Below are 57,671 nucleotides of genomic sequence, written 5' to 3' on the forward strand. Positions count from 1 at the left end.
ATAACGGACCACTTTTCGGGAGGCAGACCAGTTTGACTGCGTACCAGCCACAGCGCCAGTAAGAAAACGAGTGCAGAGCCGCCGAAGATTGCGAGGTTGATCCGGCTGTCCTTGTACATGTTTAACATGAAGCTCAACATGACGACGGCCATGGCGGCACCCATGATGAAGGTCATGTAGAAACGCGTTTCACTCCACCGAACGTGCTCGAAGGCGTAGGTGTTGAGATACATCAGTCCGAACATCACAATCATCGACGTGCCGATCATGGCACCGAACTTCCAGTAATTGCTCTTGTTCTCCATAAATTGCGTCCTCCTAATACTATGGTGGGGTATGGGAACCGACCAACGGCGTGGAGACCTAAAAGTTCCGTCCACCATTTGAAGTTGGCACAACGACTCACGGACTGACTTCTGTAATAAAACCAGTATGCGCTGTTGTATCAGATCGATGTTTCGATCTGGTAGCCAGGAGCAAAAATTAATCGAACCGTTGTTATCGACCGACGATTATTGCGGGTCGTCCGTTCAATAACGAAAAGTGCGGCGCCGGACGGGCAATCGAGTAGTCGCGCTGTTTGGGTATCTGCGTTGAGTGATGAAAAGGCGATAGTCCCAGCGGTGAATGGCACATGTGTAACAAGCCATTCATTAGGGCTCAGATTGCTGAATGCTTCCACATCTGAGCTGTCAGCAAGATTTTGATCGATCCATCTATCCTCAATTACATACGGACTTGTATTCGCGAAATGCAGACCGACGATGTGTAGGCCTTGTCTGGCGGCTGTCCAGCCCAGTCGTACCGCGACATCTGTTGGCGGCACTTCTGCCTCAAGACTTACAAGAGAATAGGAGTAGTCATATCCCTTCGCGATAATGTCTTCCCTGATGACTGGGACGGACAAAGTGGCTTTTCGCGCAGGATATAGCGGTACACGCGTCCCTGCTTTTCGGCGCCGATCAAGCAGGCCTTCATCTGCGAGGGCCCGCAGGGCTCGATTGACTGTCGAACGTGAACAGCCAAATTCCTCGGCCAGGTCAGCCTCGAATGGAATCAGCTGGCCGGGTTTCCAGCGACGAGAGTGAATTCGAGCAAGCGCCTCCTCCTTGACTGACTGCCAGCTCTTCTGCTTCTCATCCGTCACAACACATCCTTTAGGTTCTGCATCACTTTCCGGTATTGCTGCTCAATTGACGCATGGTGAATATGGCGGCCCTCAACGACCAGATGTCGTCCTGAGGACCAAACGTCCGCCACCAAACTGTCGCTTCCCGAAAAAATGTAACTGTCGAGGAGTGAATCTCCCTTGCGATTTGCCAGACAGATATTGTTCGAATCCAGCGCGACCAGATCAGCCACGTAGCCTGGTGCAATCCTTCCACTATTTCGTCCCGCCGCACGCGCCCCACCAGCATTGATGGCTTCGAATAATCTCCGACCCGTAGATTTGTGCTGAGAGGCAAGAGCCGCGCGGGAATGATCACGCAATCGCTGCGAATACTCGAGCATGCGCAATTCCTCGGAAAGAGAAATGCGAACATTTGAATCTGAGCCGATGCCGATCGAACCGCCCGCCGCCATCCAGTCGCTGGCATTGAATATACCGTCCCCAAGGCTGGCCTCTGTGATGGGGCAAAGTCCCGCCACAGCTCCGCTTGCTGCAAGGGAGCGAGTTTCATCAGCATCCATTTGGGTGCAGTGAATGACACACCAATCTGCCGGTCTCATGCAAGATTCAAGAAAAAGGCGAACCGGCTTCATGCCATGGGAAGCAACCACTTCATTCACCTCAGCCATCTGCTCTGCCAGATGCATGTGTACAGGCCCGCCCGCTGCCATTTGCTCGATCTTGACAATGTCATCTGGAGACACGGCACGCAGACTATGCGGAGCCACGCCAATACGGCTGTCCGGCGGAAGCTGGCTGACGCTGTGGGTTGCGGACTCGAACAATCTCTGAAAATCATCAAGGCTGTTGCCAAATCGGATTTGACCTCGGCCCAGAGGACGCTTGTCGCAACCTGCGTATTGATAAAGGACGGGTAGCAGCGTCAGTCCGATGCCGGTCGTTTGCGCGGCTGCGACAATTCTGTCGCTCATTTCAGAGACGGCCGCATACGGACGACCATCCGATTGGTGATGAAGATAGTGGAATTCGACATTTGTTGAGTACCCTGCTTCCAACATTTCCATCTGAACGAAGGCAGCAATCGCTTCAACGTCGTCTGGGGTCAGTTGGTCCAGAAACCGATACATCAGTTGACGCCAAGTCCAGAACGAATCGGACGGATCCGGTCCGCGTCGCTCGGTTAGCCCCGCCATTGAGCGCTGGAAACTATGGGAATGCACGTTTGTCGGCGAAGGCAGAACCACGCCCCTTCTGATGCCTTCGGGTGGCGTATCAGGCGTTACAGATTCAATGAGCCCATTTGCGTCGATGGCGATGCGGACTGCTTCGAACCAGCCATCTTTCAGTAACGCGGATCCGGCCCAGACAATAGCCATTCGGTCTTTCCTTGACTCTCGAATATGTGTAGACATATTAAGCCTGTCTTCGTCACAACGCAACTCGCTATCATGCTTCTTATCAACGCCAATCTCGCCACACTCGACGGCAGTGATGCTTATGGCCTCATACAGGATGGGGCGATTTGGATTCGTGGCGGACGGATACTGTGGGCAGGGTACCACGACCGAATGCCTGACGAGGCGAGAGACCAAGAGGCGCTTGACCTTGACGGGCGGCTGGTAACTCCGGGCCTCGTCGACTGTCATACGCACATCGTTCATGGCGGAGATCGAGCGAGCGAATTCGAGTCTCGCCAGCAGGGGGCGACCTATGAAGAAATTGCGAAAGCGGGAGGTGGGATCATCTCGACCGTGCGCGACACGCGTAGGGCGAGTTCAGATGAATTGCTCGCGAGTGCTCTAAGCCGTGTAGATGAGTCGTTGGCTGGTGGGGTAACAACTTTAGAGATCAAGTCGGGTTATGGACTCGATATCGACACTGAACTCAAGATGTTGCGGGTAGCTCGAGAGATAGCTCGTCAACGGCCGGTCAGAATAAAAGCTACGTTTCTCGGCGCCCACGCCGTCCCTGCAGAGTATGCAGGGAAGGCTGATATGTATCTGCAGGATGTATGTCTGCCAGCCTTGGAGCAGGCCCACGCCGAAGGACTTGTGGATGCGGTAGATGGGTTCTGCGAGAATATTGCATTCTCAGCAGACCAAATTCGGACCGTATTCGAGAAGGCATCGCAGCTAAATCTGCCGGTCAAGCTGCACGCAGAGCAACTGTCGCGAATAGGCGGGACACAGGCGGCAACCGCGTACCGCGCGCTTTCTTGCGATCATCTCGAGTACTCCTCAAAGTCCGATATCGACGCCATGGCTCAAGCCGGCACAGTGGCTGTGTTGCTTCCGGGCGCCTTCTATTTTCTTCGGGAGACGAAGCTGCCTCCGATTGCGCTATTCAGGAACAGGGGCGTGGATATGGCTCTCGCGACTGACTGCAATCCCGGGTCTTCGCCGCTGACTTCGATGCTTCTCTGTATGAATATGGCGTGCACACTGTTCGGGCTGACGCCTGCGGAGGCGCTGGCGGGTGCGACTATGAACGGTGCGAAGGCGCTAGGTCTCGACGATGTGGGGTGCATCCGTGCCGGCAATTATGCCGACCTTGCTGTATGGGATGTCGGACACCCGGCAAAATTGTCTTACCTGATCGGCTCAACGCCTCTGCATATGCGGATCTTCGAAGGAGAAATCGCATGATTGTCCTGGAGCCGGGGCGTACCTCGCTGAAAATTCTAGAGAACATCTGGAGAAACGATCACCCCGTCAGACTGTCGGAATCGGCGAGGGATGGCGTAGACCGTGCTGCCGAGATCGTCGCTCGACATTCCGAGGGACGCGAGGCGATCTATGGCGTTAACACCGGATTCGGTAAGCTTGCTTCGATCAAGATAGCGCCGGAGGACACGCAAGCACTGCAGACCAACCTTGTGCTGTCGCATTGCTGCGGTGTGGGAGAGACGCTGGATATTCCGACAACGCGATTGATGATGACGCTCAAGCTGCTCTCGCTTGGACGAGGCGCATCGGGCGTTCGATGGAGCGTGATCAGTCTTATAGAAGATATGCTAGAGCGGGATGTCGTGCCGGTCGTGCCCGCCCAAGGGTCGGTAGGGGCGAGTGGTGATCTCGCGCCCCTGGCCCATATGGCAGCGGCAATGATCGGCGCGGGTGAAGTTTATTACCGTGGTCGACGCGTTAATGCGCGGGAAGGATTGGAATCGGCTGGATTGATGCCGGTTCAATTAGGCCCCAAGGAGGGGCTCGGTCTGATCAACGGGACCCAGTTTTCGACAGCGTGTGCCCTTGCAGGCCTATTCGACGCAAACAGGAATCTCGTTCAGGCGCTCGTATCTGCTTCATTGTCTACGGATGCGGTAATGGGGTCAACTGCGCCGCTATTAGCGGAAATTCATGAGTTGCGTGGTCATCCCGGACAGATACGCGTAGCTGCTGCAATGCGTACTATCATGTGTGGCTCCGAGATACGAGAAAGCCACAGGCAGGATGACGTGCGGGTGCAGGATCCTTACTGCATCCGATGTCAGCCACAGGTTGCGGGCGCCGCGTTGGATCTTCTCGTTCAGGCGGGCAATGTACTCGAAATAGAAGCAAATGCTGTCTCCGATAATCCCCTGGTGCTCGTAGAGCGCGAGGAAATTGTGTCGGGGGGAAATTTTCATGCCGAACCTGTGGCTTTCGCAGCTGATCTGATCGCGCTGGCGATTGCAGAAATTGGGGCAATCGCTCAACGACGTATCGCGGTAATGGTTGACCCGACATTGTCGTTTGACCTTCCCCCTTTCTTAGCAAGCTCTCCGGGTTTGAATTCCGGCATGATGATCGCTGAGGTCACGACTGCGGCATTGATGAGCGAGAACAAGCATCTTGCCAATCCGTGCTCCACTGACTCCACACCGACATCGGCAAATCAGGAAGACCATGTTTCAATGGCGGCGCATGGCGCCCGTCGGTTGGCACGTATGAACCAAAATCTCAGCATGATCCTTGCAGTCGAATTTCTCTGCGGGGCTCAGGGCGTTGAATATCGAGCACCATTGCGGACAAGTCCTGCTCTGGCGCGCGCCATCCAGACGCTACGCAAGGATATTGCGCCGCTCGGGAACGATAGATTTATGGCTCCCGACCTCGAGCATGCCGGGCGTTTGGTTCGAAGCGGCGTACTCTCTGAAGCGGCGGGCCTGCCGGCTGACCTCAGTGAGATCGCGTTGTGAATCCGGTTGCTGTCTCAAGAGGGCAGTCACCCCTTATCCTGGGGCTGCCTCATAGCGGAACCTATGTGCCGCCTGAAATTTTCAACGCACTGAATGCTCGGGGGCAAAGGCTCGCTGACACAGATTGGCATGTTGATCGCCTGTATGATGGCATATTCCCTGAAGCGACAACTGTGAAGGCAAACTTCAACCGCTACGTTATTGACGCGAACCGATCTCCTGATTCCGAGAGTCTTTACCCGGGGCTGAACACGACAGGGCTGGTGCCGACGACGGACTTTGACGGGTTGCCCATTTGGGAGAGCGAACCTCTTAGCGATGAGATAGACGCGCGACGAACTGCTTGGCACGCTCCTTATCACGCAGCGTTGGCGCACGAAATTCACCGCGTTCGGGAGTTGCATGGAATCGCTGTGCTCTACGATTGCCACTCCATACGTTCTTCGGCCCCATACCTTTTTCAAGGTCGTCTGCCGGACTTCAATATCGGTACAAATTCCGGGCTGTCCTGCGATGTCAGAATCGCCGATGCCGTTGAAGAAGTGTGTCACAAAGCCCAAGGCTTAACCACAGTACGTGATGGCCGCTTCCGGGGAGGCTGGACCACCCGACACTATGGCTGCCCGGACAATGGTATTCACGCGATCCAGATGGAGCTGGCTCAATCGGCATACCTGTCTACCGAGAGCGAACCGTTTAACTACGACATTGAAAAGTCGAATACCCTCCGCGGCCATCTGCGATCGATCCTCGACGCCATTATCGCCGAGATAACTACTCTGGAAAGCAAGACATTATGAATCCCCGACATAACCAAAGAGACATCTATCCCCCTACTGGCAATCAGATTACTGCGAAAAGCTGGTTGACGGAGGCGCCGATGCGTATGCTGATGAATAATCTTCATCCGGATGTCGCCGAGAACCCTCACGAGCTTGTCGTTTACGGCGGTATTGGGCGGGCGGCGCGCTCGTGGGCTGACTTTGACAAGATTGTGGACAGCTTGAAGCAACTGGAGGAAGACGAAACTCTTCTGGTTCAATCCGGCAAACCGGTAGGTGTGTTTCGAACACATGCCGACGCTCCGCGTGTCCTGATCGCCAATTCAAATCTTGTCCCTCATTGGGCGAACTGGGATCACTTCAATGAACTCGATCGCAAGGGTCTGGCCATGTACGGTCAGATGACTGCGGGGTCATGGATCTATATCGGCTCACAGGGAATTGTTCAGGGCACGTATGAAACTTTCATGGAAGTCGGCCGTCAGCATTACCAGGGCGACTTGAAAGGGCGCTGGATTCTGACGGGCGGACTTGGCGGTATGGGCGCAGCTCAGCCGCTCGCTGCAGTCATGGCCGGCGCGTGCTGCCTGGCAGTTGAATGCGATGAAACGCGCGTCGATTTCCGGATGCGCACTGGCTATGTCGACGCAAAAGCTGAATCTCTTGACGAAGCTTTGGGAATGATCGCAGACTGGACGGCCAAAGGAGAGGCAAAGTCTGTCGCGCTTATCGGCAATGCGGCAGAAGTTCTTCCCGAGATCTATCGGAAGGGTGTGCGACCAGATATTCTAACTGATCAGACCAGTGCGCATGATCCATTGCATGGATACCTTCCGAAGGGATGGAGTGTTGCCGAGTGGAGAGAGCGACAGACTACCGATCCCAAAGCTGTCGAGGCAGCTGCTCGCGCCAGTATGGAAGTCCATGTGCGGTCCATGGTAGACTTCTGGAAGGATGGAGTCCCGACACTGGATTATGGCAACAACATTCGCCAGGTCGCACTGGAGCAGGGGTTCGATGACGCTTTTGCGTTTCCTGGATTCGTTCCAGCCTATATTCGTCCGCTCTTCTGTCGGGGAATAGGGCCCTTTCGTTGGTGCGCACTTTCTGGAGATCCGGAAGACATCTACAAGACGGATGCGAAAGTCAAAGAACTCGTCGATGACCCGCATCTGCATAACTGGCTCGACATGGCCAAAGAACGGATTGCATTTCAAGGGTTGCCTGCGAGAATTTGCTGGGTGGGTCTTGGTGTCCGTCATAAACTCGGTCTCGCTTTCAACGAGATGGTTCGCACAGGGGAACTTTCTGCCCCTGTCGTGATCGGTCGTGATCACCTTGATTCCGGTTCCGTCGCATCGCCCAACCGCGAAACAGAATCGATGCGGGATGGTTCTGATGCGGTATCGGACTGGCCATTGCTGAATGCATTGCTCAATACCGCGTCCGGGGCGACCTGGGTGTCCCTGCACCATGGGGGAGGAGTCGGTATGGGTTTTTCGCAACACTCTGGCATGGTCATTTGCTGTGATGGAAGCGTTGAAGCAGATCGTCGCCTGGAGCGGGTGCTGTGGAATGACCCAGCGACAGGCGTAATGCGGCATGCTGATGCAGGGTACGATATTGCCTTGGAATGCGCGCGCGACAGCGGGCTCAATCTGCCGGCCATCCTTTAAAGGGGTATAAGTAGTGATTTCGGACACCGACTGGCCGACGCCGCAATCAGTGTTGCAAACTCTTGAGCCTTTCTCAAGATGTGAGGTGACTGTCGAGGAACTCGTAGCGCGAGCCGGGGTGAACCATGCTCGCGAAGGAAACAACTTGCCTGCGACTCCACGTCCGACGGAGGAGCAACAAACAAGGTTCTGACTTGTTAATTTTTAACAGTCGTCTTGCCTCGGCGTCAGGCATAATTGAACGCACGCGGTGCTCGAACTTCTGCAGGGGAGCATGCTCCATCAGATACTCGTTAGGCGTGCTGCATGAGAAATCTATTGCACCATACCCCGGGAGAACAGCTTTCGGAACGAAGCGCTCTTCCAATTGTAGTGGGACACCATTTTCCTGATGAACGACAATTGAATGATAAACGGGGGCACCAGCCTCGATCTCCAGCTGCCTCGCTACGGCGCGGGAGGCACTTTCAAGCGAATTTTGAACCATTATTGCTGAGTAGGTGCTGCGCCGACTCCGGATTTCGTCTGCAATATTGTTGATCGCGATCAGCTGTCCCCGGGATTGAGTTTCGGCAACAAATGTGCCGACCCCCGCTATACGCATGACCACGCCTGAATCTTTAAGTTCCTTTATGGCGCGATGGACAGTCATCCGCGCAACATTAAATTCTGCCGCCAGATCCGTTTCCGACGGAATACGGTCATTCGGCTTGAGATCTCCCGATTCAATCAGACCCGTGATATGTTGTTTTATTTTTACATAGAGCGGAGCAGGCAAGGAAGGAGCATCCTCAATTTGTTCAAATTCGAGTACAAGTGAATTGGTTTATCGGGTAATCAAGGAAAAAACCTGTGTCGGATTAGGCCACCCTAAACCAAACCGGACTGAAAGGAATACTCACAATCGGAATACATGTTCGGCTAGGGGGCCAATTCAGAAAGCAACGCTATTCCCTGAGATCTGGGCGTAGGAAAGATTTATGAACCAAAATCATCGAACGCGATCCTGTCTTTCGAAACCTCAAAAGATTCGAGAAGCGCAAGCGTGGCTTTCAGCATTGCCGGTGGCCCGCATATATAAAAACTGCAGCTTCCGAGATCAGGGTGTCGTGCGAGAAACTGGTCTCGGAGGGTTTCATGGATCATCCCGCGGTGTCCGGTCCAGTCCAGGTGTTCGGAGAGGTCGGAAATGGCCACGTGCCATGAGAAATTTTGATGTAAGTCCCCGAGTGACTTGAAATCCTCTTTGTAGACGACATGATCAGGCGTTCTCACGCCATACCAAAATGAAATGGGGCGGGATGTCTTTTTTCTCCGCAGTTGGTCGATAATCATGGAGCGAATAGGTGCGATCCCCGCACCACCTGCGATGAAAACGAGTTCTTCGGCTTCTTCATCGACACGAAAGTCCCCGAACGGGCCTCGAAGACGAACTTTGTCGCCCCGATTCAGGCTGGTGAGATAAGCAGACCCGAGACCGACTGGAACGCCCGCCTTATCTGGTTTTGCAAGCGCTAGACGAATGTTGAGAATGATTTCATTGCCAAATTCGCCCGGCGCATTCGCCAGTGAGTAGGTGCGGTAGACGTTTTGATCAGTTCCGAATGTCCGGTCAGTGCCGGATGCTTCCCACTGCGATTTCACTGTCGGCGGCAACGGCAACTTGTCGAGGTGTGACTCGAATGGCGGAACTTCGACCTGCAAATAGCTTCCAGCTCGAAAATCCAGTGGTGACGGCAAGACAAGGCGAAGTTCGTACATATCCGGTGTCAGAAAAGTCGCTGAAACGACGCGGCCGTCCAGCTCGGCAGCATCTAGAAGGCCATGTGGGAGGGTAACTGTGACGGGTGCCTCGATCGTATGTTGACAAGCAAGTCGATAGCCAGCTTCTAGTTCCGTCTCTGGAATTTGGCGGCGGTCAGCTGGAACAATTGGCCAGTCTGAACTGACCTTGACCCGGCATAGCCCGCAAGTGCCTCCCCCTCCGCAGGTTGAAGGCAGGGGATATCCCAGATTCTCCATCGTGGAAAAAAGCGAGCGAAGCGGTCGTGTCTCAACCTTCTTCAGCGCAGTTCCTTCGCTATCGACGAGTGATAATGGTATGCTGTGGTTCCGATGAAGCCATCGGCGCGTCAGATTGAAATCTCTGGCCCGGAAACTATCCCACCAAAGTGCGATGCCGCTAACGCCCAGCCAGAGTACAATAAGGGCCGCAATGACGATCAGCGGGTGATTGAAATCCGTGCGGTTCTGATAGTCCATGATGTGGAGCATCCAGAATACATCAAAGGCCCGCCAGTAATTGTTGCGCCGTTCAAGAATCTCACCCGTCGCAGCTGACACATAGATCGCGGTAGCTTCAGCATCGGAGAAGTCGATCCGCCAGGTGGGGTCGGAATGGTTGCGTGTCTCCAGCGTGCTCTCGCTAAGGTATTCTGCTTTTTTGACAGTGCCTGGCCCGGAGTAATCACTTTTGGCGATAGCTATAGCCAGGTCTTCTCCAATGCCGATCGGCGCTCCTGTAACCGCATCGCTTAAAATCACGCCATCCTCAGTTTCGATGCGGTAGACAAGCATACCGTACAACGGCTGTAGTGTGATTTGGCGGACATCCGTCCCTTGCGGAAGAGTTGGCATTACCACGGGGTCGGGTGCCAATCTGGCGAGCGGGAGGGGATCTTCCGGCGCAGACTGACGGTGCGCACCCGCCACTTTATCATGCGGAAGAAGAGCCATTCCAAGGCCGCTCAACATCCAGAGCGCCAGCTGAATGCCAAGGAGGAGCGCAATCCATTTATGAGCTTTTCGAATGAGGATCATGATGCAATCTGCCCCCGGCGCCTGAAGCTGAAGAAGAGGAGGCACATACCCACCAGGGAAAGCAAAAGACCGAGGCCTGCTGCAATACGAAGCAATGGATTGTTCACATCAGCACGCTCTTCATAGTCCATGATGTGGAGCATCCATGCAAAGTCGAACAACCGCCAGTATGTATGACGACGCGTCACGAGCGAGCCATCACTGGGTGACACATAGAATGCTGTGGAACCAGGGTCGTCGAAGTCGATTCTCCACAATGGAAGGGGGCGCGACTGGATTTCGCTGGGCGCGTCCGCCTTATCCTCAAGTAGAGTTGCAGACCGGACTTCATTGTCCCGGGTATAGTGGAAGCGTGCGACGGCGATTGCGTCAGACTCCTGAATCGGCGACAGGACCACCCCAGAACCAGCATCAACAAGTTTCAGACCTTCATCAGACGTGACTCTGTAGACGGGCCGGCCGACCCAGTTCGCTAGTGTGATGCTTGTGGCGTCGGGATATTCTGAAACGATTTCCGCGAATGTGACTGCAGGCTCGTCGTCTGCCTCAATGATCTCTGTCATGTTCGTTACAAGGTGATCACCATGTATGAAATCGAGATCGACAACCACCATGTAAACCCCGGACGCTAACCAGAGCAGCACTTGTCCTCCGATGGCCAAAGAGAGCCATTTGTGCCATTGGCGCAGCTTGAATGCGATCTTCTTGCTCATCGATCATCCTGATCCTTTTGTACCTTGGCTGCTCGCACTACACGGCGATACGCTCATGAACTATGTCCTTATCCGGACTATAGATCTGACGAATGTTTGCATTGAGCATTTGGTTAGCTCAACGGACACAAAGAGGGTAACCGAAAGCCTGCAGACGTCTTGTGGCGTCTGCAGGCTTCTGGCAATTACCGCCGATATGTCAGCCGGACGTATCCGCGACGCCCCAGCAGATCGTACGTCATTGTGTCAGTATTGCCGTCTGTCCAGCTCGCCACAAAAGGAGGGTCATTCTGGAAGATATTGTCGATACCAAGTGTAAACCGCAATTCCTCCGACACATCGTAGCTGAACTGCGCATTGTGGTAGAATTGCGCCGGGATATTAGAGCCCGGTCCGGAAGTCGCGAAGAAATCATCGCCTTCGCCGATCATCTGTACGGAATATGTCCCTGACCATCTATCAGCAGTGGTGGTCCAGGAACCGAGAGCTCGCCACTCAGGGTAGCCGCCGTTGCCACCGCCAATGTAGCCGTTGATAACCGTGGGCTGATCGCCTGCAAACGCGACGGTTTCGTACTCCGACAGATACGTCGCGTTGAAATCGATTGAGTGAGCCAGTCCGAACTTGTCGAAATCGTAAACAACGCCGATGTCGAGCCCCTTCATTGTTTCGCTACCTGTATTGGCGTTCTGCGTCGAAAGGTAGTTCACATCGCCGTTGAGCGGGTTTCTCGTATGATGTTCCGGGCCGCAGAACTGATGTGAAAGATTTGGGGACTCATAGCAAAGGGCAAGCTTGGTCGAGCCCGGTGTGGTCCGGATCGCGTTGTCAATCTCGATATCGAAGTAGTCGAGTGTGACCGACAGGCCTTCAAGCGGTTGCAACACTGTGCCGATGGTGAAGGATTCTGAAGACTCAGGCTCCAGATCAGGGTTTCCGCCCGCATCAGTTAGGATGGTGTTCCCGAGCTGCACGTAATTGACAGGAACCCCCGCAGCCTGACAGTTTTGGGAAACATTGCTTGACGGTGAAAGACTTGCCCAGCCGGAGCATGGATCGACCGTTGTGAGGTTGCCTTCCGACACACCGCCAAAAAGCTCAGGCACATTGGGGATTCTGAATGCGGTGGCAAATGTTCCGCGAAGTTTGATCGCGTCGTTGACCCGCCAGTTGATGCCAGCTTTGTAGTTCGTATCGCTTCCAAACAGGTCATAATCCGAATAACGGACTGCGCCATCCAGATCGAGGGACTGCACAAATGGCCTGTCCTTCAAAACAGGCACGCTCACTTCAGCGAAGACTTCCTTGGCAGTTGTCGATCCGGAAATCGGGTCTTGCTGGTTACCTAATGCCAAGCCTGCGACAGCGAGGGAGTCAGGGTTTCGCCAGCCCTTGTCTTCGCGCCACTCCGCACCGAACGCTGCGCCAACTGTTCCGGCTGGGAGCGCAAACAGATCACCGCTCACGCTGGCGCTTAGGGCTTTCTGCTCGTTGCCACCAAGCCCGGTTTCAGTGAAGACGATGTAGTCCAGCACCTCCGGCGTGACATCACCATAGCCAAACAAGTCGGCGCAAGGAATACCGTTTGAGCCGCACACCGTTGTGTCGAGTGTTTGAGAAAGGCGACCGGTATTGATATTGTTGAGGATTGAGTCCGAGCCTGTGTTTCTGCCCCAATTCAAGGACGCTTCGTAACTCCACGTGTCGCCGAGAGAGCCGCGTAGGCCTGTTACAATCCGGAACGTGTCCGTCTCCTGCTCAAATGTACGGGCACCGTTTTCGAGTAGTCTGCGGCGTTCTAGAACAAAGTCCACACCCGTTGGGTTTCTCGGGTGATTGGCGTCGAACGCGATATCTACGAGTGTCGCAGGAGAGGCGGGCTGGGTAGACCAACGTTTTGTGTAGAGGAGCTCGGCAAACAGATCTGTCGTGTCAGTCAGGTGATAGGTGCCAAACGTTGCAAAGCTGAGGCGTTCCAAGGGGTTCGAGGCGTTAAAGTACCGGTTGTAGTTGAAGCCATCTCGCACGCCGTCATAGATTTGGAATGAATCTCCATCGCCTCCCGGCACCTGGTTGAAGTTGACCCGAGTGGGGCCAGTGAGGACGGTCCCGTCCGGCATGACATAGCCCGCTGGAAGCGTACCGCGGCCGCCAATCGTTGAGGAGCTTAGACCATCACAAACAAAGCCGTTCGGTGTAGGGGTTCCCGGACATGGAGCGCGACTTTCGTCCCATAGCGGTGCGGCCCCATTGTCTTGGTAGCTTACATTGAACATGACGTCGGCTTTGTCGCTGGAGGCTCCCCAGTTCAGGTCCAGGAGCAACTCTTCGCCATCGCCTTCGTCGGTCATTCCGTACTTTGCGGACAGCTCGAAACCGTCATAGCTTTCTTTGGTGATCAGGTTGATCACGCCTGCGACTGCATCAGCTCCATATGTTGCCGAAGCCCCGTCCTTGAGAACTTCGATGCGCGACACCAGCGACATCGGGATCATGGACAGGTCTACGGCACTGTTAGCGCCTGTGCCGCCATATACGATCCGGCGGCCATTCAGAAGCACGAGCGTGCGGTTCACGCCGAGGCCCCTCAGGTTGATCTGCGGCGTACCCCAACCATTGGAGACCCAATATGCACTGGTCGAATTTCCACCAAACCCAGCAGAGGAGGGGAGGCGTTGAAGCAGCGTTTCGAGATTTGTGATGCCTGATTGTTCAATTTCAAGGCTATCCAGAACTGTGACGGGTCCCACACTGGTCAAATCTGTGCGCTTGATCCGGCTACCTGTGACCGTAACGGTTTCCTGAACCTGAGTGTCGTCAGTAGCCGGTGCGTCCTGGGCGACCGCAGTAGCTGCTGCCAGGCATGCCGCTAGCGGAAAGATCGCTGCACTCTTCAATATGTTGTTCTTCAGATGGTTCATGGGGCCGTCTCCTTGTTTCTGGTGGCTATAGGGTTACGTCACACGATTAATACATACCTGTATAGACAGCTTGGAGGTTGGCGATCAATTAAATATTAAAAATACCTTCATGAATTGGTCGGGTGATCGTTTTGTGTGCGGAATGCCTGCTCGGCAGGCAGTTGGGATCCAGCGCATATACTATGAGGGGATTTGGTTTGGTCGTGAGTAATGCTTACATGCTGTCTGTGATGAATTCACTGACGCGCAATGGGTTCTGGCGTTCATTCGCATTAGTCCCTCTTGAAACTCTTGTGCATCAGAAAAAAGACGAGCGAGGCTGAGCAGGAGATGAGCAGAAAGCCATTCAGGGATTCCAGCCCAGCTAGAAATCTCGAATGTCCCGTGGGGTAGATGTCACCAAGGCCGAGCGAAGTGTAATTGACCAGAGAAAAATAGAAGATGTCCATGAAACTATCGCTGTCGCCTCCCTTGAATCCGCCCAGCCCAGTTGAGTCCATCACCGCAAAGCCCAATGCGTAAAGCATGGCTTCGATAAGGTGCGCAGCGCCTGCGCCGCAAATACCGGCCAGCATAGCCCAATATCCCGGCTTCAATCGCGCCGTGATTACGCCATACAGCCGGGTCAGCGCAAAATAATGGACCGTGCTTGCGAGGCAGAAAATGAGAACGCCGATGAGAATGGACCCGGTCATGACGGATCCATGTGATCGTGGAAAGTGCTTTGATCGGAGCTTTGGTTCCGCAAGTGACGAAGGAAGAATCGTTCGAAGGCGAACACGGTTGTCATGCCTCCAATTGCGATAAGAATGATCGTTGGATCGGCCTGCCATTTCAGGATCAGAAATGCGCCAAGCGCCACTGCATCCAGCACCAAAGCTGTCACGAGGATGCACGAAAGCGGTCCGAAGAAGACCGTAAAGACGAGATTGAGGAAGTCAGCCTTCATCAGGGTGACCGCCTCCTTGTGATTGCGAAATACTTCGCGACGCGGGCGCATCTCAGTCCTGAGGATCTCCTGCAGGAAGCACTTACAAGGGTGCTTTGTGGAGATCGCGAGAGGCCTCCGGATGTCGACATTGTTGCCTTTCTCGGCGGTGTCATGAAGAGCATTGCAAGTTCAGAAGTGCGAAAGCGCGCCCGTCGTGAGGATGCCGGATATGCTGAAACGCCCGCCGATCTCGGCTTGTTCGCAGATACTGTGAGCGATGGTCGGGCAGGTATTGAAGACACTATCTGCCGTAAGGAGCATGACGCCGAATTTCATGCCTGGCTGTGTGAGCAATTCGAAGATGACGAAACCATGCTGGTTTTGCTGGGCATGTTTGAAGGGCTGTCGGGTGAAGAGCTTTGCTCTCAGACAGGCGTCACAAAGGGCCAGCTCGCCACCATCAGGCGAAGGATTCGCCGCAAGATAAATGAATTCGAAGGTCGGAGAGGATCATGACCGATTCTAAAAAGCGCGCCGAGCTCGACCGTCTTGATGACGCCATGCTCGACGACATTCTCGGTATGACCAATGCGGAGATTCAGCAAGAACTGGAATCTCTGGGTCACAAGACTGGCGATGGCAAATCCATGTTTGGCCGTGCATTAATTGCGGCGAAAGGGCATGCGGGTTTTGTTGAGCTCAAGAAGGCGCGCGTTGAACTCTTGGAGGATCGACGAAAGCGAGAGGCGCGCAGCCGGTCTCAAACGCCAGACGAGGCGCGCGCTTTCTTGCACCGGGTTCAAGCAGAACTGAGCGAACTAACGATCGCGGCAAGAAACGCGGATGGTTCAGAGCTGTCGGACAGGGATGCATTGGCGCAGCTCGAAGATGTTTTGGAGCTGCTTGGGGAGCTTAATATAGATCTGAATGATGAAAGCAAAAAGTGACTACCTTTCAGCGTCCTGAACTCCTTATGCAGCGCTACGGTATTGTCACGCCGGAGCAGATCGATCTGGAGGCGTTAGCGTGGTTGCTCAATGCGAGGGTCCGTTATCGCCCGCTGGATGGCTGTGAAGCGCAAATCATGGGTATCAGGGATAGGGCAATCATTACAATTGATGACCGGGGAGGCGCCGAACGTGCCCGCTTCTCGCTCGGGCATGAAATTGGACACTGGCAGTGCCACAAGAACCAGAATCTGCACTGCTCCAAAGAAGTCATCGGCTCGACCCGGGACGCTGGTTCGGCGAAGGAGTGGCAGGCTGATACTTATTCAGCTGGACTGCTTATGCCGAGATACATGTTTGAGCCTAGAGCCAAGTCTTATGATCGTCCTTCGTTTCGCTCGATCAGCGAATTAGCATCAGAGTTCCGGATAAGCCGCACAGCTACCGCGCTTCGCTTCGTCGGTACAGATCCAGTCTACTCAATCTTGATTTGCTACGGACCAAATGGCCGAAACTGGTTCCGAAAATCGAGGAACTGGCCCTCAACGTTGATCCCTGCCAGGGAGGTGGGCGCGAACTCGGACGTACTGGGTCTCCTTTTCGAGCGATGCACTGAAGCGCGCGACGCACGGCGAGAACCGGCCAGCACTTACTTCAATGGCAACGACCTTCAGGATGAGGAGGTCTTTGCCCATGCTGTGCGCACTGGAGCAAGCGATGATCCAGTTGGGCGGAGTGTCATGGTGCTGGTGGTGCCAGTCAGGAGCCGCCTGATCGAGCTCGCTGAGCGCAGAAGTGCGTGGTAAACTAGGATGCTTTGCCGAGTGGCAGAGTACCTTGGCCATCCGGGTAGGCTCTGCGCGATTTTGAATTTGGTTTCGACGCAGGACGATCGCTCAATAGAGGTTTGAGGTCCTGAGGCGCCTTGAGATGAACAAAGCCCTTGGAAGGAGCGTAGTACAGCGCGACTTTTTTTCCAGCTTCCAGCAGGGTTTCGGCATTCGAAATCGATCCTTTCGATTCGCCGTCCCATAAGATGAAGCCATACTCTGCTGCCTCCGCCATGGCCTTGTCCTTGACCGTATAGAACGCTCTGCCTTTCAATTTTGGGTCAACGTCAACCGCTTCTACCGGCCAAGAGCCAATATTGTTCCGGCATTTGCCGGCCGAGCAAAAGACAGTGACAAACAAGTAGTGCTGGTCGGCCAAGTATGATTGCATGGCTTTGTCAGCGCCATTGGCATCACCGACCACGATCTTCAATTCCTTGCGCATCATATTCTGCAGACGCTCTCGAATCTGGTCGTTGAGACGACTTATGTTTCGAGATCCCGAAAGGAACACCGTGCTCATCGATTGCTTCGCGTTTTTGTCATCGTCAAAACACATACGCGTGCTGCGCCTCCTTCGGTAAGCAGTATATCAGTCGCCACGTTCAACGTCGAACCTGACCGGAAGAGATCATCAACGAGTAAAATTTGCTTTCCTTTCACTCTCTCTCCTTTGTGAAGAGATAGAGCTTTCCGAAGTAGGTCCAACCGAGCGACCGGATCAGTTATTCCTTTGAGCTCCTCATCACCGGAATTTAAGAGCAGATCGTCAAGAACGCTCACTTTTCTCCTTTTTCCAATTTCGGCAGTTATCAGCTGGACCGGCTGATAGGCGCGCTTCTTGTTTGTTGCAGGTATCGGAACCAGGGCGTCGAATCCCTCTATTCCCTTTATCTGATCAAGCAATTCCACAATTCTCGCAACAGCCCCCCGATTCTGGGCGTATTTCAGTTCATATACAAGCTGCCCCATTTCACTCCGCTTTGTGTCGTAGCGGTCTCGCCCTCCCGCATCCACGCCGAGATACTCGCTGGAAACAGTATGGATATCGAATGCCTTGCCGACCGCCCAATTACCTTCAATGCTTTCTACCATCGGGAAGGAATCCCCCACTTCTATGTTGGTCGGCGACCTTAGGCTGACTCGGCAGAGCTTGTCTTTAAGTGTCGCCGAAGCGAAACTCGAACGAACATGCGTTATTACTGCCGTAGAACGCAGTTGGCCAATTCGCCCGACGTCTTCGAAAGTTTTAATGCCTTGTAATAAAAGGAATTACTAGCTTACTCTTTTGTTGGGTGCGCCCTCCCGCACCCAACAAGCCCCTGATATCCTCGCGGATTTCGGGGGCTTTTCCTTTGGTGCCTGTTCAGGCGCGTTTGGCCGGGATGACCGCTACGGTAAATCGCGAAATACAGACCAGTCGACCGTCCTCATCCACGATGCGGATAGACCAGATCTGAGTTGTTCGGCCCAGCGCCTCTGGGGTTGCCTTCGCATACACGTATCCGCTCATGACCGGGCGGATATGGTTGGCATTGATTTCAAGACCGACACCGACCTGTTCACTGGAATCAAGCGTGAGGTTGGACGCAATAGAGCCAACGGTTTCTGCCAGGGCCACTGACGCGCCACCATGCAGGCGGCCGTGAGGCTGAACCGTGCGGCCATCGACAGGCATCCTGGCAGTCAGCGAATTTTCTGTTGCGTCAATGACTTCAATCCCGAGGTGTTCAACCAGGGTAGGTGACTCGTAATGTGTGAGGGCTTGCGGTTGCGGGACCCCATTCTTCCAGATCGACATGTGTGATGCTCCGAAACTTGATGCTTTCGAAGCAGACTTAGCAAACAGATTCAGGCGCGTCGCCGATGCCCCAAAGGCAAGCAGGTTGGAGGGGTGCCGTGAATTCAGGCTTTGGAAGTGAGCTTGCGTTGAATGCGTTTCGTCGCGTTGGAAATGATCTTCGGATAGGATGCGGGCAGTAGACGTGCGAGCCGGTCCAAATGCTTGGCCTGCGGCGTGACAATGATACGGCACTTGCCCTTGGCAACGCCGTTGAGGATATCCATCGCCGCGGCATCCGCTGGATAAGTCAGGAATTTCTTTTCGTAGACCGACAGCACTTTCAAAGCCTGCTCGCGTTCTTCTGGCGTCATCTTTGCGAGATCTGCTTCCTTCGCTTTGGCGATGTTGGTTTTGACGCCGCCAGGGTGGACCACGACCACCTGCAGATTCGCGCCGGAAAACAGGGCGTCCGTCCGGATGGCTTCTGTAAGGCCACGGACTGCAAACTTGGTCGTGCAATAGATGGCGACGTTCGGCTGTGCGACGAGGCCATTCAGACTGGAGATATTGACGAGAATCCCTGAACCGCTGCTTTCCAGGTGGGGCATGAAGGCGCGCGAGGCGTGCAGAACCCCCATCAGGTTGATGTCGATGACTTTCTGGATGGTTTCCAAAGGCGTGTCGGCTATGGAACGTCCGCCACCGGATATTCCGGCATTGTTGTAAAGTTGGTGGATTGCGCCAAACTTGCTGAGAATGGCATCGGGGTAGGCATAGATCGCAGCGCTGTCGGACACGTCCAGAATTTGACTGTGCAGTTGCACGCCCTCTGCGTGCAGCATCTGTTGGGTTTCATCGAGGCCGACAGGGTCAATGTCCGAAATTGCCAGACGAGCGCCGGCGCGTGCCAGTGCGAGGGCCAACTCCCGACCGATACCACTGCCGGCACCGGTGACGACGCAAGTCTTGCCTGCATATTTCTTGATCATCTGACGTATCCTGAATGTCTTGAGCTGGATTGGCGGTTGGAATGGCTAGAAAAGCTCCAGGGCCGGGTCGATAACCTTGCCCCGTTTGAACAGGGCAATATCTGTCGTGTAGTCAGACGACATCTCCCACGGATAATCATCTCCCTGTTTCGGCATTGAAGCGACCGCGCGTTTGACGTAGCCGGCGCCAAAATCCATCAAGGGCCGTGTAACGATCTCCCCTTCAGGGCGTCGAGGAATGCAGACTGTTTTGCCCTGGCGATCCATTTCCTTCAGCAGTTTGCAGAGATAGCCGCACACCAGCCCAACTTTTAAAGTCCAGGAGGAATTGGTGTAGCCGATCGCGAAACTGTAGTTTGGGATACCGTCGAGCATCAGGCCTTTGAAAACCAGGTGATCAGATACGTCGACCGGTTTTCCGTCTACGGTGAAGTCGATGCCGCCCATCATCTTTAGCTTCAGGCCGGTCGCAATGATGATCGCATCTGCATCTACATGTTCGCTCGACTTCATCTGAATTCCGGCAGGTGTAAACCGTTCAATATGACCGGTCACGATAGATGCCCGCCCGGCAGAAATATCCTTGAAGAAGTCGGCATCTGGAACAGCGCAGAGCCTTTGGTCCCACGGATTGTAAGGTGGCTTGAAATGCACATCTACGGGATAGTCGGCTGGCAGATGTTGGCGGTTCAGCTTACGGATCAGCCGTCGCGCGCGGTTAGGGAATTTCTGGCAGTACAGATAGAACCAGCGCTGTACGCGCGTGTTTTTCCAACGGGTCAGCCCATAGGCGACCTTGGGCGGCAACCATTTTTTTAACCAAAGCGCGACCTTGTCCTGTTTGGGGCGCGGCATGATATAGGTCGGGGTGCGTTGGACCTGAACGACGTGTGCAGCCCTGTCTGTCATGGAGGGCACCAGCGTGACCGCGGTGGCTCCACTTCCGATTATGGCAACGCGCTTTCCGGAATAGTCGAAGTCTTCAGGCCAGAATTGAGGGTGGATCTTCGGGCCGTGAAAGGCATCCTCATCCTCGAACGCTGGTCGGAAGCCTTCGTCATAGTCATAGTAACCGGTCGCGCCGAAAAGCCAGCGGCATTTGCGGGTCTCGCGCGCGCCGGTCTGGCTATTTTCGATTGTGACTGTCCACAACGCTTCATCACTTTCCCACGACGCGCTGACGACTTTCCGATTATAGGAGATCCGCTCCAGCACGTTGTGCTCTTCGGCGGCTTCCTTGAGATAGGACATGATCTCCTCGGCCGATGCGAGGGCGTTCGGACTGGTCCAGGGTTTGAAGTCGTAGGAGAAGGTGTAGAGATCGGAGTCCGAGCGGATGCCTGGATATTTGAACAAGTCCCAGGTCCCGCCAAACGTCTCACGCGCTTCCACAATTTCCCAGCTCTTGCCGGGTAGTTCACGCTGCAGGTAGCACGCGCAGCCAATTCCAGAGATACCAGCGCCGATGATCAGCACATCAATCGGTTCAACAGAGAAAGCGGGATCGGTTTCAATTGGCATAGAGGCCTCCATCAGACCACACGATCTATTAGTTCTGTGTGGAATGGGATGTGCACATCATACCTTTTCGGGGTATAGTGAGTGCATGATGAACAGTTTCGATGGGCGCGTGGACGAGCTATTGCGACAAGGCGCAGAGCGTGTGCTGAAGGCGCCGCAATCCTGGCGCGATGAGGTGGGCAAGGCCGTGGTCACCGCTATCGAGTCGGACAATTTGCCCTTCGTTGAAAGCGTCATCCGGCGAGAAAACCTGATTGGCGTAATGCACTGGGCCAATTCCATTCTGTCAGATCCGAACGGGCCGATCACACCGGTTATCTCTTCGGAATTGTACGCCATCATTCGCGAGCAAGTGCGCAAGGGAGAACTTGATATTTCGCTGAACGGGTATCGGGTTGCGCAGAATATCACCTGGCGCCGCTGGATGCGGATCGTCTTTGACCTGACATCTGACAAACACGAGCTTCAGGCCGTTCTGGATCGTTCGGCGCGCAGCATTGGTGACTATACTGATGCGGCTTTAGCGATCCTCTCGAGATTCATCGATGCAGAACGGGCTGAACTCGCGAAAGGGGCGCCGGCTTTACAGCGAGAAGTGCTGCAACAGGTATTGAGCGGGAAATTGGGGGATCCGTTTTCCGCTGGTCAAAGGCTGGGGTATCGTTTTGATCGCAGCCACACAGTTGTTCGAATTTGGGCGATGGATGTGCAGCCTGATAGCGCCCTGGTAAACCGCGCGACAGATCAGATAGTACAGGTTCTGGGGCACGCGCCGGGGCTGCGCGTTGAGGAGGGCGAAAGCTCCATATTTCTTTGCTTTGACAAGCAGATCCAGGCTGCTGAATTGGAGTCAGAGTGTCCGGACGGCGTAATGGTGGCGATCGGACGTTTGGGGCAGGGGTTTGCCGGGTTTCTGGAAAGTGCAAACTCTGCGCGCATTGTGCGCAATATTCTCGCGGGGGCGCGGAATGGGCGACGCGTTGCGGACCATGATCTGGTCAGGCTTCAAACAGTCTTGATCCCGGATGATGGCGCGTTCCAGCGGTTTGCGTCTGATGTCCTCGGAGACTTGCTCAGGGCGCCGGAGGATTTGAAGCGCAACCTCCTCACATATCTGAAACAGGGCTGTAATGCGGCGTATACGGCCGACCAGCTTGGCATTCACCGAAATACGCTCAATCGGCAATTGGACCGGGTGAATGATTTGCTTCCTCAGGCCTTGGGAGACGGCAACCGTATGAACATCGCTGTCGCGCTCGAAGGCTTGCTTTGGCGGCCGTAGGATTGGCGGTCAGGAAGGATCAATGTCGATCAGCAGTGGAGCAAGCCCACCCGTTGAGCCACGTTCTCAGGCTAGCCCTCGAAATCATATCGTCACGCTGGCATTCAGCAGAGCTGCCGGATCGCTGGTTCCGCCGACATGGATCGTGTGCGTGCCCGGTTCGATCCGCCAAGTGCCGGTGCTGGTATCATAGTATTTCAACTGTTCCAGCGGCACGTGGAAACGGATTGTCTTTCGTGCCCCGAGGGCAAGGGTAGTACGTTCAAAGCCGCGCAACAATTTGTTCGGGCGATACACCAGATCCCCCGGGAAGCCGATGTAGAGCTGAGAAATTTCTGTTCCGGCGGTGTCGCCCGTGTTGACCAACGTGACTTCGGCATCGATCCCTTCCGCCGTAGTGCGAGCCTTCAGGGCGCGGTAGCTGAACTGTGTGTACGACAGGCCATGGCCGAACCAGAACATCGGCTCGGTTTCCGTGCTCTCAAGAAGCGTATATCCGTGGAGTGGGCCGTATTCGATCTCATCAGCATCTGGATCAAAGAACGGGTAATCGGCTTCTGAATACGCAACCGAGAAGGGCAGCTTTCCGGAGGGATTTACTTCGCCATAGAGGAGGTTTGCCAGGGCAGTGCCGCCTTCCATACCCGCATAGAAAGTTTGCAAGATGGCTCCCGCCTTATCGGCCCAATCACAAATGATTGCCGATCCGCAAACAAGCACGACGATTGTGTTCGGGTTATTCTCGGTGACCGTGTCAACAAGCGCTTGCTGATGGTCGGGCAGGCGTAGTTTGCGCCGGTCTCCACCGCGATCCTTACCGCTCCCGAGAGGTCCGGCGTTTTCGGCGGACTTTTCTTCAGATGTCTCGGATTGCGTGCTTAGATTTCCTGGAATGTACTCGCCTTCGTCATCTGCGGTGGTGCCGACAATGACGATTGCGATCTCGGCATCCCGCGCTGCGGCGGCAGCTTGTTCGAGATCGGTTTCGTCGCCAGCCAAAGTCAGGTTGCGTCCGACATATGTGGAAAGACCTTGAAGGGGCGTAACCACATGAGGCGGCCTGACCGTGGAGGAACCGTGATCCCCCGTATTGGCGATTGTCGCCAAGCTACCGAAAACCGAGACGTTGCTGGATTTCCTGAGAGGCAGGACGCCATTATTGGTCAGAAGCACAGCGGATTTTTCAGCTGCTTCTCGCGCGAGCGCTACATGCTCCTCATTTGCCACCATATCAATCGTGTAGGCTTCAAATGGATCTTCAGCCGCTAGAAGTTTGTAGGCAGTGGTCAGGATTCGCCGACAGGCCGTGTCGATTACACTCGGTGCGACCGCGCCTTTCTTGACAGACTTGATGAGGTTTTGCCCGAAATAGATCGGCTCCGGGTTTTCTACGTCGAGCCCCGCAGCCGCTCCATAAGGTTTGTACACGCCGAAAATCCAGTCTGAGTGGACGAAGCCTTCAAAACCCCATTCACCGCGCAGGATGTTTGTGAGCAGGTCGTGATTCTGGCCGCAATACTCACCATTCATCTTGTTGTACGCACTCATCACAGTTGCGCAGCCGGAGTCGAGTACGCGTTTGAAATGCGGCAAGTAGACTTCGCGCAACGTCCGGTCATCGACCTTTACATCGACCTTGAAACGAGAATTCTCGATTGAATTTACAGCGAAATGTTTGACCGTTGCGGCGACATTGTGGGTCTGGATGCCTGTGGACAATGCTGCCCCCATCTCACCGAGATGATAAGGGTCTTCCCCATAGGTTTCCTGCGCGCGGCCCCATCCTGGATGGCGCAGCAGATTGATGCACACCGCGCCGGAAAGATTGCAATCCTGGGCGCGGATTTCCTTGCCCATTGCCTCGCCAATGCGTTGTTCCAGGTTGCAGTCCCAACTTGCGCCGCGGGCCATCGTTGTGGGGAAACACGTTGAATTGCCGCGGGCTACGCCGCGAGGGCCATCTGTGAAGTAAAAGGCTGGTGCGCCCAACCGTTCGCATCCGCCACCTGCCTGGTAAGGTTCTGCGCCCCAGCGATTATTGGTCCGTTGCATGGACTCCATGAATCCCCGTCCAGACATCATGGCGACTTTTTCTTCGAGGGTTGCGTCCTTGATGACGCCTTCAACCATCTCCCGAATTTCAGCCTCGCTGAGGCCTTTCCGGGGGGCGTAGTTTGGGGGGGTGTCGCTCAAGGGAAGCTCCTTGATGTTTGTGGGAGGACGTAACTGGAGATGGGGTGTCGGAAAAAAGGGAGTTTGCATCCGGTATGGACGCAAACTCCGTCAAGTTTTGGAGATTTGACTGCCTTTCTCCATTTGGGACCGATTAGAACTTTGCTTTCAGGCCGAGATAGATAACGCGACCGAGGGTGGACCCGTTCGCGAAGCCATCTCCATCCGCGAAGAATGGTGGATCTTCGTCGATGAGATTGTCGACATTCAGCGTCAGTTTGAGTTCGTCGACATAGTCCGGCGTCGGCAAATCGTAGCCAGCATAGTAGTTGACAGTCGTGAAGCCATCGACGCTAGCTGTCGGGTTTGCGTCGTATCCGGAGTTATGATTGATGCGGACGGTTGTATCAAAGCGATCAGCATGCCAGCCGAACGTGGCAACGGCTTTCAGCCGACTGACGCCAAATTCCAGTCCATCAGAGGCGGACGCGCCTTCGAAGGGAGTAACATCGCGATTGAGCGCATAGGTTCCGCCGAGGCTGGAATAGAAGGCGCCCATGTCGGTCGGGTGCAAGTAGCTGACTTCGAAATCAAGGCCATCAGTTTCGACTGAACCGAGATTGATTCGGCGCGCGTCCAGAACGACGTATGGAGAAGATGTTGCGAATACGGTGGCGATGTTCGGCAGCCCTTCGACCCGAAGGTCGCCTGCACGTGCCAGCACCTGCTCAAGTGTCGGATTGATATCGTACAAGCTATCATAGGCCGGCGTCAGGAAGAATGCTGGCTCAAGAATAGGCGGCACAGCGATCTGGTTCTTGAAGTCCACCTTGTAGTAGGTCAGGCTTGTGCGCCATCCCTCAAATGCGCCGCTTGAAGGGGCCCAGTCGAAACCGATGGTCATCGTGTCAGCTTCCTGAGGCTTTATGTCAGGATTTGACCCAGCGACCACGACCGTGGGACGGAACAGGTCGGTCGGCAGCGAGTCCGGGGCGCGTACCGGGCTAACCGGAATGATTTGATAGCGCAGATCTGCCCCGCCGACAGAGTCGTTTAGCGAAGGCGCATTGAACGATGTGCCGACGGATCCGCGAATGGTCAGATCCTCAATTGGCTTGTAGTTGAAACCGACTTGCGGATTTGTCGTGTCACCCGCATCACTGTAGGAGTCGTGACGGGCTGCCAAGGACACCTCAAGGCTACCGGTGCCGGAGTCTTCAGACAGGATCGGAACCAGAACTTCTCCGAAGAAGGAGGTGATCTCGCGAGAAGGGTTTGCTTCATAGCGCGTTGGATCACTGCGTGTTCCTTCCAGGATTGCGGCGTCCAGAGATTCCTCGGTATATTCCGCGCCCACTGCCAGCTTGACGGTTCCGGCCGGCAATTCGAACGCATCGCCGTCCAATACGGACCGGATCTGGAACAATTCCTGTTCTGAAACGCCGCCCGTTGTGTAGTCACGCAAAGCTGCGAGAACTGCCGGATTTGTTTGGCTGAGATCATAGGGGTTCAGCGCAGTTAGTGGGTTTGAGGAAGCCAGCGCTGCGGCTTGAAGCGCCGGGTTGATCTTGGGTTCGAGGATCTCATTGTCGCTCTTACCGTAATTCAGTGACGAGGTTAGATTCCAGGAATTATTGATCTTCCAGGAAAGTTTGGGCGTAATCCCCCATGCACTCAGGTTTGTCGTGAATTCTTCCGTATTAGTCCCAAAGACTTCGTCATAACTGAAGCTAACCTGGTGGGCGGGCTCTCCTACAATGGTCTGGAAAAACGGGTTGGCTGCGGTAATCAGGCCGCTGCCGCTGAGGCCTGTTCCCAGAAGCAGTCCTCCACCTTGGTTGGTGACTTCGCGGTCTGAGTAATAAGCCGTAACGTCGAATACGAGAGACTCACCAAATGACTGGGTGAGGTTGGCGAAAGCACGTGTGTTTTCCTGTTCGGGATACAGGGTCGTGAAGTCAGTCTCAGCGCAACGGTTCTCGCCCGGCAGGCGGTTTGGCAGAAAGAAATTGATGTCGCCAAGCGTAATATGTCCGGGCGAACAATTCAAAACACGGAAGTCATCGCCACCGCGAGACGTATGGTCCTGCTGAACATAGTCGCGATCTCGACCGTATACTTCATCATTATTCGTATGGTTGAGCGTGATGTACGCATCACCTGACTCCCATACCTTACCGAGTGAGAGAGAGGCGTCAGAGGATTTGTACTTGTCGCCGAAACCGTGCCGGTAGCTGGCTTCAATACCGTCAATCTCGTTTCGTGTGATGAAGTTGATCACGCCGCCGACAGCGTCAGAACCATAGGTGGCCGACCCACCATTCGCGACAACTTCCAGGCGGCCCAGAACTTCTGGTGCAATCGTTGTGACATCTGGCGCAGATTGTAGCGCGCCTGAGCCGACCAGCCGGTGGCCATTGAGAAGCGTCAGTGTAGTGTCTGACCCGGCGTTTCCAAGATTTCGGATGTTGGGTCGCGGGAATGGTACGCCGACATTGCCTAGTGCGGTTGGCAGCGTATTGAAGGTGTTCGTCACCTGCGGAACGCGGGCCAGCAGGTCGATGGAAGATGCCGGTGCGATCTCGGCAATGGCTTCCTGATCTATGCTGAGCACGTTTGCACCAACTGGGCTGACGCCGCGAAGCAATGTGCCAGTAGAAACCGTAACCGTGACGGTATCGAGTTCTCGAGAGTCCTCATCAGTGACCGCAGGTGGCATATCGGTGGCGTCCTGTGCCATTGCGATAGGCGCGACGAATCCCGTGCTCGCCAGAGCGACAGACGAAAGTAACAGCTTGCGCTGGATGTTTCCCATAATTTTCCTCCCTTCGCACAACGTGTGCGGGGCCGTTGGCCCATCTTTTCTAATCCGCTGTCCGACGTTGCGTTCAGCAGCTGATTTCGTGAGGGGACGATGCTCCGAAACCTAAAAACATGTCAAGTGCAATCTTTTTGGCTTGGGCGAGTTTTTAAGTAATGCGTGGCAGGTGTGGCAGAGATGTGGAGGGTGGCCCCAGGCTGGAGCGCGATTCCGCTCCAGCCTGGTTTCGTGGTCAGGAGTTGCAATGATCAGCCTGGTAGGCTTCCCAAGGCTCCATTTCACCGCCAACGATGTTCATGATTTCCAGTGCCATATCAGCGGTTTTGCATCGCACACTCTGCTTGCGAAAGCGCTTGTCATCCTGGAAGGCTTCGAACAATTCCTCGGCTGATGGAATATCGTGGATCATTCGGACGCCGCCATCCTCCTCTGTGTCAAGGATCATCAGTCGGTCCGTGTCATCACCTCGTTTCCAGGCGGACCATTCTGGTAATGTGCCGGAGCGACCTTTGCCGGGGGCGCCTTCATAGGCGAAATTGGCCCAGTACTCCATCATTTTTCCGGATAGCGATTCGCGGCCAGCCCTGTTTTTCTTGTTGAAAAACACGCCCATCGGGTCTCCGACCTTGTCATCAAAACCGCCAATAACGAATGGGATCTCGAGTGAATGAGAAGCACCAACCAGGAAGCTCACATCCGTTGTGAACGCTTTGCCTTGCTCGTCCCAATCAAACCGGTACGTGTAGACAGGCGATGACCGATGACGTGTCCAGTAATCAGCCACTTCTTCGACCCCATGATAAGACCAGAGGGCATTCGGATAGTATCCGTATGCGGTGTAGGCTTTCTTGTTTTTTGGCCAGAATGCGATGTTGAAGAAATTGCCGACCATTTCCTTGTCGACGAACGCTATGCCTTTGAATTCATCCTTCGTGGTGCCGACCATCAGGGGCACATCCCGCATTTCGGAGCCGTTGATGAGGGCATTGCGAATGCCTTCTTCTGGCAAGGCAACGCCGTCGTGGGAAATATCGACCGGATTGATCAACCCAGCTGCGTCTACCGCGATGGGGAGCTTCTTGTAGGCGTCAAAGATCTCAGCGGGCGACATTGCCCGAAGGCGCGTGGCCAACTCCTCAGGACTCATGGAGTCCTGGGGGGGGAGACTGCCCATATCGACCAAGTGAGCGACAAATTCTTGTGACGCAGCGCCCCGCCGACGCGCTTCGTTGGCGGGGCCATCAACAGCATCCTGATAGGACGTACTGCGAAACCCGCCGCTCTGGACGATCGCCTTATGGAACAGGTCTTCGGTAAGTGGCGAAGAAATCAATGCGGCGACGTTAAACGCGCCGGCCGATTGGCCGAATACGGTTACGTTGTTCGGATCTCCACCAAACGCGCCGATGTTCTTCTGTATCCATTCGAGGGCGGCAATCTGGTCCAGCGTGCCAAAATTCATGGAACGGTCGAGATCTGTTTCGGCCGTCGACACGATCGAAGGATGCCCGAACCACCCCATCATGGCGAGGCGGTAATTGATGCCCACAACGACAACATCTTGTGATTGAGCCAAGCGACCCATTTCGTATTGTCCGGCATAGCCCCAGACATTGGCGCCGCCGTGGATCCAGACCATGACCGGCTTGGGCTCACTGTCCGAATTCGATGGGGCCCAAACGTTCAGATACAAGCAGTCTTCTTTTCCCGCGAGCTCGCCTTCTTCGCGATCGGGCTCAAAACTGCTGGTCAGCTGAGCGCAGCGGTTGAAGGGAAAGGTGGCTTCGAGTGGCGTGTCCCATGCCTCGACCGGGCGAGGCGCACGCCACCTGAGGTCTCCGACCGGCGGAGCCGCAAAAGGAATTCCGTACCATGCAAAGGCATCATCCCGACCGCGCGTGCCTATAACTTCGCCGTCAGCCAATGTGACGCGCGTCGCTTCGTCCAGTTCGTAGGTCAAAGCAGGGGCCTCGGAATTGGTCTTGTCGCCACAAGCCCCAAGGGCCAGGCCCGCAATGAGGGCGATAGATAATGTTCGAATGCGTTTCATATTCTCCCCAGAGATTGTCTGTTTCTGATCTGCGGGGAGGATACACTCAAAACATTTCAATGGAAATGTTTTTATCGAAAAACAGTACGCTTATCTGCGCTTCCAATTCTTGAAACTAGCTTCCGTTGCGCACCAGCACAGCCATGACAGCATCGATGTGCTGCTCAATTGCTGGGTTCTTTTGCAGGTCGAGTTTGTGGAGAAGCTTGATTTCCTTGGAGAGGACAAAGGGCATCTGACACATTGAAACGATAATGTAGAACATCGAAACCGGTGGCAGATCGGGCAGCAGTCCTGATTTGATCTGTTTCTGCGTTTCCTTCATCAGGATCTTGTGGGCAGGCTTGATGAAGTTTTCTGCCATCCACTCGAGCCGCGGGCCGCCGCGCACGGATTCTGAAATCATGATGCGTGCATGGTCAGGGTTGTTTGCCGAATAGCGGATGTAGCGCGACAGGAACTCCCGCATGCTTTTGACGGGATCTTTTATGTTCAAAAGCTCCGTGCCGTCCTCACCATAGACGTGCATGCGTAGCTGGTGGAACATCGTCTCGATGGTTTTCTTCCAGAGCTCTTCTTTCGTGCCAAAATGATAGCGGATCGCGCCATGCGTCGCGCCAGCCTCGTCCGCAATGTCGCGCGTGTTGGCCCCGTCATATCCGCGTTCGGCGAAGGTTTTCATCGCGACTTCAATGATTCGGGCGCGCGTCTCGATGGCTCGTGCTTGCACGGGTTGCTGGGGTGTTTTCGTGGCCGTTTTCGAATTTGTCATGCAAATTCCTTACACTGGCTTTGGGCTGGGGACCATATGGCAATCTTCATGAGTCGTCTGCCGGCTCTGTTTCAAAGCGAACGGTGCGGGTGAGTGCGTCTTCGCAATTCGCGCCGATATGTGCCGTATGACCAACAGGTTCGACTTGCCAGGACCGTGAGGTCTCGTCGTAATAGGCCAGGTCCTGATGGGTCACGGAAAAGGCGACTGTTTTTGTTTCGCCCGGGCGAAGGAATAGTTTTTCAAAACCTCGAAGCAGTTTGACGGGGCGGTCGATCAGGCTCTCGCCAAAGCCGATGTAGAATTGCACGGTTTCGGTGCCGGGTTTGTCGCCCGTGTTTGTAACATCGATCTCGAATGTTGGCAGTTTGTCGCCCTTTGTCGCTCTGATGTCGCCATATGTGAATTCAGTGTAGCCAAGGCCGAAGCCGAACGGGAAGGCCGCACGCTGCCCCGATTTTTCCAGCAGCGTGTAACCGTGGTAGAGACCGTATTTGATGTCGTCTGCTTCGGCATCGAAGAATGGCAAATGGTCCGCATCGGTCGGAATTGTGAATGGCAGGCGTCCTTCCGGATTGATGTCGCCAAAAATGGCCGAGGCAAAGGCGTTGCCGCCTTCCATGCCGGGGTACCATGTCATCATGATTGCCGCAGGTTTGTTGCGCCAGGATTCCATGATGACCGCGCTGCCGGACATTACGCCAACCAGCAGACGGTCATTCGCATCCGACAGTTCAGCGATCATGTCTTCGTCGGATTTCAGCAGATTGAGGAACGATCGATCACCGCCGCGCGATGGCATTTGTTTGTCCGGGTCCAGACCTTCCAGGGCTTCATTTCCGGGGATAAACTCTCCTTCATCCTCCCAGGTATAGCCAACAATGGCGATCACCACGTCAGCAGCCTTTGCGCATTCGATCATGCGTGCAGGGTCAGATCCGTCGTCAAATACAATCTGCGTGTCTGGTCCGGCGGCAGATTTCAGGCCATCAAGGATCGTAACCGCATAGGGCGGGTTCACGCTGGATGAACCTCGATCACCGAGATTCACTTCGGCGGCAAGTTTGCCGATCACAGCGATTGTTTGCGGCTTGTCGCGATCAAGCGGGAGCAGACCGTCATTTTTCAGGAGGACGAAACTTTTCCCGGCGACTTCCCGCGACAACTGGATATGGGCTTCGCAGGCAAGGTCTTCTTCGGAATAGGTTCTGGGATCGTCGGCCCGCGCGAATGTGAACTGGGTGCGCAGAATGCGCGTCACCGCTTCGTCGACATGTGCCTCATCCACTTCCCCACGTTCGACAGCGCCTTCGAGGTTGCTGCCATAGAAAATTCCTTCGGGCATCTCGACATCCAGACCAGCCGTAACTGCGTCGGCGCCGTAACATCCTTTCACCCAGTCAGAGTGGACGAACCCTCTGAAGCCCCATTGCTCTTTCAGAATATTCCGCAGCAACGGAACGCTGTGGGCGCAATAGTCGCCATTGATCTTGTTATAGGCGCTCATGACGGACGCGCAGCCTGACATCAGCACACGTTTGAAATGCGGCAGGTAGACTTCATGCAATGCGCGGTCGGTGACGCGCACATCAACCTTGAAACGCGAGTTTTCGATGCTGTTGACTGCAAAGTGTTTTGCGGTGGCGATGATGTTGTGAGTCTGAAGTCCCTCTGTGAGCGCTGCGCCCATTTCACCGAGGTGCACGGGGTCTTCGCCATAGGTTTCCTGTGCGCGGCCCCAAGCCGGATGGCGCAGCAAGTTGATGCAGACGGCACCGGATATTGAGGCGCCAAGCGCGCGCGCTTCAATCGCGATGGCTTCACCCACGCGGCGTTCAATGTCGCGATCCCAGGTCGCTCCGCGCGCCATGGTGACTGGAAAGCAGGTGGTATTCCGCTTGTGTCGCGCGCCTCTCGGCCCATCGCAGAAGTATAGCGACGGAATATCGTGACGTTCGTTGCCGCTGCCCGCAGGATAGGCGCGTTGACCGAACTGTCGATTTTCCTCGCCAAAGAACTTCTCGAAGAAGCCGTGTCCTGACAGCATCTTCACCTTCTCGGTCAGAGACAAGTCATCGACGATGGATTTGACTTCCTGCTCAAGAGCCGGGTCCAGAGGGGCCGTGTTGAAGTCTTTGTGTGCATTGACCATAGGGCGTGCGGGGTCCTTTTACTGAGAGTCGGAATGGCTTTCGCGCAGCTCGATGTCACGGACGATCTCTCGGTGTCGCGCCTGGTCGAGCTTGTAGTTGAGGATCAGGACGAGACAGGTGATCGCCGCCATGAAAGGGATGACAGAAATCATGAGTTTCAGGCCCATCAGCGCCTGTGGCGTCTGCTCCTGATTGGCGACATATCCGAAAGCATCGAGCAGGAAGCCGCTGAACAGGGTGGCAACGCCAAGCGACAGTTTCTGTGCAAATGCGATTGCGCCGAAAACAAGCGATTCAGACCGAACGCCGGTTTTCCATTCGCCATATTCAACCGTGTCAGGAAGCGTGGACCAGACACTGACATAACTTGCCGATGATCCGATCGCCCCGAAGATTAGGATCAGCGTAACGACAAGAGCCGTCTCCACAGGATTAAAGAAAAGTAGCGCCGTCGTGATGGCTGAAATGGAGGCGCCACACGCCCAGACGGCCCGTTTGCCTATCCGCCGGGAAAGAAAGCCCCAGATCGGTACGCAGAACATTACCATCAAAGTGATGCTGAACATCACCACGCCGAACAGGTGTTCGGCATTCAGATTGTATTTCAGGTAATACAACATCGCCTTGCCAGCGATGGTGGAGCCGATACCCCCGATCACTGTCGTGGCGAAGACGATCCAGAACGCAGAGTTCTGTCGCATCATGCGGGCTTGGTCTCGCAGGGCTGCGGATGGCTCGTTCTGGTCAATATCAGGCTCGCGCGTGAAGACGGCACATGCCAGGACGGCGGCGGCGCCGAGCGCGGCGTACACCATTGCCAGGCGTTCAAAACCAAGCTTGAGGTCCCCGCCGCCGAGCACCGCAGCGCCGTCTCGTGTGAATGCAGCGATCAGGATGCCGGCGGTGGTGGCGAATACCATTCTGTAGACTGCCAGCGCGCTTCGCTCGTTCGGGTCCTTCGTCATGCGAGCCGACAAGGATCCATAAGGAACACTGACAACTGTGTAGAAAGTTCGGAAAATGATCTGCGTGGCAAAGGCGTAAAGCGCCAACGCACCCAGTTCGAGATTGCCGGTCCTGAACATGAACATGAAGGACAAGCCGAGCGGAATTGCGCCAAGGAAAAGGTAGGGGCGGAAGCGGCCAAGCCTTGTGCGGGTGCGGTCCGCGAGCAGACCGACGAGTGGGTCTGTCACCGCATCCCAGAGCATCGCTCCGAAGATCACGAGCCCGGCCATGAAGTTCGGCAGGCCCGCGACATCAGTATAGAAGAACATGGCGAAAAGATTCGTCATGTTCCAGAAAATATTGATGCCGAAATCGCCGAGGCCAAACCCGGCTCTGCGTCCGAAGCCGATTTGGGTGGCAGGCGAGACCGATAGGCCCTGAGACGCAATAGAGTTCATAAAGTGCCAATGTCGGCGCAAGCGGCCGACATCCTCCCGTAAATATTTTTGCCAAGCCTGTTGCCGACCGGTTCAAACAGAAATAATTTCAATTGGAGAAAATTACAATTGCCATTTGTGATCTGTTGCGCGAGCTTAGCGATCAGATAAAAAGATTACAAGTGGAGAAAAAGTGGAGGAAGCTTTGGATTTGTCGCTTGCGAAGCGGGGTGCCAAGCCTGCGGACCAATCTGATCGTCGTGATGGCGGCGCACTTTCCCGCTTGTGGAAGCAGATTGTCTATACGGCAAAGCTCCGACAGATCGATCAGGACACCAAAGCTTTCACGCCGCTTGGGTCGGTGCTGATCCCGGACGTTCTTGAAGGCACGGTTGATCGCTTCGCGGACAACACCGCTTTTATCTTTGAAGGCGCGCGCTCCACCTATGCCGATCTTGAGGCGCGGGCGAACAGGATAGCGGCCTGGGGGCAGAATATAGGGCTGAAGCCCGGAGACACGGTCGCCCTGTTCATGGACAACCGACCGGACTATGTCGCGGTGTGGTTCGGCCTGTCGAAGATTGGTGTGATAACGGCGCTGATCAATTCGCATCTGTCTGGCACCGGCCTGACGCATTGTCTTAATGTGGCTGAAGCCAAGGCAATCATTACCTGTCAGGAGCTGGACGCCCGTGTGCGGGACATTCGCGCCGATCTGGTAGACAGCACTGTGCCTGTCGAAATTCTTGATCCGGGCAGCACGTTCTCCAACTGGCTCGAAACTCTTTCCTCGGATCGCCCTGACCGATCTCAAAGGGATGCCTTGCGGGGCAAGGATGTCGCGCTTCTAATCTACACGTCCGGCACCACTGGCCTGCCCAAGGCGGCGAAGATGACCCATGCGCGATGCCTGATCATGATGCGCAGTTTCGCGACCCCGTGCCAGGTCGGGCCTGATGATGTGATCTACGAGACGCTCCCGCTCTATCACGGGACAACCGGCGTCTGCGGTGTGGGCATTGCGTTGACCACGGGGGCCGCAATCCTCTTGCGTCGCAAATTCTCGGCCAGCGCCTTCTGGAACGAAGCCCGCGAGTATGGCGCGACCATGTTCATCTATGTTGGAGAGCTTGGGCGGTTCCTGATGAACCAGCCACCCAGCGATGCGGAGCGGACGCACAAGATGACCCGTGGCCTCGGGAATGGCATGCGGCCTGATGTTTGGCGGCAATTTGTAAACCGAACGGGCATCAAGCAATTGTTCGAATTCTACGGATCAACAGAAGGTAATATCTCTCTCATCAATCTGGATGGAACGATTGGGTCGGTGGGCTGTGTGCCTCCCATCATCCGTAAGCAGATGTTGATAAGGGTCGTGAAGACCGACCCAGTTACAGGTGAGATCCTTCGAACGCCTGATGGCCTCTGCATGGAGGCAGATATAGACGAGCCCGGCGAGGCCATTGGTGCAATCAAGCAGACGGAAACCCGCAACAGTTTTGAGGGGTATAGCGACAAATCCGCGACTGAGAAGAAGATCCTGCGCAATGTATTTGAAGCAAATGATGCCTGGTTCCGTTCGGGTGACCTGATGCGCCGGGACAGGATGGGACGTTTCTATTTTGTGGACCGGGTTGGCGATACTTTCCGCTGGAAGTCGGAAAATGTATCGACCACAGAGGTCGCGGAAGTGATGTCCCATGTTCCGGGGGTGACCATTGCCAATGTGTTCGGCGTGCCCGTCCCAGGGTTTGACGGCAAAGCGGGAATGGCGGCTGTGTCGGTCGATGAGACGTTCTCAGTGGCATCTGTATACGAAGAGATTGCAAAGCATTTGCCGTCATATGCACGGCCCGTCTTTCTGCGTATCGTCGACGGCCACGACACAACGGGGACGTTGAAGCTGTCCAAAGTGGATTTGGTCAAGCAGGGCATTGACCGGCTTGCGAACGTGGATGGCGTTTTCATTCTGGACGAACGGGAAAAGAGCTACAGGCCGTACACCATCTCGGACCGGGATGCGCTGGCCGAGGGTGCGCTGCGCCTTTGACGGCGTGGCATACCTGCTGAACAATCATAGCTGGCCGGAGCAACTGCCAGCCGACAAAACACGAGGGAAGAAACATGGGCCGGATATTGAAGTGGCTGGGAATCGGCATCGGGGCGCTTGTCGTGCTTGCACTGCTCGCGGTGGCGATTGGCTGGTTCTGGCTGAATGGCAAGATCAAATCCCATATGACGCTTCCGGATAATAATCCCGAGGTGAGCAGTTTGCTGGAGTATCGGGAGCAGGTCGGCGCACCAAAAAGCGCGATCAATCTCAGCTATGAACTGGACCTGACCCAACCGGGAGCCCTGACCCATCCGCCGGAGGAGCGCCGGCCGTGGACCCGGTGGTGGTGGCCCGGTGGAGATGTTTCGGCCGAGACGGCATGCGCGCAGCTAACAGCCTTTGATGCCAAAGGGTTTGGCGGCGTCGAGATTCAGGCGTTCGCAGCGGGACTCGATATTGATTCAGACGAAATCCAGGCAAGTATTCGATCGTTCGGATCAGATGAATTCAACGCCGAACTCTCCGAGGTCATGGCGTGTGCATCAGACCTGAACTTCGATTTGTACCTGAACCATCTGAGCGGTTGGCCGGCAGGTGGTCCACAGGTGCCGGTTGATGAAGGACTTCGGGAATTGCGTTTCTCCGAGAAGACGGTTTCCGGTGGTCGAGAGGTCAGTTTTGATCTGCCAGCACCGAAAGCGGGCTTTGGGGACCATCTGATGGCCTATGGCGAGATGGCGTTCAGCCATGCGTCGCCCGGGGCAGACCTGAACAATTTTGTGCCCGAGCTGGGCCAGCTGGTAAGCGTCGTCGCGGCCAAAAAGATTGGCGGAAAGCGAGACGGAAGTCCGATGGTTGCAACCGACACTGTAGAGCTGGACGGTGCGTCAGCTATTGTCCTGACAGACCGCGTTGTGGATGGTCGGCTGTCCTGGGATGCGCCTGAAGGCGAATGGGTCATTGTTTCGGCGTGGAGCCAGCCCTCCGGGTCTGCACCGGTTCTTGTGGCCGGGGATTCTTCCGGCTTCGTTGTGGACCATCTGGATACAGAAATCCTGAGCGGGCACTACGCCTACGCGTTTGGGGAGCGCACAGGTTTGAGCGCGCATTATGGCGACGGGTTCACCGGTTTCTTCAATGACAGTATCGAATTTATGGCAGACCGCCTGGGCACGCCTGATATTCTGGAGGAGTTCGAGAGCCGTCGGGGATATGATCTTGCGCCCCTTATTCCTGCTGTCTTCGTCGATGTGCGCGACAATTTCTATGTGCGAGACGTGGCTCGGGTCTACGCGGCACCAAGCTTCAAACTAACAGAAAACGACGAGCGCATTCGCTTCGATTATCAGAAGACAATTTCTGATCTCCTTGTGGATCGCTTCGTTGGGGGGAGCGCGGATTGGGCAGAGGCCCGGGGCTTGCTGTCCAAGGGCCAAAGCTACGGAATGGATTTGGATGCGATTCAGGCACTTGGTCGCAATCACATTCCGGAGATGGAGCAATTGTATGGCGGCGGTTCGGAATTCTCGTTGAAGCTCGCGGGAGCTGCGGGACTGCTCTATGACCGACCAGTTATCGCAAGCGAATCCTTCGTGTGGTCGGAAATGGGCTATGCTGTTTCGCCGGCACGGATCAAGGCGGCCGCAGACAAGCTGTTCCTGTCTGGCGTAAATCAGATTCTCTATCATGGCGTGCCCTATGATTCCGATCGGCCAGAATATGCAGAGGCATTCGGTGAAATGGGCTGGCACCCCTTCCACGGAAGTGGCGGAGAGTTCAATTATTCCGGAAACTATGGGCCAGAATCCTCAATCTGGAATACGTTGGAAGAGATCAACACCTATCTGGTCCGTTCACAGAACCTTCTACAGGCAGGTAAGCCAGATGCTGACGTCCTGATCTATTATCCATTCCTCGGATTCCCGAGTGAGCTGTCCATCAGCGAGCAAGCAAAGGATCTGTTCCTCTTCATGGGCGCTATGCCCGACGAAGTCGACCGCGCTGATAAAGAGGCAGGTGGCAGCATTCCCTTCGTCAAGCTGCCTGAGATCGAGAAACTGGAAAGCACGCTTTGGCTCGAACGCCTCATGCCGATCGTGAAAGAACTGGATGAGCGTGGCATTACATGGACCTGGATAAATGATGACGCACTCACGCATCGTCTCGATACGCTCAATACGGACCAGAAAATCCTGTTGTTTGATACGCCGTGGATCGAGCTGGAATCGGCCCAGGCGCTTTCGGCCATATCGGATCGCGTCGCTATCATGGGGCGCACACCAACCCGTCAGCCAGGTTATTTGGATCATCAGGTGAGAGATGCCCAAATCGCCGACATAATGCGCGTGCTGGAAGCCAACCGTACATTGTCGGATGCGGGCGCGTTGCAAGCCTGGGCGAAAGGAAACTTCGTCTTTGCCGGGGCCAGTACTGTACGCCGGGTTACCCGTGTTCAGTCGGATGATAGCGCAATTCACTTCCTCTCAAACCAGAGTGCGACGGCGACCCGCGTGACTGTGGACGTGATGCTGGATGAGGGTAGCAGTCTCTATGCATTTGATCCGAAATCGGGTCAGGCATTCAAATTTGAGGAAGCCAGCCAAGGGCAGGTCGAGCTAGCCTTTCCGGCTCTGGCGTCTCTCTTCCTGATCGAGACGCCCGGCGAACTGCCCGGCGCTGTCGTCTACGAGTCGTTGCCCATTGGCGAAGGCATTTCAGTGACAGAGTGGTCGCTGAAGGCTGGCACCTTTGAGGCCGAGTTGAAGTCTCCACTCGTTGATGCGGCAAGCCTTGAAGGATTTCGTGACGAAGGGACCGGGCTCGTCTATTCAGCCACCACTTCTGTGTCCGAGATCCCGGGTCCGATCTATCTGGTGATGGAGCGCGTCGAAGGTAGCGTGGCGGTTTCGGTGAATGGAAGCGACTTGGGGCGGCTTGTGCTGCCACCATATGAGATCGATATCTCCTCCGCGCTTCACGCAGGCGAGAACCAGATCACGCTGACCGTAACGCCGCCACGGTTCCACGAACTGGTTGCGCGAGCAGAGTCCGGTGAAGAACCGAAAATGGAATTCATGGCAGGGCTTGGCGAGAAGAAGCATCCAAAGATCGGATTGATCGGTGATGTTCGCCTTGTCACTCAATCTGTTCTAAATCCCTGATTTCAAATAAGCTCGGGGGAGGGAGTTTTATGAAAAAACGTCGTATTGCGAAGTACATTCTGATTGGCGTGGCCGTTCTCTTTATTGTGGGCTTCCTGTGGCAGAGGATCAGCCGGATGGAAACTTTCGAGAAGAAAGCGGAAGAGATCAATCCGAACATTACTGCCCTTGTGGAACCAGCTGTCATGCCGGCCCACGTATCTGCGCCTATACGCGTCAGAATTGCCTTTCCGGATGGTCTCAAGCGCGGTTCGAATATCAGTACGCAGCTGCCCAACGCTGCGCTGACCTATGACCTCAGTTACTCGCTTACCAAAACCTTGCAGAAGCCAGCTTCCATTGTAGACGTGATCGGCGTCGCGATCGGCTACATTTTTACGGGACGGGCTGACACGCGGGAGATCATGCTCTGGGACACGGTCACCGTTACGTCGCCCGATGCACCGAAGGCGAAATTCAGTCTTCGCATCCGCAGGCTGCAGTTTGACGATGTGGGAAAGGCGGCGGCAGAGCGTCACGGCCAGCGGGTCACGGCTGTGCTGAAGGGCGCGGATATTCCGCCCGGCGGCGAAGTCGTCATGACCTACTCCACTACCACACCCTGGGTCGCCAGTGGGGCATTTCCGGTGCGCGTGGATGTGAACAAGGTTCGCATGGCACAGGACCCGACTTTTGTCGTAGAGGCAGGATCGACAGCGTCCCGGCAAGTTATCGTGCCGTCATCTGTACGGCCGGGTGAGCCGTTCAAGGTAGAGATCATTTCACGCGACAAGTATGACAATCTGTCCGCCAGCGAAGACAGCGTGAATCTATCGCTGGACGGAGAGGTCCTTGATGAGATGATCCTGTATACGGGACGCGTTGAACGCGTCGTCACGCTGGACGGGCCCGGCATCTATCGGTTCGATGTCAGTGGCACCTTGTCCAATCCCGTTCGGATTACGGACACGCCGAACGGGCCGTGGTGGGGAGATTTGCACTCCCACAATGCCTGGAGCGCGGACGCGCTGAGTTCGGTTGCAGATCCTGATCATTATACATATGCGCGAGATGTCTCCGCGCTCGACTATGCGGCGCTAACCAATCATGTGTTTGGATTGGAAGCGGGATACTGGCAGAAGACCCAGGATTGGTGTGAGTCATACAACTCGCCCGGTGAGTTCGTAACGATCCTCGGGTTCGAAGGCGGTATCGGCTATCATCTGGATGGCTATTTCCCGACCTGCTCCGGACCTGCCATTGAAAGCCAACGGTATGGCGCGGGCAGGGGGATGAACGAAGACAAATTGACTGCGCTCGAAGAGGATATTGATCGAGAGCAGATGATTGTCGCGACGCATCACACAGGCATCGGCTGGGGCGGCGCGAACTTTGACGGCTCACACCGTTTCCCGCGACAGATGCGTCACATCGAGATATTCAGCGCCCACGGCCAGAGCGAGATGTACGACCCATCCGACCCGCTATCCTATGAGAATGCGGGAAGTACGCCTGGCTTCTCCCTGTCGAAACGCGGGGCGCATTATGTGCGAGACGCCTGGGCGGCGGGGATGAAGCTGTTCACGCTGGCGGCGTCAGACGATCACAACGGACAGCCGGGCAAACGCGCCAACGGACTAACGGCTATCATGGCCCCTGAACTAACCCGTGACGCACTCCTGCAGTCCATGCGGGATGGGGCCATGTATGGCACGACGGGTGAGCGCATCCTGCTCGACTTTTCTGCCAATGGTCAGCCGATGGGCAGTGTTCTCTCAGAAGATGTGACGGAGCTTGATTTCCGGCTGGAAGTTCATGGAACGGCCGGCATCTCGGAGATTGAAGTCTACCGCTACGTGTTCGGCGAAGATGCGGAGTGGGAGCCGGTGTTTCATCGCAGCGGAGATCTGGGGCTGGACTTCGAAGCAGAGTGGACGGCGCCAGCCGTCGGGCACGCGATCTATTATGCCCGCGTAGAACAGGCGGCGCCTATACGCGTGACCATTCCCACGCTTCAGGACAGGCCTGTGCGCGCATGGAGTTCCCCCATCTGGGTCGGTGAGCCGGAGATTGACTGGTGACCGGCTGGCGACGGCGAGTGGTCAGATCTGTTTCGCGAGGCGTATCTTGCGCCCGGCTGAGAGGTGGTTTGCGGCGGAGACGATGGCGTCGGCATCAATCATGAAGTGCCGATAGAGATCGTTGATTGTGCCGGTTTGACCGAAATGCTCCACGCCGAGCGGCGCTGTGCGGTGTCCCATGACCGAGCCGATCCAGGCCAGCGTCGCCGGATGGCCATCCGTCACCGTGATCAGGGTTGCATCGCGTGAGACCGACCCCATCAGTCGTTCAATCTGGCTGGTAGCATCCACATGACCTCTGGCTCTCGCACGCCTTGCGGCGGTCCAGCCCGAATTCAGTCTGTCAGCTGAGGTAATTGCCAATACGCCGATGTCACGCCGGTCATTGCCGATGCGGCCGGCCGCTTCAATTACCTCCGGCGCGACACAGCCCTGATAGGCGATCACGACTTCGCAGTTTGGACCGGGTTCGCGCAGCCAATAGCCACCATCGACAACGCCGCGCTGAAACTCTGCGTCGTCGCGTGCTTTGAGGCCAAGCTGGTCAATGGAGCGGGTGGTCAGCCGAAGATAAACGGAGCCGCCTGTTTCATCGCGGAGCCATGTGCGTTCATCGGGGTCGCCTTCGCCGCTGCGCTGAAGGTAGTCGAATGACCAATCCATGATGATGGACAACTCGTCCAGGAATGCCGGTTCGAATGAGACCAGTCCGTCCTGACTCATGCCGATTAGCTGCGCGCCGATAGACTGGTGCGCGCCACCTTCCGGGGCCAGCGTGACGCCCGATGGCGTTCCGACAATGATGAAGCGGGAATCCTGATAGCAGGCATAATTAAGCGCATCGAGGCCACGCGCCACAAAGGGGTCATACACTGTGCCGATGGGAAGGATACGTTCACCAAATAGGCTGTGTGACAATCCCGCTGCGCCCAGCATCAGGAACAAATTCATTTCGGCAATGCCAAGTTCGATATGCTGGCCCTCGGGGGAGAACTGCCATTTCTGCGTCGAGGGGATTCTCTGTTCCCGGAACGTATCTCCCTTGGACTCGCGTGCGAACAGGCTGCGCCTGTTTACCCACGGGCCAAGATTGGTTGATGCAGTAACGTCAGGCGAGGTGGTGAGGATGCGGTCCGCCAGTTCGCTGTCAGATTTGGCGATTGCGTCCAGAATCTTTCCGAAGCCTGCCTGGGTCGACTGGTTTCGATCGTCAAGGAATACCGGCCCGGAGCTCTCCACTCGTGGGGCTTCAAAGCGGCGGCGCCCCTCTGCGAAGAAGGCGGCAGTGTCCATCAGTGCCTGAAGCGCGTCGGGATCGTCGATGCCTGCCAGTCTCTCCCATTCCTGCCCTTCGGGCACATTCATGCGCTTCTGGAAGTCTGCCATTTGCGGCGGGTTCATCAGGCCGGCATGGTTGTCCTTGTGTCCGGCCAGCGGCGTGCCCCAGCCCTTGATCGTGTAGGCAAGGAAGACTGTAGGCTGATCATCGTTGATACTGTCGAAAGCATCTGTCAGCGTCTGAACGCACTGCCCGCCCAGATTGTTCATGAGCGCGCTTAGCTCTTCATCGCTTCGCTTTTCCAACAAGGCTGTAACATCGCCCTGGTCGCCAATATCGTCCAACAGGCGTTTGCGCCATGCCGCGCCGCCCTGATAGGTGAGGGCAGAGTAGTCAGCATTTGGACAGGACTGGATCCATTCCTTCAGCGCCTCACCACCGGGTTCTTCAAAGGCGGCCCGTTGCAGCACGCCGTGACGCAGCACCACGGTTCGCCAGCCGAACGCCTTGAAGATCGCGTCGATTTTTTCCCAAAGCCCCTCATGGACCACGCCGTCCAGACTCTGGCGATTATAGTCGATCACCCACCATGTATTGCGCAGGCCATGTTTCCAGCCTTCCTGCAGGCATTCATAGACATTGCCTTCGTCGAGTTCGGCATCGCCAACCAGAGCGATCATGCGCCCCAGTTTTCGGTCGCCGGCCCAATCTTTCGCTTCCAGATAGTCCTGCATCAGGGAGGCGAAGGCCGTGATTGCAACGCCAAGCCCGACCGATCCTGTGGAGAAGTCGACGTCATCCACATCCTTGGTGCGGCTGGGATAGGATTGGGCGCCGCCATAGCCGCGAAAGTTTTCGAGTTTTTCGCGCGTCTGGTTTCCCATCATGTATTGCATGGCGTGAAAGACAGGTGATGCGTGGGGCTTCACCGCAACGCGGTCTTCCGGGCGCAATGTGTGGAAGTAGAGCGCGGTCATGATGGACACCATCGACGCGCAGGAAGCCTGATGGCCGCCGACTTTAACGTCTCCGTCTTCCTTTGGGCGAAGATGGTTGGCGTTGTGCACGATCCAGGATGACAGCCAGAGCAGGCGTTGTTCCATGGATTTCAGTGCGTCGAAATTCGTCATGACGATGATCCCGTATTACATCGGCGCGCGTTCGTTCGCCGTTTGAACAGGACTGGTAACACCGCGCAGGGGCGAGATCATCCCCAATGCTCATGGGTGCGCGAAAATGTGTACTCCATAATCGTGTGAGCGGGGTAAAATGTGCGCGTCAGAGCTCTGCGAATAGGTCGCCTGTTTCCTCGTCGCGTGCCGGGGCCATATCATCCCCTCTATAAAAGCAGGGATGTTTGATCCGGCTGAAATTGCGGTGACGCTCATAGTGAACCCAGCCGCCATTTGGCATGCGCTGGCTGAGGATCGGCGCGCCGCAGATTGGGCATGCGGAATGACTCGATCGCTCCGGACTGCCGCTTTCATTGCGTTCAATGGGCATCCAGGAGGCCGCAACCTCAACAGTTTGGCCGGACGGAAGGCGGCGCATATGCGCCCTGCGGCGAACCCATTTAATCGACATGGTCAGCTCCCGAAATCGCGTAGCCTGAGGAGGCGGCGATTCGGTTAAGCGATTATGGCCCGCAAGACGGGACGCCGGCTGAGGCTGTCACAGAACTTTATTACTCCCGACATTAAACCGTACAGAAAAGCGCATATCGGTGCAGCAACTGCAGAGGGGCATAGCTGTGTCAAGCGACTTTGAGCTGGTTTATTCCTTGGAAATCAAGGTTTTGGACCTTGAGAAGAAGGTGTCTGACCTTGAACAGTCGGTCGCCGGCCTGGCGCAGCAACTGAACTCGGTCGAAAGCGATGCCGCCGCCAATGTGCCGGAGGAAGTCTCTGAGCGGATTCGCGAGGGCGAAAACCCGGTAAGGGTTGTCCGGCAATACCGACTGATGACGCAGAAGGACTTGAGTGATCTGTGCGGCATCCGGCCAAACCACATTTCGGCGATCGAGCGCGGAATGTCTTACGGCCTCAAGACGGCGAAGCGATTGGCAGACGCCCTCGATGTGCCGGTGGATCTGCTGACCTGATTGGCAGGCGCGGTTCGCGCGAGTTAAGGAGTTATCTGGTGAGACGCCGACCAAACGTCGCGATCTGATCCAGGTTGAGAGATTGAGTGAAAGGGCTTGCGACACGAATCGCGAGCCCGTTGGTCGTTGAAAGACCGGGGAAAGTGGGTCGAGTTGAGCGTGGAACGGTTCGAATCTCTTGCGAAGATTGCGCGGCAGGGTGCCAGCCCGGCATTGCGCGCAATTGAAGCCGTTCTTGTGATCGGACTCGGCCTGAGCGCTGCCAAGCTCGCCTGGCTTGCCATTGAGCCCGGCGGGGCTGTGTCGCCAGACATTCCTGTACGTGCTTCGGTACAGGGACCAATGGTCACGACATCAGCAATCGCGGTGGATACATCCCGATTGATTCATGAGAATCCCTTCGGTGCCGGTGCGGCGATTCTGGCCGACACACCCGATGCTCCGGAGACCAGCCTGAACTTGCGTCTCCGCGGCGTCCGCGCCTCTTCAGACGAGGCCGATGGCATTGCCTGGATCACGACACCGAACAACGAGACCGCGGCCTACAGGCCGGGAGAAGTCATTCTGGATGGCGTCACACTTCACCGGATCTATGCAGATCGGGTGACCCTCCGAAAGGCGGGACAAACCGAAGCCCTGCTCATGGAGGGCGGCGCGGGATTACTGTCAGTGCTGACAACTCCCGGCAGTAACGAGGCGCGCGACGGCTTGTCTCCCAATACAACGACATCCCGGGTCGCGCGCGCGGATCTGGTATCCAGCATCACGATTGATCCGGTTCACCGCGGAACCGATTTCGTTGGCTACCGGATCGGCTCGCGCGGCGATGAGACTGTTCTCATCCAGGCCGGCCTTCGACCGGGTGATGTCGTGATCGGCCTCGACGGCGCCGCGATCACAGACGTGCCGCCCGCAGAACTCGCCCGCAAATTTTCAGATCCCGCCCCGGTTCGGCTGACGCTCGACCGCGATGGACAAACATTCGACCACACGCTCGCGCCAGAGGAGGCCCGATCCCGATGAAACTCAAAACCCTCTTGTCAGCGACAGCGTTCATAGCGGCGACACCGTCCGCTTTTGCCCTCGCCAATCAGGCGCCTTCAGATACAGCGCGCCACGTGCTCAACTTCGAAGACGTTGAGCTTTCGGCCCTGATTGCGGATGTGTCGACGGTCACCGGATACACATTCGTGGTTCACCCTGAAGCCCGCACCAAGCGCATCACCGTGTCTTCGACCACGCCATTGACGCGCCAGCAGGTCTTCGATGTTTTCCTGTCATCGCTTCGCGTGCATGGTTTCGCGGCGATCCCGGCGGGCAAGGCAACTTACCGCATTGTCCCGGAACAGAGCGCTGTTGGTGAGGCCGGTATGTCTGCCTACGGCTCAAACGCGTTCACTACGGAGATCTTCAATCTGAAGCATGTGAACGCGGTGGAAGCGGCGAAAATGCTGAAGCCGATTATTGATGAGCAGGGGCAGGTAATCGCCAACAGCCAGTCAAATACGCTCGTGGTCGTCGACTATGCGTCCAACGTACCGCGCCTGCGGAACATGGTTGGCAATATTGATGTCGACCCGTCCGTGACAGCGACCATCCAGTTGGCGAACACATCTGCCACGGAAGTGGCGAGCATCCTTACGTCGCTGAACGCGAGCACGTCTGAAGACAGCTACAAGACCAATTTCAAGGCCATCGCATCGGAAGCCGGCAATGCGCTCATCCTCCGGGGGGATCCTGCTGCGGTTGAGCGGGCGAAACTGGTTACAGCCGACCTGGACGGACGCGACCGGTTGAAAGACACAATCCGTGTAGTTCCGCTGAACAATGCTGACGCAAACGAGGTCGTGCCAATTCTTCAGCAAGTCGCATACGCGATCGACAAGCGTCGCGGTCTTGCGGAGCCGAACGAGGCAACAACCATCGCGCATCATGATTCCACGAATTCGCTCGTGATCAGCGCCGCGCCGGAAACACTCCTCAGCCTTGAGCGCGTGATCTCTGACCTGGACCGTCGCAGGGCTCAGGTTCTCGTCGAGGCGATCATCGTCGAAATGTCAGACGACACGGCGCGCCAACTTGGTCTGCAATTCCTGTTGTCCGGCACGGGCAGCAACTCGACGCCATTTGCGACAACCAATTTCTCCGCATCTGCCCCGAACCTGCTGACCCTGGCAGGCGCGATCAGCGATGATACGCCTTTCTCCGGCGATGATGAGACCGTCAATGAGGCGCTGACCACCGCAGCCCTCAATTCCCTGCTTGGCCTGACCGGTCTGACCGTTGGCGTAGGGGGACAGGATGGTGATACGCTGTTCGGCGCGGTGCTGACAGCTGTCGAGGCCGACACGAACTCCCGTATCTTGTCGAAGCCGTTCAATATGACCCTCGACAATGGAACATCCTCGCTTCTGGTCGGTCAGAACGTGCCGATCACAACGGGACAGGTCCTGGGTGATGATAACAGCAACCCGTTCACCACGGTCGAGCGAAAGGATGTTGGTGTGTCTCTTACCGTCACGCCACGCATTTCCAACGACAATACAATTCGCATGCAGATCGAACAGGAAGTGTCGAATGTTGCGGGGGCTATCGCCGCCGGCGTCACCGATGTTGTCTTCAACACGCGCGAAATCTCAACCAGTGTAATCGCGGATGATGGTGAAATCATCGTGCTCGGCGGCTTGATCGAGCAGAAAGAGGAATTTTCCAATCAGAAAGTTCCGGTGCTGGGGGACATTCCGGTTGCGGGTCGGTTGTTCCGCACGGAAGGAAAATCCCTCGGCCGGACCAATCTGATGGTCTTCATCCGCCCCACGGTTATTCGTGACCGCAGGGATGCGGCAGGTGCGACCAGCCGGTCCTACAACTACATTCGTGCCGAAGAACTGTGGGAAGGTGAAAGCGATGGCACATCCTCCATCGACAATTTCATCACGGAAGTGCTGGGAAGCCCGCCCCCGAAATGATGCCGTCTGAACTCGCCCCCACACAATTCACCTATGCCTTTGCAAAGGACAAGGGTCTGGTCGTCCTGTCCGGACGTGACCGCCTAACGGTTGCTGTCCGTCAGGGGGCTGACCCATTGGCTCTGATCGAGGCGCGCCGCGCGCTTGGCGACGTGTTTGCGGTCGAGGCTTTTGACAAGGACAAGTATGACCAGATCCTGGCCGAAGCGTTTGCAACCGGTCCCATGGCGGATGACGACATTGACGCTGCTGTTGAAAGCCGGGGTGGGCTTGAAAGCCTGATTGACGACCTACCGAAGGCGGCTGACCTGTTGGATGGTCAGGATGATGCGCCGGTTATTCGTCTCATCAATGGTTTGATCCACGAAGCCATCAAGCGGCGGGCATCGGATATCCATATGGACCCGTTCGAAAGCAATCTTTCCATCCGCTATCGGATTGATGGGGATCTTGTTGAAGTCTTGACGCCCCCCCGAAAGCTGGCTGCGCCGATTGTCTCGCGTATCAAGGTCATGGCCCGGCTGGATATCGCGGAGAAACGCTTGCCCCAGGACGGGCGCATCTCTCTGTCAGTTGGCGGGAGGTCCATCGATGTGCGTGTTGCCACGCTGCCCACGCGATATGGCGAGCGGGTCGTGCTGCGCCTGCTGGACACGAAAAATGCCCTGGTGGGCCTGACGGAACTGGGCATGGACGAGAAAACACTGGCGCGCTTCTCGGATGCGCTGGCCCAGCCGAACGGCGTCATCCTCGTGACCGGACCTGTTGGCTCCGGCAAAACCACGACTCTTTATGCCTCCCTGTCCCGGCTCAACAACGGCCGCGATAACATCATGACCCTCGAAGATCCCGTCGAGTACGGACTTCCGGGCATCAGTCAGACCCAGATGGACCACAAAGTCGGCCTCAATTTTGCGGCAACGCTCCGCTCGATTCTGCGCCAGGATCCGAATGTCGTGATGGTGGGTGAGATCCGGGACTCCGAGACTGCCGAAGTCGCGTTCGAGTTTGCATCCACGGGGCGTCTTGCGCTCTCAACGCTGCACACGAACAGCGCCGCCGGGGCCATTACCCGCCTGCGCGACATGGGCGTCGAGGCGTATTTGCTCGCGTCTACGCTGCGCGCCGTGATGGCGCAGCGTCTGGTGCGTCGCCTCTGCCCGAATTGCAAGACAGAGCGCCCGGCGACCGGGGCCGAACTGGAAGCGCTTGGCTTCTCCTCCGGTGACGCAGTCATGGTCGGGGAGCCGAATGGATGCTTCTCTTGCGGCAATACCGGGTTTGATGGACGCATCGGCATCTACGAGCTTTTGACCGTTGATCACGAAATTCGCGACCTTCTGGGCAGTGAAGCCAGTGAGCATCAGATCGATGAGGCTGCCTTCAGCGTCCATGATCGCCTGATCGACAATGCGCGTCGCTACGTGGTGTCTCAGGACACCAGCCCTGCCGAAGTCCTGCGCGTCTGTCGCAAGGGAGGCGCGTAATGCCAGCCTTCGAGTATGTTGCGGTTGACGGACATGGTCGCCGTCAAAAGGGTATCATCTCTGCCGACAGTCCACGCTCCGCACGACGGGAATTGCGTCTGAGAGATCTCATGGCGCTTGATGTGAACCCGGTAAGCGAGACAGCTGCCAAAGCGAGCCGTGTCCGCGGCGGTATCAGCGAGAAACAGCGGGTTCTGCTCGTGCGGCAATTGTCAGTTCTGCTCCAATCCGGCTTGCCAGTTGAACAGGCCCTTGCCGCGGCTGCGGAGGATGCCTCGACGCCGCAATCCCAAAGAGTGCTACATGCCATTAAGGCCGAAGTGACTGAGGGCGCGCGCCTGGCGGACGCCATGTCGATCGCGCCAAAGGCGTTCCCTCCGCTCGTGCGTTCAGTGGTGTCCGCCGGTGAAATGTCAGGTCGCCTGGGTGATGTCACCGAACGGCTCGCCACTTATCTGGAACGCAGTCATCAACTTCGTCAGAAAGTTCAGGCGGCGCTGATTTACCCTGCGGTGCTTGGGGTGATGGCGGTCGGTATGATCATTGCCATGATGCTGTTCGTGGTGCCGCGTCTGGTCGAGCAATTCGATCTGTTCGATGCGGACATACCGCTCATTACCCGGATCGTCATCGGCATGTCGGAGACGTTGAAGGCGCATGGTATCCTCATTGGTCTCGTTTTGGCGACAGGTATCTTCCTGATTGTCCGTGCCGCGCGATTGCCTGTCGTCCGCCGGGCATTGGATCATTACAGCTTGCTCATGCCCATTATTGGCCCATTGAACCGCACCGTCTGTGCGGGTCGGTTCGCCCGCGTGTTCGCCACGCTGTCCGGCTCGGGAGCGACCGTGCTTGAGGCGCTCGCGGGCGCCAAGGGGGCGTCGGGAAACCTCGTCTTCAGCAATGCCGCCGATCAGATAGCAGAGCGCGTCCGGGAAGGTGGTTCCTTTGCTGGCGCCTTGAAGGCCACGGGCGTCTTCCCGCCGATGATGGTGCACATGGTGTCGAGCGGTGAGGCGGGCCGGGACATTCCGGGCATGATGACCCGCGCCGCTGACTTTCTGGATTCAGAATTCGAAACTGGCTCTTCGACCCTGCTGTCCTTGCTGGAACCGCTGATCATTGTTGTTCTGGGCGGGATAGTCGGGCTGATCGTCCTGTCGGTCATGCTGCCAATCCTGCAACTCAACACACTCGCTATTGGATAGGAGGCTTTCATGGACTTCAAAGCACCCGAAACAGAACAGGGCCGTCGCAACATGTCGGCAGGCTTTTCACTCGTTGAATTGATGGTGGTTGTTTTCATCATGGGTCTGTTGGCCACGCTGATCGTCATCAATGTTGCGCCCGCAACGGATCAATCCCGTATCGGCAAGGCGCATTCTGATATCGCGGCGCTCGAAAGCGCGCTCGATATGTACAATCTGGACATGTACAATTACCCCTCTGCGGATCAGGGTCTGGCGGCGCTCAACACTGCGCCCACGGGGCCGCAGGCGGCTCAGTATCGCCCCGGCGGATACATCAAGCGCCTGCGCACCGATCCCTGGGGCAATGCCTATCAATACGCCTATCCGGGCACACGGTCGGGCGGCGCATATGATGTGTTCTCGACAGGGCCGGATGGTCAGGCCGGAACGGATGATGATATCGGCAATTGGGATTCCATGTCCTGATGAAGCTGTCATCGTCCTCTCAGTCGGGCATGTCATTGGTGGAAGTGCTTGTCGCCTTGTTCATTCTGGCGCTTGCCAGCGCGGCCATCGTCATGACGCTCCCACGTCAGCCGTCCGGGCTGGATCGTGAGCTTGCGCGATTGGAGGACGCAATCGAACGCATTTCGGATGAGGCGATCTCGTCCGGTGAATTGCGCGCGATCCACCTGACTGCTCAGGGATACCAATCTCAATCTTGGGCCAATGGCGACTGGGTGGCGATGGCCAGGTCAAACCACCGTTTGCCGTCTTCCATCCAGTTGGCGGTTCGCAAGGGCCGAGACGATCGCAAGGACTGGCCCGCCATTGTGGCCGACCCCACAGGCATGGTCAGCGGTCGACCACTAACGCTGAGAGAGGGCACTGCCGTACGGACGATCAATGTTTCTGCGGCTGGTCAGTTCAGGGTGGAGCGTTAGGATGGCCATCACGCGTCAGGAGCATGGATTTACACTGGTTGAGGTGCTGGTCGCATTGGGCGTCTTCAGCATCGCGGCCATGTCACTGGCGCATCTGGGCAATGAAACGCTCGTGGGCGCCCGGCATGTTGACCAGCGCTTCCTGGCGACGGTCGAAGCGGACAATCAGATCGCGGAAATCATGGCAGTGTCGGACACGTTCGCGCCGGGTATCCAGTCTGGAACGAGCGTGCAGCGGGGCCGAGCGCTCGCATGGACGCGCACGATCGCGGCGACAGATCGGCAGAACCTGTTCGCGGTGCAGGTGATTGTCAGCGACGCAGAGACAGACCAGCAATTGGTGACCCGCCAAACACTTGTGCACAGGGCCGCGCCATGAGCAGGACTGCTGGTTTCTCGCTTATTGAAATGCTCGTTGCCCTGGCGGTGACATCCCTTCTGATGGTTGCCGGCTCTACCTTGCTGATCCAGACATTACGCTCCGGGCAGATGGTGGAAGCCCGCACAGACATGGTGCGCAGCCAAAGCGCGGCGCATAGCCTATTGAGGGATGATCTTGCCAATGCGACTTTGCGGCGGACACGCCCCGCGAACGGGCTAGATGCGCCAAGGGCGTTCAGTGGAGGGTATTCCACACTTGAACCCTTGATGGCGTTCACCCGTGCGGGCTGGTTCAATCCGGATGAAACCGATCCGCGCGGAGACTTGCAACGGGTCGAGTATCTTCTTGATAATGGAAGCTTGGTGCGCCGAGCGTGGTTGCGGCCAGACCCGGTTTACAGAACGCCGTATGCTGATCGGGTCTTGGCGCAAGGTCTCGAAACGGTGGGCATTCGGTTCTTCTCCAGTGAGAACTGGCGGCTGGACTGGTCGGGGCAGGCGGATGCGTTGCCGGAACTGGTAGAGCTCACGCTTGTGTTCGGAGAGGGTGACGAATTGCGGCAGGTCTTCCTGGTGGGAGGCGCCGGATGATGAAATCAGAAAACCGCGATACTGAACGCGGCGCGACGCTTCTCAGTGTTCTGTTGCTGATAGTGTTGATGTCGACCGCTGCGCTGGCGGCGACCGACGCGCTCGCCAGATCGGTCCATGTTTCGCGCGTTTCCACCGACAGGGCGGATCGCTTCTGGGCGGCGCGGGGGGCGATTTCAGTTGGCGAAGTCATCGTCAATGAAATGCTCGCTCAGACAAATGGGAAACTGGATGCCGACTCTGCCATCTTCGCTGAGCCGATCCGCTTCACCTATCCCCGCGGCGTCATCACCGTAGACCTGTATGATGCCACGAATTGCCTGAATCTGAATTCCCTGGTCCTGTCGGACGCCGAAGATGCGGGCGGCACGGTCTCGACGGATCAACTTCATCGCCTGCTGGAAGGGGCTGGACTGTTCAGCACCGAAGCACGCGAAATGGTTGATACGCTGGCAGACTGGATGGACGCGGACTCCAGTCCACGCGCGTTCGGCGGCGAGGACGCGCTGTATTTTGATCGCGATGTCCCGCATCGCACACCGGGCCAGCGTCTCGTGTCCCGTCAGGATCTGAGGGCCATCAAGGGCTATACGCCAGAAACGCGCGCCGCCATTTCAGACCTTGTCTGTGTACGCTCGGACACGAACAATCCCCCCATGAACATCAATACGCTGACCGAGTCACAGGCGCCACTGCTGGCGGCGCGGCTGTCAGAAGAGCTGAGCGTCAGTGAAGCTGAACGACTTATCTTGTCGCGGCCAAGTGGGGGCTGGTTGAATGTTGAGGAATTTCTGCTTTCAGAGAATGTGGTGAGCATCGCGCCGGAACTGCGCCGGGATCATGAGCTCTCTACGGTTTCGAGCGTAATTGGCGCCATCATCACAGTGTCTTCGGGAACGGGTGATATCGCAATAGACGCTCTATACGGGCGGGGTGATAATGGCCGTTTCGTCCTGCTGAACTCGCACAGGAGCCTTCGCTGATGCGCACGCGTATATATACGGAAATTCCCGCCAGTGGCGCTGAGTGGCGTTTCGTGCGCAGTGGTCCGCATGGGATTGAAACGCTACCGCCAAATGCAACCCTTCCCTCCGGGGCGGATATGGTCGTGTTCGTGCCGGGCACGGAGGTGTCTGCGCACAGGGTGCGGATGACAGCGAAACGGCCCGCCGAGATGACACGGCTCGCGGCATTTGCCATCGAAGATGAACTCGCCGTTCCCGTCGATACGATGCATGTTGCAGTCGCAGCCGCGCAAGAGGCCAGTGACCACAGGCTCGTCTATGCGGTTTCAAGGCAGAGCATGGCGGGCTGGTTGGACGCATTGGACTCTGCCGGGATTGGGGCTGCGCGTCTTGTGCCAGACCTGTCCGTGCTGCCCGCGTCAACGCATGTGGATTTCGGTTCGCGACAGCTCGCAACAATCAGCGGACGTCCCGTCGCGATTGATCCGTATTGGCCATCAGATGTGATGGCGGCGCTGATGCGGGAAACGGGCGCTGAGCCGAACATTCAGCAGACCGACAGCCTCACCCAACTCGCCAGCTGGGCAGAGAATGCACCGCGCCTCGTCGATTTCAGGCAAGGCGAATACGCTCGTCCATCTGAACAATCGATCAATCTCACCCGCTTCCGTCTTCCTGCTGCGTTGGCGGCATCGCTCTTCCTGGCCTGGACCGCGCAGTCCGTCTGGTCCATCGAGAAGATGAAACAGCTGACGGCCGGTCTGGATGCGGAAACAGCGCGTCTCTATGCGGCGGCATTTCCAGACCAGCCGATGCCCTCCAATCCCGCCGCTGCCTTGCGCGCGAGCGAGGGAAATGCGTCGCGCAGTCCGACCGCCGATTTCGAGCAAACAAGCGCGGTGCTCTATGGCGCGGTGGCAGAGACACCGGGGGCGTCACTGGTCAGCTTGCGTTATGACCGCAACATGGGCGAACTGCGCGCCACACTGACCTATCCCGCCTTCGGCGCAGACCAGGATTTGAAGCAGGCTGTCGAACAGACCGGCATGCGTGTGAATCTGGGCGATACGCGACTGGAGGATGGGCTCGTCGTCGGGGATCTTTCCATTGGAGGCCGCTCATGATGCAATATTGGAACGAGCGGTCGGGGCGCGAAAAGGGCTTGCTGGCCGTGGCAGCGTTGCTTGTGATCTTTGCTCTGGCGCAGTTTGGGGTTGTGCGCCCCGTGACGGCCGCGCGCGCCGATGCATCCATGAAGCTGGAAGCCGCAAGCCGGCAATTGGACGTGGTCTCCGCGGAACTGGCGACAAGATCCACAGGCACCGGACCTGCCGAATCATCTGAAGCGTCCAGCGGCAATGTGCGGGCGGACCTGTTGCAGCTTGCCAACGCCCGCGGTCTGTCTGTGTCACGCCTGCAGACCACAGACGATGACCGGCTGATCCTGCAATTCGAACAGGCCGCACCAACACTTGTTTATGCGTGGCTGGCTGATGCAGATGACTCCTATGGTATTGTGCCAGAGCGGGTTTCCATGTTTGCCGAACCGGGCGGATATGTTCGCGCCAGCTTTGAGTTCGCGGGAGGAGATACCTGATGCGAAGCAGCACGCTCTTTGTCATCCTGTTTCTGATCACGCTTGTCGGGGGTCTCATCGCATTCACGCCGCTGTCGTTTGTCTTGCGTCAATCCGGTATGGCGGAGCGAGGATTGGGCTGGCAGCAGGCGCGCGGCTCGATCTGGCATGGTCAGGTGACGGGCCTTTCCTGGCGCGGCACGCCCGTAGGGGCGATCAATCTGGATTCTGACTTGCTGCGCATGCTGGGCGGTGGACCATCGCACCATGTCAGCTGGGTCGGCCAGCAGGGGCAGGGACAGGCGGACATCAAAGCCAGTCGGGACTCCGTTCTTGCGGATCACGTCAATCTCAACCTGCCTCTCACAGACGAATGGAATGTAGACCCCATGATCGCGCAGCTTGGAGGCTCCATTCGCTTATCCGATGGTCAGGTCCGGCTGGCAGGCGAGCGCTGCGAGTCCGCGGCGGGCACTGTGACGAGCGACGTAGTGCGCCTTGCGGCGGCTGGCTTTGGCCGCGACTGGCCGATCGTGAGTGGACCGCTTGGGTGCCTGAATGGCCAATTCGAAGCCGACCTGTCGGGTAAGGCGGCGGACGGTACCGTACTGCATATGATGTTCAGCCAATCTGCGGGCCTGCGTGTCACCGTTGCGGAGGCAGATGATGAAGTGAAGGCAAATCTGGCCTTCGCTGGCTTTCGGGACGAGAATGGCACGCTGATCTATGAGCGTCCGCTAAAACCAGAAGGGAGCCGTCCATGAAGCGGTTGATTGCGATGTTGACGGTGGGCACGCTTGCCCTGGCAGGCTGCGCGAGTGGGGCAGGAAAGGCGCCAGTCCCGCCGGCGCCGGATGTGCCCATTGCGGGGAATCTTCCCGCGCAGGATCTTGAACCCGGTGAGTGCGGCCTGTTTCTCTGGACCCAGGGCGATCCCCGCCGCTTCATTTATTTCTCCAGGGCCGGCGCCAGCACCGCCGAAACCATGCTGGCTGAGACCCAGCAGACGCTTGCCATGGTTCGTCAGGGCGGCAGCCTGTTCGGGCAATTCATGACAGAGATGGACTATATCGGCCCCGAAAGTGAGTCGGTTTTCTTGAAGATTACCCCCGGCGAGACCGTCGAAGGCGGACAAAAAATTTCATCTGGCCGCATAACGCTCCTGAATTCTGGAGGTTGGGAAACCGTCATTCCCGTCTCAGGATTGCGCGCGTGCCAGCCCGATACTGAGTAAATTCAGGTGCTTGGATCATTAAGCTGAAAACGCCGATACGGAAAAGATACGCAATTTTGTAGTTACTTGACGCAAATTCGTCGCAAAATGTATTGTGACAGTTATGTTACAGAGATGCTACAAATATATGTCAATCTCGGCTCTGGCGCTCGCGGCGCTGGGACTGGCAGCAAATGCCGATCAGGAATGCGACCTGTCTGACGGGCTCGCCCTTCAGCCCGCAGCTTTCCAATCAGAGACTGTAGCCTGCCTCCAATCGGCGCAGGGTGTAGAAGCTGATCCATTCATGCAAACCGAACTCAGCCGTTTGACGGATGCGATGCGGACCAGTCAGGGCGCCGATGGCCTGAAGAGCCTTCAGTCGCTTAACGAAGCTGCGCGTATCCATGCCTATGACATGGCCACACGGGATTACATCGCGCACAGCGATCCGGAAGGTCGTGGGCATCTGGACCGCGTCCGCATGTTGGAGCGTACGCATCTGATTGGTGCATTCGGTGCGAACATGGCCGTGATCTCTGATTTCGGAACCGCAGCCGAAGCCTTCAATGCGCTGAAATCCGATCCGGTGAACGCGGCGAATATGGCGCGGTCCGAATTTGATCACATGGGCATTGCCGCCGTTCGTGCGAATGGCAAGATCTACATCGTCCAGCTCTTCTCGGGCGTTGAAGGCCGTGTGGACTCGCCATCTCCAGACTATGTCAGCAGCAAGGTGAATTCCGAGGTCCGCCTCGCACAAGCTCGCTAGGCATCAGAGGGCCGGCTGACAGGCCCTCTATTCGCGAATTTCTGATCGATGTCCCCAAGACGCCTTTCAGAATGGTCGGCCCGACACGGGCCGGCCTTTTTTTGTGCTACGTGCTTGGTCATGACGGCCCGAGCCACCTCACGGTGTTTCGCCCTTTAAGAACGTCGTGTGAACGGGTAGAAGGCCGCCATGAACGGATTTCTCGCAGTTGCAGCAGGCGGCGCTATTGGCGCATCGCTTCGGCATGGCGTCGGTCTTTTGGCCGTGCGCCATCTGCCGGCGGGCTGGCCGCATGGCACGTTTGCCGTAAACCTGCTGGGCAGCCTGCTGATGGGCCTGCTGGTTGGCTGGCTGGCGCTGAAAGCAGAAGGGCTGCACCAGACGACGCGGCTCTTCCTGGCGACTGGTGTGCTTGGCGGGTTCACCACGTTTTCGGCCTTCTCGCTGGAAGTGGCAGAATTCCTGCGCAAGGGCGAGACGGTGAAGGCGGGGGCCTATGCGGGCCTGTCCCTGTTGCTGGGCGTAATGGCGCTGTTCATTGGACTTTGGATTGCGCGGAAGGTGTTCGCATGAGCGGCCAGATTGTTACAGAAACGGTTTCCGACAAGGAATCCGGCACCCGGCTTGACCGCTGGGTCAAGCGTCGCGTGCCAGTCACGCAGGGCCAGATCGAGAAGATGCTCCGCACGGGGCAGATCCGCGTCGACGGGTCTCGCGCCAAGGCGAATACGCGGCTGGAGACTGGCCAGCAGGTGCGCCTGCCGATCCTGGAGGCGGATGCAACGCGCCCGGCCCAGAAAAAGGCGGATCGCGTCTCCGAGGAAGATCGCCGGTTCATCCGTGACCTGATCCTCTATGAGGATGACGAGATGATCGCCATCAACAAGCCAGCCGGCATCGCCGTGCAGGGCGGATCGGGGCAGGGCCGCCATATTGATGGCATGCTGGCCGCGCTGGGCGATGGCGAGCACCGCCCGGTCCTCGTCCACCGGCTCGACAAGGATACGAGCGGCGTGCTGCTGCTGGCCAAATATCCGAAGGCCGCCGCACAACTTGCCGAAAAGTTTCG

Annotated in this window: 49 protein-coding genes and 1 pseudogene (1 of these 50 running past the window's edge); 28 read left to right on the forward strand and 22 right to left on the reverse strand. The window is 56.5% G+C overall.

Annotated features, from left to right (window positions below; translation table 11 throughout):
- The 3 genes and pseudogenes from HY36_RS06840 to HY36_RS06850 form a co-directional block, all read right to left on the reverse strand.
- Positions 1-305, reverse strand: a pseudogene (locus HY36_RS06840) (DUF305 domain-containing protein); the annotation flags it as partial.
- A gap of 140 nt (positions 306-445) precedes the next feature.
- Positions 446-1,147, reverse strand: a complete 702-nt coding sequence (locus HY36_RS06845) for a UTRA domain-containing protein (RefSeq protein WP_035550368.1) — start codon at positions 1,145-1,147, stop codon at positions 446-448.
- Complete coding sequence (locus HY36_RS06850) at positions 1,144-2,508, reverse strand: formimidoylglutamate deiminase (RefSeq protein ID WP_035550371.1); 1,365 nt, start codon at positions 2,506-2,508, stop codon at positions 1,144-1,146. Before HY36_RS06850 ends, HY36_RS06845 begins: the two co-directional genes overlap by 4 nt.
- A gap of 72 nt (positions 2,509-2,580) precedes the next feature.
- Between HY36_RS06850 and hutI the strand changes: the two genes are divergently transcribed.
- From hutI to hutU, 4 genes are read left to right on the forward strand one after another with little or no spacing between them, the layout of a single operon-like run.
- Positions 2,581-3,777 (forward strand): imidazolonepropionase, encoded by a 1,197-nt coding sequence (gene hutI, locus HY36_RS06855; protein WP_035550373.1) that lies wholly within the window; start codon positions 2,581-2,583, stop codon positions 3,775-3,777.
- A complete protein-coding gene (gene hutH / locus HY36_RS06860) occupies positions 3,774-5,312 on the forward strand; it encodes a histidine ammonia-lyase (RefSeq protein ID WP_035550376.1) in 1,539 nt (512 codons plus the stop codon). The genes hutI and hutH overlap by 4 nt, the downstream gene beginning before the upstream one ends.
- Complete coding sequence (gene hutG / locus HY36_RS06865) at positions 5,309-6,112, forward strand: N-formylglutamate deformylase (RefSeq protein ID WP_035550378.1); 804 nt, start codon at positions 5,309-5,311, stop codon at positions 6,110-6,112. The genes hutH and hutG overlap by 4 nt, the downstream gene beginning before the upstream one ends.
- Entirely contained in the window at positions 6,106-7,770 is a 1,665-nt protein-coding gene (gene hutU, locus HY36_RS06870; RefSeq protein WP_035550380.1) for a urocanate hydratase, read from the forward strand. Before hutG ends, hutU begins: the two co-directional genes overlap by 7 nt.
- A gap of 73 nt (positions 7,771-7,843) precedes the next feature.
- Here hutU and hutC read toward each other — a convergent pair whose 3' ends face one another.
- From hutC to HY36_RS06900, 6 genes are all read right to left on the reverse strand, one after another.
- Positions 7,844-8,548, reverse strand: coding sequence for a histidine utilization repressor (hutC, locus tag HY36_RS06875; RefSeq protein ID WP_035550382.1), 705 nt, complete (start codon positions 8,546-8,548; stop codon positions 7,844-7,846).
- Positions 8,549-8,748: 200 nt separating this feature from the next.
- Positions 8,749-10,590 (reverse strand): NADH:ubiquinone reductase (Na(+)-transporting) subunit F, encoded by a 1,842-nt coding sequence (gene nqrF / locus HY36_RS17750; RefSeq protein ID WP_051602582.1) that lies wholly within the window; start codon positions 10,588-10,590, stop codon positions 8,749-8,751.
- A complete protein-coding gene (locus HY36_RS06885) occupies positions 10,587-11,303 on the reverse strand; it encodes a hypothetical protein (RefSeq protein ID WP_035550386.1) in 717 nt (238 codons plus the stop codon). The genes nqrF and HY36_RS06885 overlap by 4 nt, the downstream gene beginning before the upstream one ends.
- A gap of 185 nt (positions 11,304-11,488) precedes the next feature.
- Positions 11,489-14,224: a TonB-dependent receptor gene (locus tag HY36_RS06890; protein WP_035550389.1), complete on the reverse strand. Its 2,736-nt coding sequence runs from the start codon at positions 14,222-14,224 to the stop codon at positions 11,489-11,491.
- 272 nt (positions 14,225-14,496) lie between these two features.
- Entirely contained in the window at positions 14,497-14,919 is a 423-nt protein-coding gene (locus HY36_RS06895) for an ion channel (RefSeq protein WP_035550392.1), read from the reverse strand.
- The gene (locus tag HY36_RS06900; protein WP_155841761.1) at positions 14,916-15,173 is read right to left on the reverse strand and encodes a hypothetical protein; all 258 of its coding nucleotides are present in this window, start codon (positions 15,171-15,173) and stop codon (positions 14,916-14,918) included. Before HY36_RS06900 ends, HY36_RS06895 begins: the two co-directional genes overlap by 4 nt.
- Positions 15,174-15,326: 153 nt before the next feature.
- Here HY36_RS06900 and HY36_RS06905 point away from each other — a divergent pair, with 153 nt between their 5' ends.
- From HY36_RS06905 to HY36_RS17755, 3 genes are read left to right on the forward strand one after another with little or no spacing between them, the layout of a single operon-like run.
- Positions 15,327-15,671, forward strand: a complete 345-nt coding sequence (locus HY36_RS06905) for a hypothetical protein (RefSeq protein ID WP_155841763.1) — start codon at positions 15,327-15,329, stop codon at positions 15,669-15,671.
- Positions 15,668-16,102 (forward strand): hypothetical protein, encoded by a 435-nt coding sequence (locus HY36_RS06910; protein WP_035550400.1) that lies wholly within the window; start codon positions 15,668-15,670, stop codon positions 16,100-16,102. Before HY36_RS06905 ends, HY36_RS06910 begins: the two co-directional genes overlap by 4 nt.
- On the forward strand, positions 16,099-16,908 hold the full coding sequence (locus HY36_RS17755; protein ID WP_155841765.1) for an ImmA/IrrE family metallo-endopeptidase: 810 nt from the start codon (positions 16,099-16,101) through the stop codon (positions 16,906-16,908). Before HY36_RS06910 ends, HY36_RS17755 begins: the two co-directional genes overlap by 4 nt.
- 1 nt (position 16,909) lies before the next feature.
- Here HY36_RS17755 and HY36_RS06920 read toward each other — a convergent pair whose 3' ends face one another.
- The 5 genes from HY36_RS06920 to HY36_RS06940 form a co-directional block, all read right to left on the reverse strand.
- Complete coding sequence (locus HY36_RS06920; RefSeq protein WP_199285768.1) at positions 16,910-17,455, reverse strand: hypothetical protein; 546 nt, start codon at positions 17,453-17,455, stop codon at positions 16,910-16,912.
- Positions 17,452-18,027, reverse strand: coding sequence for a ComF family protein (locus HY36_RS06925; protein WP_035550402.1), 576 nt, complete (start codon positions 18,025-18,027; stop codon positions 17,452-17,454). The genes HY36_RS06920 and HY36_RS06925 overlap by 4 nt, the downstream gene beginning before the upstream one ends.
- Before the next feature lie 271 nt (positions 18,028-18,298).
- Positions 18,299-18,733, reverse strand: a complete 435-nt coding sequence (locus tag HY36_RS06930; RefSeq protein ID WP_035550405.1) for a hotdog fold thioesterase — start codon at positions 18,731-18,733, stop codon at positions 18,299-18,301.
- Positions 18,734-18,837: 104 nt separating this feature from the next.
- The gene (locus HY36_RS06935) at positions 18,838-19,704 is read right to left on the reverse strand and encodes an SDR family NAD(P)-dependent oxidoreductase (RefSeq protein WP_035550408.1); all 867 of its coding nucleotides are present in this window, start codon (positions 19,702-19,704) and stop codon (positions 18,838-18,840) included.
- A 45-nt stretch (positions 19,705-19,749) separates the two neighbouring features.
- A complete protein-coding gene (locus HY36_RS06940; RefSeq protein ID WP_035550477.1) occupies positions 19,750-21,225 on the reverse strand; it encodes a flavin-containing monooxygenase in 1,476 nt (491 codons plus the stop codon).
- Between the two features lie 85 nt (positions 21,226-21,310).
- On the opposite strand from HY36_RS06940, the gene HY36_RS06945 reads away from it, so the two are divergent.
- Complete coding sequence (locus HY36_RS06945) at positions 21,311-22,507, forward strand: PucR family transcriptional regulator (RefSeq protein ID WP_035550411.1); 1,197 nt, start codon at positions 21,311-21,313, stop codon at positions 22,505-22,507.
- Between the two features lie 84 nt (positions 22,508-22,591).
- Here the strand turns inward: HY36_RS06945 and HY36_RS06950 are convergent, their stop codons facing one another.
- The 6 genes from HY36_RS06950 to HY36_RS06975 all read right to left on the reverse strand — a co-directional run bounded on the left by HY36_RS06950 (position 22,592) and on the right by HY36_RS06975 (position 33,881).
- Positions 22,592-24,700, reverse strand: a complete 2,109-nt coding sequence (locus tag HY36_RS06950) for a beta-glucosidase family protein (protein WP_162175958.1) — start codon at positions 24,698-24,700, stop codon at positions 22,592-22,594.
- A gap of 133 nt (positions 24,701-24,833) precedes the next feature.
- The gene (locus HY36_RS06955) at positions 24,834-27,494 is read right to left on the reverse strand and encodes a TonB-dependent receptor plug domain-containing protein (protein WP_035550413.1); all 2,661 of its coding nucleotides are present in this window, start codon (positions 27,492-27,494) and stop codon (positions 24,834-24,836) included.
- A 238-nt stretch (positions 27,495-27,732) separates the two neighbouring features.
- A complete protein-coding gene (locus tag HY36_RS06960) occupies positions 27,733-29,550 on the reverse strand; it encodes a carboxylesterase/lipase family protein (protein ID WP_051602585.1) in 1,818 nt (605 codons plus the stop codon).
- A gap of 115 nt (positions 29,551-29,665) precedes the next feature.
- On the reverse strand, positions 29,666-30,322 hold the full coding sequence (locus HY36_RS06965; protein ID WP_035550414.1) for a TetR/AcrR family transcriptional regulator: 657 nt from the start codon (positions 30,320-30,322) through the stop codon (positions 29,666-29,668).
- Positions 30,323-30,368: 46 nt separating this feature from the next.
- A complete protein-coding gene (locus HY36_RS06970; protein WP_051602586.1) occupies positions 30,369-32,474 on the reverse strand; it encodes a beta-glucosidase family protein in 2,106 nt (701 codons plus the stop codon).
- Between the two features lie 18 nt (positions 32,475-32,492).
- Positions 32,493-33,881, reverse strand: coding sequence for an MFS transporter (locus HY36_RS06975; RefSeq protein ID WP_035550417.1), 1,389 nt, complete (start codon positions 33,879-33,881; stop codon positions 32,493-32,495).
- A gap of 172 nt (positions 33,882-34,053) precedes the next feature.
- Between HY36_RS06975 and HY36_RS06980 the strand changes: the two genes are divergently transcribed.
- The 3 genes from HY36_RS06980 (at position 34,054) to HY36_RS06990 (ending at position 41,134) form a co-directional block, all read left to right on the forward strand.
- On the forward strand, positions 34,054-35,910 hold the full coding sequence (locus HY36_RS06980; RefSeq protein WP_162175959.1) for a long-chain-acyl-CoA synthetase: 1,857 nt from the start codon (positions 34,054-34,056) through the stop codon (positions 35,908-35,910).
- Positions 35,911-35,984: 74 nt separating this feature from the next.
- Positions 35,985-39,074, forward strand: coding sequence for a glycosyl hydrolase (locus HY36_RS06985; protein WP_035550420.1), 3,090 nt, complete (start codon positions 35,985-35,987; stop codon positions 39,072-39,074).
- A 29-nt stretch (positions 39,075-39,103) separates the two neighbouring features.
- Positions 39,104-41,134 (forward strand): hypothetical protein, encoded by a 2,031-nt coding sequence (locus HY36_RS06990; RefSeq protein WP_035550422.1) that lies wholly within the window; start codon positions 39,104-39,106, stop codon positions 41,132-41,134.
- Positions 41,135-41,155: 21 nt separating this feature from the next.
- On the opposite strand, the gene HY36_RS06995 is transcribed toward HY36_RS06990, so the two are convergent.
- Both HY36_RS06995 and HY36_RS07000 read right to left on the reverse strand, forming a co-directional pair.
- Positions 41,156-43,543 carry a transketolase gene (locus HY36_RS06995; protein ID WP_051602588.1) on the reverse strand — a complete coding sequence of 796 codons (2,388 nt, stop codon included), beginning with the start codon at positions 43,541-43,543 and terminating at the stop codon, positions 41,156-41,158.
- A gap of 148 nt (positions 43,544-43,691) precedes the next feature.
- Positions 43,692-43,997, reverse strand: coding sequence for a hypothetical protein (locus HY36_RS07000; RefSeq protein ID WP_155841766.1), 306 nt, complete (start codon positions 43,995-43,997; stop codon positions 43,692-43,694).
- Positions 43,998-44,163: 166 nt separating this feature from the next.
- Between HY36_RS07000 and HY36_RS17760 the strand changes: the two genes are divergently transcribed.
- The 17 genes from HY36_RS17760 to HY36_RS07085 form a co-directional block, all read left to right on the forward strand.
- Positions 44,164-44,514, forward strand: a complete 351-nt coding sequence (locus HY36_RS17760; protein ID WP_051602589.1) for a helix-turn-helix transcriptional regulator — start codon at positions 44,164-44,166, stop codon at positions 44,512-44,514.
- 126 nt (positions 44,515-44,640) lie between these two features.
- The gene (locus HY36_RS07010; protein ID WP_162175960.1) at positions 44,641-45,537 is read left to right on the forward strand and encodes a type II secretion system protein N; all 897 of its coding nucleotides are present in this window, start codon (positions 44,641-44,643) and stop codon (positions 45,535-45,537) included.
- The gene (gene gspD / locus HY36_RS07015) at positions 45,534-47,483 is read left to right on the forward strand and encodes a type II secretion system secretin GspD (protein WP_035550432.1); all 1,950 of its coding nucleotides are present in this window, start codon (positions 45,534-45,536) and stop codon (positions 47,481-47,483) included. Before HY36_RS07010 ends, gspD begins: the two co-directional genes overlap by 4 nt.
- Complete coding sequence (locus HY36_RS07020; RefSeq protein WP_162175961.1) at positions 47,480-48,970, forward strand: GspE/PulE family protein; 1,491 nt, start codon at positions 47,480-47,482, stop codon at positions 48,968-48,970. Before gspD ends, HY36_RS07020 begins: the two co-directional genes overlap by 4 nt.
- A complete protein-coding gene (locus HY36_RS07025) occupies positions 48,970-50,178 on the forward strand; it encodes a type II secretion system F family protein (protein ID WP_035550436.1) in 1,209 nt (402 codons plus the stop codon). Before HY36_RS07020 ends, HY36_RS07025 begins: the two co-directional genes overlap by 1 nt.
- Before the next feature lie 9 nt (positions 50,179-50,187).
- Complete coding sequence (gene gspG / locus HY36_RS07030; RefSeq protein ID WP_051602590.1) at positions 50,188-50,646, forward strand: type II secretion system major pseudopilin GspG; 459 nt, start codon at positions 50,188-50,190, stop codon at positions 50,644-50,646.
- A complete protein-coding gene (locus tag HY36_RS07035; protein WP_035550439.1) occupies positions 50,646-51,104 on the forward strand; it encodes a prepilin-type N-terminal cleavage/methylation domain-containing protein in 459 nt (152 codons plus the stop codon). The genes gspG and HY36_RS07035 overlap by 1 nt, the downstream gene beginning before the upstream one ends.
- A 1-nt stretch (position 51,105) precedes the next feature.
- Positions 51,106-51,483: a type II secretion system minor pseudopilin GspI gene (gspI, locus tag HY36_RS07040; RefSeq protein ID WP_051602591.1), complete on the forward strand. Its 378-nt coding sequence runs from the start codon at positions 51,106-51,108 to the stop codon at positions 51,481-51,483.
- Positions 51,480-52,076 (forward strand): type II secretion system minor pseudopilin GspJ, encoded by a 597-nt coding sequence (gene gspJ, locus HY36_RS07045; RefSeq protein WP_035550441.1) that lies wholly within the window; start codon positions 51,480-51,482, stop codon positions 52,074-52,076. The genes gspI and gspJ overlap by 4 nt, the downstream gene beginning before the upstream one ends.
- Positions 52,076-53,059, forward strand: a complete 984-nt coding sequence (gspK, locus tag HY36_RS07050; protein ID WP_206741164.1) for a type II secretion system minor pseudopilin GspK — start codon at positions 52,076-52,078, stop codon at positions 53,057-53,059. Before gspJ ends, gspK begins: the two co-directional genes overlap by 1 nt.
- Entirely contained in the window at positions 53,059-54,165 is a 1,107-nt protein-coding gene (gene gspL / locus HY36_RS07055; protein WP_035550446.1) for a type II secretion system protein GspL, read from the forward strand. Before gspK ends, gspL begins: the two co-directional genes overlap by 1 nt.
- Complete coding sequence (gspM, locus tag HY36_RS07060; protein ID WP_081806083.1) at positions 54,162-54,638, forward strand: type II secretion system protein GspM; 477 nt, start codon at positions 54,162-54,164, stop codon at positions 54,636-54,638. The genes gspL and gspM overlap by 4 nt, the downstream gene beginning before the upstream one ends.
- Complete coding sequence (gene gspN / locus HY36_RS07065; protein WP_035550453.1) at positions 54,638-55,381, forward strand: type II secretion system protein N; 744 nt, start codon at positions 54,638-54,640, stop codon at positions 55,379-55,381. The genes gspM and gspN overlap by 1 nt, the downstream gene beginning before the upstream one ends.
- Positions 55,378-55,851 carry a hypothetical protein gene (locus tag HY36_RS18615; protein ID WP_035550455.1) on the forward strand — a complete coding sequence of 158 codons (474 nt, stop codon included), beginning with the start codon at positions 55,378-55,380 and terminating at the stop codon, positions 55,849-55,851. The genes gspN and HY36_RS18615 overlap by 4 nt, the downstream gene beginning before the upstream one ends.
- 127 nt (positions 55,852-55,978) lie before the next feature.
- Positions 55,979-56,602, forward strand: coding sequence for a CAP domain-containing protein (locus HY36_RS07075; RefSeq protein WP_035550458.1), 624 nt, complete (start codon positions 55,979-55,981; stop codon positions 56,600-56,602).
- A 189-nt stretch (positions 56,603-56,791) separates the two neighbouring features.
- Positions 56,792-57,175 carry a fluoride efflux transporter CrcB gene (gene crcB / locus HY36_RS07080; protein WP_035550462.1) on the forward strand — a complete coding sequence of 128 codons (384 nt, stop codon included), beginning with the start codon at positions 56,792-56,794 and terminating at the stop codon, positions 57,173-57,175.
- Positions 57,172-57,671, forward strand: the start of a protein-coding gene (locus HY36_RS07085) for an RluA family pseudouridine synthase (RefSeq protein WP_035550464.1). The gene runs 547 nt beyond the window's last position; the window shows 500 of its 1,047 coding nt (coding positions 1-500); the start codon lies at positions 57,172-57,174; its stop codon lies off the right edge, out of view. The genes crcB and HY36_RS07085 overlap by 4 nt, the downstream gene beginning before the upstream one ends.

The organism is Hyphomonas atlantica corrig. (assembly GCF_000682715.1).
Lineage (GTDB): Bacteria > Pseudomonadota > Alphaproteobacteria > Caulobacterales > Hyphomonadaceae > Hyphomonas > Hyphomonas atlantica.

Bases quoted from the DNA above. Each gene is read 5' to 3' on its own strand.
- HY36_RS06850 (WP_035550371.1), bottom strand. From the start codon at position 2,508: ATGGCTATTGTCTGGGCCGGATCCGCGTTACTGAAAGATGGCTGGTTC.
- hutI (WP_035550373.1), top strand. From the start codon at position 2,581: ATGCTTCTTATCAACGCCAATCTCGCCACACTCGACGGCAGTGATGCT.
- hutH (WP_035550376.1), top strand. From the start codon at position 3,774: ATGATTGTCCTGGAGCCGGGGCGTACCTCGCTGAAAATTCTAGAGAAC.
- nqrF (WP_051602582.1), bottom strand. From the start codon at position 10,590: ATGATCCTCATTCGAAAAGCTCATAAATGGATTGCGCTCCTCCTTGGC.
- HY36_RS06885 (WP_035550386.1), bottom strand. From the start codon at position 11,303: ATGAGCAAGAAGATCGCATTCAAGCTGCGCCAATGGCACAAATGGCTC.
- HY36_RS06890 (WP_035550389.1), bottom strand. From the start codon at position 14,224: ATGAACCATCTGAAGAACAACATATTGAAGAGTGCAGCGATCTTTCCG.
- HY36_RS06895 (WP_035550392.1), bottom strand. From the start codon at position 14,919: ATGACCGGGTCCATTCTCATCGGCGTTCTCATTTTCTGCCTCGCAAGC.
- HY36_RS06900 (WP_155841761.1), bottom strand. From the start codon at position 15,173: ATGAAGGCTGACTTCCTCAATCTCGTCTTTACGGTCTTCTTCGGACCG.
- HY36_RS06905 (WP_155841763.1), top strand. From the start codon at position 15,327: ATGAAGAGCATTGCAAGTTCAGAAGTGCGAAAGCGCGCCCGTCGTGAG.
- HY36_RS06910 (WP_035550400.1), top strand. From the start codon at position 15,668: ATGACCGATTCTAAAAAGCGCGCCGAGCTCGACCGTCTTGATGACGCC.
- HY36_RS06920 (WP_199285768.1), bottom strand. From the start codon at position 17,455: ATGAGCACGGTGTTCCTTTCGGGATCTCGAAACATAAGTCGTCTCAAC.
- HY36_RS06925 (WP_035550402.1), bottom strand. From the start codon at position 18,027: ATGGTAGAAAGCATTGAAGGTAATTGGGCGGTCGGCAAGGCATTCGAT.
- HY36_RS06930 (WP_035550405.1), bottom strand. From the start codon at position 18,733: ATGTCGATCTGGAAGAATGGGGTCCCGCAACCGCAAGCCCTCACACAT.
- HY36_RS06935 (WP_035550408.1), bottom strand. From the start codon at position 19,704: ATGATCAAGAAATATGCAGGCAAGACTTGCGTCGTCACCGGTGCCGGC.
- HY36_RS06940 (WP_035550477.1), bottom strand. From the start codon at position 21,225: ATGCCAATTGAAACCGATCCCGCTTTCTCTGTTGAACCGATTGATGTG.
- HY36_RS06945 (WP_035550411.1), top strand. From the start codon at position 21,311: ATGATGAACAGTTTCGATGGGCGCGTGGACGAGCTATTGCGACAAGGC.
- HY36_RS06955 (WP_035550413.1), bottom strand. From the start codon at position 27,494: ATGGGAAACATCCAGCGCAAGCTGTTACTTTCGTCTGTCGCTCTGGCG.
- HY36_RS06960 (WP_051602585.1), bottom strand. From the start codon at position 29,550: ATGAAACGCATTCGAACATTATCTATCGCCCTCATTGCGGGCCTGGCC.
- HY36_RS06965 (WP_035550414.1), bottom strand. From the start codon at position 30,322: ATGACAAATTCGAAAACGGCCACGAAAACACCCCAGCAACCCGTGCAA.
- HY36_RS06970 (WP_051602586.1), bottom strand. From the start codon at position 32,474: ATGGTCAATGCACACAAAGACTTCAACACGGCCCCTCTGGACCCGGCT.
- HY36_RS06975 (WP_035550417.1), bottom strand. From the start codon at position 33,881: ATGAACTCTATTGCGTCTCAGGGCCTATCGGTCTCGCCTGCCACCCAA.
- HY36_RS06985 (WP_035550420.1), top strand. From the start codon at position 35,985: ATGGGCCGGATATTGAAGTGGCTGGGAATCGGCATCGGGGCGCTTGTC.
- HY36_RS06990 (WP_035550422.1), top strand. From the start codon at position 39,104: ATGAAAAAACGTCGTATTGCGAAGTACATTCTGATTGGCGTGGCCGTT.
- HY36_RS06995 (WP_051602588.1), bottom strand. From the start codon at position 43,543: ATGACGAATTTCGACGCACTGAAATCCATGGAACAACGCCTGCTCTGG.
- HY36_RS07000 (WP_155841766.1), bottom strand. From the start codon at position 43,997: ATGTCGATTAAATGGGTTCGCCGCAGGGCGCATATGCGCCGCCTTCCG.
- gspD (WP_035550432.1), top strand. From the start codon at position 45,534: ATGAAACTCAAAACCCTCTTGTCAGCGACAGCGTTCATAGCGGCGACA.
- HY36_RS07020 (WP_162175961.1), top strand. From the start codon at position 47,480: ATGATGCCGTCTGAACTCGCCCCCACACAATTCACCTATGCCTTTGCA.
- HY36_RS07025 (WP_035550436.1), top strand. From the start codon at position 48,970: ATGCCAGCCTTCGAGTATGTTGCGGTTGACGGACATGGTCGCCGTCAA.
- gspG (WP_051602590.1), top strand. From the start codon at position 50,188: ATGGACTTCAAAGCACCCGAAACAGAACAGGGCCGTCGCAACATGTCG.
- HY36_RS07035 (WP_035550439.1), top strand. From the start codon at position 50,646: ATGAAGCTGTCATCGTCCTCTCAGTCGGGCATGTCATTGGTGGAAGTG.
- gspI (WP_051602591.1), top strand. From the start codon at position 51,106: ATGGCCATCACGCGTCAGGAGCATGGATTTACACTGGTTGAGGTGCTG.
- gspJ (WP_035550441.1), top strand. From the start codon at position 51,480: ATGAGCAGGACTGCTGGTTTCTCGCTTATTGAAATGCTCGTTGCCCTG.
- gspK (WP_206741164.1), top strand. From the start codon at position 52,076: ATGAAATCAGAAAACCGCGATACTGAACGCGGCGCGACGCTTCTCAGT.
- gspL (WP_035550446.1), top strand. From the start codon at position 53,059: ATGCGCACGCGTATATATACGGAAATTCCCGCCAGTGGCGCTGAGTGG.
- gspM (WP_081806083.1), top strand. From the start codon at position 54,162: ATGATGCAATATTGGAACGAGCGGTCGGGGCGCGAAAAGGGCTTGCTG.
- gspN (WP_035550453.1), top strand. From the start codon at position 54,638: ATGCGAAGCAGCACGCTCTTTGTCATCCTGTTTCTGATCACGCTTGTC.
- HY36_RS18615 (WP_035550455.1), top strand. From the start codon at position 55,378: ATGAAGCGGTTGATTGCGATGTTGACGGTGGGCACGCTTGCCCTGGCA.
- HY36_RS07075 (WP_035550458.1), top strand. From the start codon at position 55,979: ATGTCAATCTCGGCTCTGGCGCTCGCGGCGCTGGGACTGGCAGCAAAT.
- crcB (WP_035550462.1), top strand. From the start codon at position 56,792: ATGAACGGATTTCTCGCAGTTGCAGCAGGCGGCGCTATTGGCGCATCG.